Genomic DNA, 56,358 nt, shown 5'->3' on the forward strand with positions numbered 1-56,358 from the left:
TCCAGCACCTCGCGGGCATGAAGGACTCGAAGGTCATCGTCGCGATCAACAAGGACGAAGAAGCGCCGATCTTCAGCGTGGCCGACTACGGCCTCGTCGGCGATCTGTTCACCATCGTGCCGGAACTCGAGCAGGCGCTCGGCTAACCGCCCCCAGCAAGCGGAATGATCATGAACGAGCTTAACGGATACGATTTCGAAGACCTGCAACCGGGTATGAGTGCCCGGTTCGCCAAGACCATCACGGAGGCGGACATTCTGTTCTTCGCGAGCGCGTCGGGAGACATGAACGCGGTTCACATCAACGAGCAGTTTGCGCAAACCACACCCTTCAAGGGGCGCATCGCTCACGGCATGCTGACTGCCAGCATCATCTCCGCGGCGCTCGCGGGGCAACTGCCCGGCCCGGGCACGATCTACCTCGGTCAGAACCTGCGCTTCAAGGCGCCGGTCCGGCCCGGCGACACCGTGCAGGCCGAAGTGACCGTCAAGGAACTGATTCACGACAAGCGCCGCGTGGTGCTGTCCACCGTTTGCACGGTCGGCGGCAAGGTGGTGGTCGAAGGCGACGCCACGGTGATGCCGACAAGCTGCCGCGACCGTGCCGTCGAGGACGCGGCTTGCGCCGTCAGCGACGCATGATAGCGAGCCCCGCCATGAGAATGCCATTCAGCATGCCACAAGAATTTTCTACGGGCTGGGTCAAGGCCGGCTTCGATTTCTGGCGGTTTTCGCCGCTCAAGGATGAATTCGATGCGTCGGTGCCTGACACCGACGGCTCGGACTTCGATTTCGACGGGCCGTTCGCGCGAGGCTCAGTGACCCACACGAGCGCCCACTACCTGCAACAGCAGGCGCAACTGTGGAGCGATGCCGTCGCCGGATTGATCGGCGGGCGCACGGAGTTGAAGGCGGTCGCCGAGCCCGAGCAGGGAGACCGGCGCTTTCACGCCGACGACTGGTCCAGCAACGGCTGGTACAGCCTTCTGAAACAGAGCTATCTGATCAACGCCAGGACGCTCGCGGACTTCGTCGAGGCAAGCGCGCTCGACGAAAAGGGCAAGCACAAGCTGCGCTTTTTCATGCGCCAGTTAATCGACTTCGCCAGCCCCGCGAATTTCCTCGCGACGAATCCCGAGGTCCTCCGGGAGGCAGTGGAATCGGGCGGCTCGAGCCTGCTGTCGGGCGTCACGCATCTGCTCGACGATCTGGGCAGCGGCGCTATTTCGATCACCGACCGAAGCGCGTTCGAAGTGGGCCGTAGCGTCGCCACGTCCAGTGGCGCGGTGGTTTATGAAAACGATCTGTTTCAGCTGATCCAGTACGATCCGCTGACTTCGAAGGTCGCCGCGCGGCCGCTCGTGATCGTTCCGCCGTGCATCAACAAGTTCTACATTCTGGATCTGCAGCCCGAGAATTCGTTTGTGCGCTTCGCCTGCGAGCAGGGCCTGACGGTGTTCGTCGTGTCGTGGCGCAACCCGCAGCAGGACATGGCGCAGACCACGTGGGACGCCTACCTCGAGGACGGCGTGATGCAGGCGCTCAAGGTGGCGCGTGAGATTAGCCGGGCCGGCCGGGTCAATGCATTGGGCTGGTGTGTGGGCGGCACGATGCTGTCGTCGGCGCTGGCGGTCATGCGTGCGAACGGCGACGACTCGGTGGCGAGCCTGACACTGTTGACGGCACTGCTCGACTTCACCGATCCGGGCGATCTCGGCGTGTTCATCGATGAGCAGGGCGTGGCGATGCGCGAGCATACGATCGGCCGCGGCGGCCTTTATCCGGGCCGCGAACTCGGCTTCGTATTTCAGGCGCTGCGTGCCAACGATCTGATCTGGCCGTACGTCGTGAACAACTACCTGAAAGGCAAAACCCCAACCGCGTTCGATCTGCTGTACTGGAACGCGGACACGACCAATCTGCCCGGTCCGATGTACAGCTTCTATCTGCGCAACATGTACCTCGAAAACAGTCTGCGCGTGCCGAACAAACTGACGTTCTGCAACACGCCGGTGGATCTCGGCAACGTCGATATCCCAAGCTATCTGATGGCGGCCGAGGAAGATCACATCGTGCCGTGGCGATCCGCCTATCAGTCGACGCAGCTACTGGGTGGTCGAACCGAGTTCGTGCTCGGGGCAAGCGGCCATATCGCGGGTGTGATCAATCCGGCGTCGAAGAACAGGCGCAGCTACCGGACCAACGATACCTGCAACGAGAACGCCGACGAGTGGCTCGCGACGTCGGTTCAGCAGCGCGGCAGCTGGTGGAATCACTGGATCGAATGGGTCAAGCAGCATTCCGGAGAGCAGGTCGAAGCGCGCACCAGGCTCGGCAATAGGAAGTACAAAGCTATCGAGAGCGCACCGGGCCGCTACGTGAAGCTTCGCGCCGCATGAGCGGATCGCGATAGCGTGTGCGGCAACGACGGAGTGTGATGTTCAGTGCATCGCACTCCGTTTTTTTTCGTCGTCACTTCGCATGGCTCGCGCGCCAGTCGCGCGGCGTCATGTGGAAGCGCGACACGAACCAGTTCGTGAACGATCCCTGTTGCGCGTAGCCGAGCAGCGCCGAGACCCGTCCGATCGGGTAGGTGGGATTGCTCATGTAGCGCACCGCGAGTTCGCCGCGGACTTCCTCGACCTGATCCGAAAAGCTGGTGCCGGCCGAACTCAACTGCCGTTGCATGGTGCGCACGCTCAGATGCAAATAACGTGCAACCAGCTCGGCGTTCGCCTGCTCGAGCGGCAGCAGCAGGTAGATCGCCTTGCGCACTTCCAGCGCGGCCGATTCCGCGGCGCTCGCGTTCTTGGGCGAGGCGAGGCTTTCCGCATAGCGCACGAGTTCAGGATCGGCCAGCGGATTCGGGTAGTCGAGATCGGCGCTCGCGCAGACGAAGCCGTTGAAGTCGCTGCCGAACATCACTGGACAGCCGAAGAAGCGTCGATGAAACGTCAGGTCCGCTGGTGCGGGGTGTGTGAAGTGGAGCTCTCGCGGTTTCCAGAACTTGCCGAGCAGAGCGCTGGAGTGCCGCGCGAGGACGCCGAGTGCCAGTTCGATCGCCTGCTTCGTTGGGGTACCCGGTTCGACGACGAGTTCCTCCCGAATGGTGACCGTTTTATCCGCGTCCTCGACGTACACCGCCAGCGCTTCGTTGAGCAGATGACGGTATTCGGCCGCGGCCAGCAACACTTCGCGCAGCGTGCGCTTGTGCGCGAGCAGGACATTGATCACGCCGCTGCCGAAGGTCTGCCGCGTTTCCGCCATTTGCAGCGCGAGGGTCGGGCACGACGCCTTCTCGGCCGTCATTTCGAGCAGCCGGCAACAGGCGGTGGCCGATACGCGATCGTCCGGATTCGCGAGCGCGCCGGCATCGATGCCGGCCTGTTTCGCGAGTTCGACCGGGTTCAGTCCAAGCCGTCGCGCCACCTCGAAATAACCGCTCATGGCTACCGACGTCACCATCGTTTCCATCGTAGTTTCTCCGGACGATTCAAACGCTGAGTCTTTTTCTGGTCATTAAACGCTTGCTTCGCGCAATTATTGGTGTTAACGCGCAGTGGCACGAATCGCTAAAAGGATGGCGTCCAATCATAAAAGTGTAGCGCTTGATTCCCGTATCGTGTGCACATGTCGTTCGATGTGTTCCAGCGAATTTTCATGCGACCTCGCGATAGCGGAACACCGTCACTCACAACTGGATGGAGGCAATCAAATGCAATTTCTCGACGATTCGCTGCACCCCGAGAATCAGGACAAGGTAGTCATCACCACTGCGCCGTACGGCCCGGAATGGATGCCCGCGGACTTCCCGGAAGACATCCCCGTGACGATGGACCAGCAGATCCAGAAGGCCGTCGATTGCTACAACGCCGGCGCCACGGTACTGCACCTGCACGTGCGCGAACTGGACGGCAAGGGCTCGAAGCGGCTGTCGAAGTTCAATGAACTGATCGCGGGTGTGCGTACCGCTGTGCCCGACATGATCATTCAGGTCGGCGGCTCGATCTCGTTCGCACCGGAAGACGACGGACAGGCCGCGAAGTGGCTGTCCGACGATACGCGCCATATGCTGGCCGAGCTCGATCCGAAGCCCGATCAGGTGACGGTCGCGATCAATACCACGCAGATGAACATCATGGAGTTGCTCTATCCCGAGTATCTGGCGGGCACCTCGCTTTCCAACCCCGCGTTCATGGCCGCCTACAGCGAAATGACGGTTCCGGCCGGTCCCGCATGGGTCGAGGAGCATCTGCGCCGCCTGCAGGCTTCGGGCATCCAGCCGCACTTTCAGCTCACCGGCATTCACGCGCTCGAAACGCTCGAGCGCCTCGTGCGCAAGGGCGTCTACAAGGGCCCGCTGAACCTGACGTGGATCGGCATCGGTGGCGGCTTCGACGGCCCCAACCCGTTCAACTTCTTCAACTTCGTGCATCGCGCGCCGGATGGCTCCACGGTCACCGCCGAGTCGCTGCTGAAGAACGTGCTGCCGTTCAACATGATGGCGATGTCGATGGGCCTGCATCCGCGCTGCGGCATCGAGGACACGATCATCGATCAGCACGGTAAGCGCTTCACGTCGGTGCAGCAGATCGAGCAGTGCGTGCGCGTCGCGCGCGAACTGGGCCGCGAAATCGCCACTGGTAAAGAAGCGCGCGAGATCTATCGTATTGGTGTGCAGTACGAGACGGTCGAAGAAACGCTCAGCGCCAACGGGATGGCGCCGAACCGCCAGGCCGGCGTCAGGAACCTGCCGCTTCGCGCGGCGTGAATGCCGGAAGTCCGGGCCGACGCGTTGGCCGAGGCCGGGCTTCATGGGTAACGCTCCCGCTGAATAGCGGGAGCAGATAGCTGAATCCATAACAGGTCGTCGGCCCAGGCGGGCAAGGCGGCCGCCACGGAGTCAGCGTGGAAGGAGACTAACCATGCTCGTTCAGCATGCAGCGCCCACGGCGGGCGAAGTTTCGGCAGCAAAGACGGATGTGCGCGCTTATGCGTGGGTGGTGTTTGCGTTGACGGTCGGATTGCTGCTTTCCGACTATATGTCGCGGCAGGTGTTGAATGCCGTGTTTCCGCCGCTCAAGGCGGCATGGAATTTGTCCGATGCGCAGCTGGGTTCGCTCAGCAGCGTGGTCGCGCTGATGGTCGGTGTGCTCACGTTCCCGCTCTCGGTGCTGGCCGACCGCTGGGGCCGCGTGAAGAGCATCGTGCTGATGGCGGCGATGTGGAGTCTCGCGACGGTGGGCTGCGCGATCTCGGCCAACTATGGGCAGTTGCTGCTGGCGCGTGCCTTCGTCGGGATCGGCGAAGCGGCTTATGGCAGTGTCGGTATCGCAGTTGTCCTGAGCATCTTCCCGGTGCGGCTGCGCTCCACGCTGACCGGCACCTTCATGGCGGGCGGCGCGTTCGGCTCGGTGCTGGGCATGGCGCTCGGTGGCGCGGTGGCGGCTCACCTCGGCTGGCGTTCGGCATTCGGCGCGATGGCCGCGATGGGGATCGTGCTGGTCGTGATCTACCGCCTCGTCGTCACCGAAAAGCGTCTTGCGCCGCTGCAGCCGGCGAGCGTGACGAAGCAGACGCAAACGCGCGGCATGCGCATGAGCCTGCGCGAGCTGATGAAGGGCTTGTTTTCGACGAAGTCCGTGGTGTGCGCCTATGTGGGCAGCGGTCTGCATCTGATGGTTCCCGCCGCTGTGTGGGCGTGGATGCCGAGCTTCCTGAATCGCTATTACGGCATGGCCACCGGCAAGGCTGCGATGTGCGCGGCGGTATTCGTGCTGGTGACCGGGGTGGGCATGGTGGTGTGCGGAAATCTCGCCGACCGGCTCAGCAAGAACGTGCGCGAACGTAAGTGGAGCGCCGCGATCGCCTTCTGCCTTGCCTGTTTCGTCCTGCTCGCGATCGGCTTCCACATGCCGGCGGGGCGGTGGCAGCTGGTCGTGATCGGCGCCGGCATGTTCTTCTGCGCCGGTGCGAGCGGCCCGTCGGGTGCGATGGTGGCGAACCTGACGCCGCCGACCATTCACGCCTCGGCGTTTGCGACGCTGACGCTCGCGAACAACCTGCTGGGCCTCGCGCCGGCGGCTGTTCTGACGGGAATCATCGCCGACCGGATCGGTCTGCTGGGCGCGTTGCAACTGGTGCCGTTCGCACCGCTCGTCGCAGCCGCCGCATTCATGATCGGCAAACGGAACTACTCCGGCGATCTCGATCGGCTCAACACGCTGCGCGAGCAAGCCGCACGCTGACATCGGATGGTGCCGCGCGGACGGCGCGGACAACAGAACCTGTGATGCGCCTCGGGCGCAACGAACTCTGCGAAGTGCAGATCAAGTAAAGAATTGGAGAGTCAACATGGCAAAGGCAGTGCGCTTTCATGAAACCGGTGGTCCCGAGGTCCTGCGCTACGAGGACGTCGAAGTGGGCAACCCGGGTCCCGGTCAGGTTCGCCTGCGCCATCAGGCCGTGGGACTCAATTTCGCCGATACGTACTTTCGCAGCGGCCTGTATCCGGTGCCGCTGCCCGCGGGAATGGGCGTGGAGGCCGCGGGCGTGGTCGAGGCCGTGGGCCCCGACGTCACGAACGTCGCGGTGGGTGATCGTGTGACCTACACGGGCTTCATCAACACGCTCGGCGCGTACAGCACCGAACGCCTGATTCCGGCCGCGCCGCTGATCCGGCTGCCCGATGCGATCGACTGCGAAACGGCTGCCGGCATGACCATGCGCGGCCTGACCGCCGCGTACCTGATGCGCCGCATTCACGCCTTCAAGGTGGGCGACACGATCCTTCTGCATGCCGCCGCCGGCGGTGTCGGCCTGATCGTTTCGCAGTGGGCGAAGCTGCTGGGTCTCACCGTGATCGGCACGGTGTCGAGCGAGGCCAAGGGCGAGGTGGCCCGTGCGCACGGCTGCGATCACATCATCAACTACAGCCGCGAAGATGTCGCGAAGCGCGTACGCGAACTGACCGATGGCGTCGGCGTGAATGTCGTGTTCGACAGCGTCGGCAAGGACACCTTCGAGGCTTCGCTCGACTCGCTGAAACGTCGCGGTCTGCTGGTTTGCGTCGGCACGGCCTCCGGCCCGATCCCGCCGTTCAATCCGCAGTTGCTGGCAATGAAAGGCTCGCTGTATCTGACCCGCCCGGCTCTGGCTGACTACATCGCCGATCCGGCCGAGAAGGACGAGCTGGCCCGGGACATCTTCGGGCTCATCGCCTCGGGCCGCATCAAGATCGAGTTGAATCAGCGCTATGCGCTCGAGGACGCGGCGCAAGCGCATCGTGATCTGGAATCGCGCAAGACGACGGGTTCGTCGGTCTTCGTTATCTAAGGAGCGAGCCATGCGAGTCGAACAACTGACGTACTCGATCGGCGCCGAGCTGACAGGGGTGAATCTTGCCCACGCCATCTACGACGATGGCCTGTTTGCCCAGATCCGCTCCGCGCTGCTGAAGCACCGGGTGCTGTTCCTGCGCGACCAGGACATCACGCGCGCCGAACACGTGGCGTTCGCGCGCCGCTTCGGCGAACTGGAAGACCATCCGGTCGCGGGCAGCGATCCGCAAAATCCGGGCCTCGTGCGTATCTACAAGACCCCGGACCAGCCCAACGACCGTTACGAAAACGCTTGGCATGCCGATGCCACGTGGCGCGAAAAGCCGCAGTTCGGTGCGGTGCTGCGCTGTGTCGAGTGTCCGCCCGTCGGCGGCGACACGATGTGGGCGAACATGGTCCTCGCCTACGAAAATCTGCCGGCGTACGTGAAGGCGCAGATCGCGGACCTGCGCGCGCGCCACAGCATCGAGGCGAGCTTCGGTGCCGCGATGCCGATCGAAAAGCGTCTGGCGCTGAAGGCGCAGTTTCCGGACGCGGAGCATCCGGTCGTGCGCACGCATCCGGAAACGGAAGAGAAGGTGCTGTTCGTGAGCGCTTTCACGAGCCATTTCACGAACTTTCATACGCCGGAGCGGGTGCGCTTCGGTCAGGACGCGAATCCGGGAGCGGGCGATCTGCTGCGCTATCTGATCAGCCAGGCGTACATCCCCGAGTACCAGGTGCGCTGGCGCTGGCAGAAGAACAGCATCGCGATCTGGGACAACCGCAGCACGCAGCACTATGCGGTGATGGACTACCCGCCGTGTCATCGCAAGATGGAACGCGCCGGCATCATCGGCGACAAGCCGTACTGAACCAGCAAGTAGCTTCCCATGAATTACGAATTGAAACCGACCATTCTGATGGTCCCGGGTCTGCGCGACCACGTCGCCGAGCATTGGCAAACCCTGTTGCAGCAACGGCTGCCGAAAGCGCTGTCGGTGCCGCCGCTCGAACACGACAAGCTCAGTTGCGCGGCACGGGTTGCGGCGCTCGATGCCGCGCTCGCGAGAATCGACGGCCCGGTCATTCTGGTCGCGCATAGCGCGGGCGTGATGATCACCGTGCATTGGGCGGCGCAGCACAAGCGCGAGATTCACGGCGCGCTGCTCGCGGCGCCCGCGGACTTCGAGACGCCGCTGCCGGCGGGCTATCCGGAGCTGGATACGCTCGAGCAGAACGGCTGGCTGCCGATTCCGCGCAAGCGTCTGCCGTTTCCGAGCATCGTCGGCGCGAGCCGCAACGATCCGCTCGCACGGTTCGAGCGGGTGCAGGACATGGCGCAGGACTGGGGCAGCCGCCTCGTCGATCTCGGCGAAGTCGGGCACCTCAATCCCGCTTCGGGCTTTGGCGAATGGCCGATGGCGGAGACATTGATTCGCCGGCTGGTGCTGATGTGACGCGGCTAGCGTCGGATCACAAGGAGCCTGAAATGTCGCGTCGGATCGTGGTGGGGGTCGCCGGCGAACTCGCGCCGGGCCAGCGCAAGCTGGCCTTCATCGATGGCCGCAGCATCGTGCTGTTCAACATCGCAGGCACGCTTCACGCCATCGACAACACCTGTCCGCACAACGGGGCCGCGCTTTCGAGCGGCCAGCTGGAAGGTTGCATGTTGCGCTGTCCGGCGCACGGTCTGCGCTTCGACGTGCGCACGGGCTGCATGGCGGGAACAGGCGGATTGACTGTGACGACCTTCCCGGTCGAAATAATGAATTCAAAGGTGGTGGTGAGTCTCGACGAGCCGAATGCGACGTCCTCGCATGAGCGAGACGCCACAACCAGTCAGGAGACGGAAAGATGCAAGGCTTGATGATGCAGCAGTCGCTGCTGGTGTCCGCGCTGCTCACGCACGCGGAGCGCCATCACGGCGAACAGGAAATCGTGTCGCGACGCGTGGAAGGAGACGTCCATCGTTATTCGTATCGGCACCTCGCGCAGCGCGCGCGCCGCATGGCCAACGCACTGGCAACGCTCGGCGTCGGCCAGGGCGAGCGCGTCGCGACGCTCGCGTGGAACGGCTATCGCCACATGGAGCTGTATTTCGCGGTATCGGGCTCCGGGTCCGTGCTGCATACGCTGAACCCGCGACTGCACGTCGACCAGCTCGAATACATCATCGAGCATGCGCAAGATCGTGTGGTGTTCTTCGACCTGACGTTTCTGCCGCTGATCGAGAGCGTCGCGCCCCGGGTGAAGAGCCCGAAGGTATTCGTGGCGTTGACCGATCGCGCGCACATGCCGAAAGCGAACGAGCTGGACGGCATGCTGATGTGCTACGAAGATCTGCTGGAGCTGCACGACGACGTCTTCGAATGGCCGCTGCTCGACGAAAACAGCGCGTCGTCGCTGTGCTACACGTCGGGCACCACCGGCAATCCGAAGGGCGTGCTGTACAGCCATCGCTCTACCGTGCTGCACACCTACGCGGCAGCGCTGCCCGATGCGCTGAACTGTTCCGCGCGCGACGTGATTCTGCCGGTCGTACCGATGTTCCATGTGAACGCGTGGGGACTGCCCTACATCGCCTGCATGGTCGGCGCGAAGCTGGTGTTTCCGGGGCCCGCGCTCGACGGCAAGTCGCTCTATGAACTGATCGAGACGGAACACGTGACGCTGTCGGCCGGCGTGCCGACCGTGTGGCAGGGACTCCTCGCGCATGTCGATGCGATGGGCGGCACCTTCTCGTCGATGCGGCGCACGGTGATCGGCGGCGCGCCGTGTCCAACCGCGATGACCGAGGCGTTCCAGAAGCGCCATCGGGTCGAGGTGCTGCACGCGTGGGGCATGACCGAATTGAGCCCGATCGGCACGGTCTGCAGCTTCAAGGCGCATCAGCAGTCGCTGCCGATGGACGAGCAATACAGGGTGCAGGCGAAGCAGGGACGTGCGCTGTTCGGCATCGACATGCGGATCGTCGGCTCGCACGGCAATGAATTGCCGTGGGACGGCGAGAGCGCTGGCGATCTGCAGGTGCGCGGCCACTGGGTCACGCAACAGTACTTCGGCGCCGACGTCGAGTCGCCGCTGTGCGACGGCTGGTTTCCGACCGGCGACATCGCGACGATCGATCGGCTCGGCTTCATGCAGATCACCGATCGCAGCAAGGATGTGATCAAGTCGGGCGGCGAATGGATCAGTTCGGCGGCCATCGAAAACGTCGCGTATCTGCATCCGGAAGTCTCGACTGCAGTGTGTATCGCCGCGCGGCATCCGAAGTGGGACGAACGGCCGCTGCTGCTGGTCGTGAAAAAGCCGGGCAGCGAGCTGGCCGGCGACGAACTGCTGTCCTTCTTCAACGGCCGGGTCGCGCGCTGGTGGACCCCCGATGCCGTGGTGTTCGTCGACATGGTGCCTATCGGCGCAACCGGCAAGGTGCTGAAGAACCAGTTACGCGATCAATACGGGAATTATTACTTGCCCTGACGCACGGCTTGCGCGGCGACGCGGTTCGATTCACGCAACAATGCGGCCGGTCACGCCCGGGCGCACACAAAATCACCAATCATTTGAAGCGACCGCAGCATGGGCTTTTGCGCCACCGCCGGTACGCGAAGGAGACGCAATGAAGTTGAAGTCAAGCAGCGCTATCGCGTTGGCCATTTTCGCCACCGCAGCTCACGCGCAGTCGTCAGTGACGCTCTATGGCGTGATCGATACGGGTTTCCTGTATCAGAGCACTTCGGCGGTCACCTTCCTGCCGCACGCGCCGAACACGGGCAAGATTTATCAGCTGAAGGACGGCGGCATCTATGCGAGCTTCTGGGGGTTGAAAGGCAGCGAAGACATCGGCGGCGGCTACAAGATCAATTTCAAGCTGCAGGGCGTATTCAACTCCACGAACGGCAAGTTCGGCCTGTCCGATACTCCGGGCACCACCGCGATCTTCAACCAGTTCGCGACGATCGGCGTGTCCGGACCCTTCGGCACCTTCGACGCCGGCCGGCAGATCATCCCGATGATCTACGCGATGGCGGAAACCGACGTGCGCGGCGCGCAGTATTTCGGCAGTATTCTGACCGCGTGGCTGGGCATCAATCAGGCGGCCGGCTGGCCGGGTACGAGCACGAACGCGCCGATCGGCGCGCTGTACGACAGCAACGCGCTCGTCTATAACTCGCCGAAATTCCACGGCGCGTCACTTGCGCTCGAGTACGCACCGGGCGGCGTCGCCGGTCATTTCCAGGGCGGCACGCGCGAGTCGGCCGTGGCCAGGTATTCGAACTACGGTTTGAATCTGTCCGCGGTGTATTACAACGGCCACGATACCAACCCGTTCCCGATCACGTACCCGGCGGCACCCGCCATCCCTGCGACCGGGCTGGCGAACAACCGTTTCTACTATTTCGGTGCGATGTACACGATCGCCGGAATTTCGGTGTCGGCCTCGTATGGCGCCGGCAAGAACCCGGCGCATAGCAACACCGCGGACTTCGAAATGATTTCGGGGGGTCTTGGCTACCAGTTCAATCCGCGTTTCAAGGTCACGTCCGGGTACTACTACCTGAAAGACAAGAACAACTCGGCGAACCATTCGAGCGAATTCGCGGTGGGCGCGGAATACAACCTGTCCCAGCGCACCAAGGCTTACGCGCAGGTGGGTTATGTGGCCAACAAGGGGACCATGAACCAGACCATCATCTATGGCGCCCCGGTTGCGCCCGGCGTGTCCACCACGGCGGCTATGGTCGGCATCCGCCATAACTTCTGATTACGTCACCTATAACAACTGGAGTATTCGATGAAAAGCATTCAGGCACGCGCGCTGGCGATTGCCGCATTGATTCTGGCCGCGTCGAGCAGCGCATGGTCGCAGTCGGGTCAGACGTCCAGCGCAGCTTCGGGCGCGCCCGCGATGTCAGGTAGCGCGGCCGCTCCCGCCAGCCCGAGGCAAGCGAATCGCGCGCTGCGTCGGCAGGTGTATGCCGCGATCGGCAAGCACAAGGAGATCAGCGCCGGCAATATCAGCGTCATCGCAAAAGGCGGCGCGGTGACGCTGAGCGGCACGGTCACCGACGCTTCGCAGATCAATCAGGTCGCGGAGATCGCGAAGGGCGTTCCGGGGGTGACTTCGGTGACCAACAAGCTTACCGTGCAAAAGCCGTTCGGCGGGCAGTAAAAAGAGCTCACGCATCGGGGGAATCAAAGCGCGAGGAGCTCACTACAATAACCCACTAGCGGTCGAACAGCGCCGTGTAACGGCGCTGCATCTCTTCAGGCGTGAGCGCTTCGATCTGCGCGCCGAGCTGCCATTCGTGTCCGAACGGATCGCGCACGGTCGCCGAGCGCTCGCCATAAAAATGATCGGTTAGAGGGAGGACCACGGTTGCGCCCGCTTTGACCGCTTGTGCGAATAACTGGTCGACGTCGTCGCAGTGGATATGTAGCAGCACACCCTGCCGGCTCTCGCCGCTCGGGCCGAGCATGTCGTGCTCGGGATATTCGTCGGACAGCATCACGATCGCGGGACCGATCTTCACTTCGGCATGACCGATGCGGCCGCCTGGCTCGGTCAGGCGAAACTGTTCGATGCCGCCGAATGCCTGTGCGTAGAACTCAATCGCCTGCGCGGCATTGCGCACACGCAGATAGGGGTAGACCTCATGGATCGCGCTCATCGTCACCTCCAGGTGGTGGGCGAATGATTCCTGGGACGTCATGGTCGTTGCGGCAGATTACATTAGAAATCGACAGCCGGGTTTGGCCGACCATGAATCCGGAATCGCGTCACATTTGTCACTCCCATCACTCGATGACCGGCGGCGTAAACTGAACCTTCATCAACAGCGAGCGATGCAAGGCGAGCGAATCGCCTTCCGACCCGAACGCACAGGAGATCGCTCTAACCCGGAGGTTGCGATGACGACGAACAAGTCACCTGAGAAGAGTGGGAAAGATGGACAGCCTGCGATGAAGACACCGCCGGTCGTGTCGCGGCAAGAGTGGGAGGCCGCGCGCGAGCAGTTGCTCGTCAAGGAGAAAGCCTTGACACGTGCCCGCGACGCGCTGGCCGCCGAGCGGCGTCGGATGCCATGGCTTGCAGTGGAAAAAGCGTATGCGTTCGACGGGCCGCAAGGCAGAGTGAGCCTGCTCGATCTCTTCGAAGGCCGCCGTCAGATGGTCATCTATCGCGCCTTTTTCGAGCCCGGCGTGCACGGATGGCCAGAGCATGCGTGCATTGGCTGTTCCCTGGGGGCCGATCAGGTCTCCCACCTTGCGCATTTGCACGCTCGCGACACGACCCTCGTATACGCTTCCCGCGCACCGCAAGCCGATATTGCGCGGCTGAAGGCCCGGATGGGCTGGGAGATGATTCCCTGGTACACGATCACCGACAGCTTCGACGCCGACTTCGGCGTGGACGAATGGCACGGCCACAACGCGTTCATCCGGGACGGCGAGCGAGTGTTCCGAACGTACTTCATTAACGGGCGTGGCGACGAGGCGATGGGCACGGTCTGGAGCTACCTCGACATGACGGCGCTCGGGCGGCAGGAGACGTGGGAGGATTCGCCGGAGGGCTACCCACAGAGCCGGCCGTACAAATGGTGGAACTGGAACGACACTTACGTCCCCGGCGCGGCTCCCGATCCGAAGTGGGTCGAGGTGTCGGATGCCGGCGAGGCCGCATTTCGGAAGCACGACGAGTAGCGCCTGACGAATCGTCACTCGGAGAAACGACGTTCGCCAACGTACGGGACGGCCGTTCTCGCGGTCCAGCGGTATTTGAATGCTAGAGTCACGCTCGCACGCAAAGACAGCAATCACTGCAAGCCTGACTTCGAATCTATCTATGTTCGCAGTACCGTGGATCGCGATTTTCCTCGCCGCGCCGGCGACGTGGGCCAGCACGTTTCGCTGGCTGGGCGTCGGCCTGCTCGTGATCGGATACGGCACGGCGTTGGCGAGCGGGCAGCTCGGCCCTTTCGCGAGCGTCGCCATTGCGCTGCTCGGCGTGGCCGCGTACGCGGTGTCGCCGGCTCGCCAGCGTTACGTTCGATACGCTGGTCATCTGCTGTTCGTCGCGCTCGCGATCGGGCTCAGCCTGCATTGGCTACCGGGCTTTCATAACCCACGCGTGATCGGCCCCGTGCATTTCACGCCGGATGCCGTGCCGTTCACGATGTACCTCAATTTCGACAAGCCGCTGATCGGCTTCTGGCTGCTGCTCGCCTTGCCGTGGATTCGGCCGCCGCACGCGCTGCGCACGTGGATAGTCGCCGGCGTGGCCGGTTGGCTGATCACGGTCGCGGCCTGCATGGCCGTTGCGTTGTCGCTGGGGATCGTCGGATGGGCGCCGAAGCGGCCCACCGACAGCGTGCTGTGGTTGGTGAACAATCTCTTTCTCGTCACGCTTACCGAAGAGGCGTTGTTTCGCGGCTATCTGCAAGGCGGTCTGACGCGACTGTTCGCGCGCTTGAAAAGGGCGGACCTGCTCGCGCTATGCGTGGCGGCCGCGCTGTTCGGCCTCGCACATGGCGCGGGCGGATGGCAGTGGATCGTGCTCGGAAGTGTGGCGGGCATCGGCTATGGGCTGGCGTATCGCTTCGGCGGATTATCTGCGGCGGTGCTCGCACATTTCGGGCTGAACGTGGTCCACTTTTTCTTCTTCACGTATCCGATGCTGCAGCCCGCGAGCAAACTGTGAAACGACGTGGATCGGCCGTGCGCTGGCCGCGAATCCAGGCGAAGATTACCAATGACTGGATCGTTGCGGCATCCCGACGGTTCAACCACTACGTTTCTCCGCTTACGAGGGCCACACGCCGATGAACGCATCCGAACGTATCGACGAACTGATCGCAGGACTCACCGACTGGCGCGGCGCGACTTTCGCTCGCATCCGTCAATGCGTGCTGGCGGCGGACCCGGCGATCGTCGAGGAATTCAAGTGGATGGGTAGTCCGGTCTGGTCGCGCGACGGCATGATCGCAGTCGCCAACGCGCACAAGGGTAAGGTCAAGCTGACCTTCGCGCATGGGGCGGGCCTGGCCGACCCGCACGGCTTGTTCAACGCGGGCCTCGAAGGCAACGCGCGGCGCGCGATCGACTTCTTCGAGAGCGACAAAGTCGACGAGCGCGCACTGAAAGCGCTGATCCGCGCCGCGATCGACTATAACCAGAGTCATCTGAAGAAGAACATGCGCGGCGCACTACCGAAAGCCCGCCGTAAGCCGGCGCCCGGCGACGCCTGAAGCCGGCACGGTCTGCTCGCCGGCCGCGCCGCCAGGGCCGGCGGATTGATACCAGAACTGATATCGATATCGCCCAAAATATAATTGGAAAGATATCAACCCGCTCCGTACACTTCACCATCCCTGGACATTGAGCGGCAAGCCTTGCGCCGTGGCGCCGGGTGGGCCGCTTCAGTCAAATATGCCGGTGAGGGTCCCGGCGCATGCATCAAGGACCTAGCATGTCGGAAAAAAAGCGGAAATTGCGCTCGGCCGAATGGTTCGGCACGGCTGACAAGAACGGCTTCATGTATCGAAGCTGGATGAAGAATCAGGGCATCCCGGATCATGAGTTCGACGGGCGCCCTGTGATCGGTATTTGCAACACGTGGTCCGAGCTGACACCGTGCAACGCGCACTTTCGCAAGCTCGCCGAGCATGTGAAGCGCGGCATCTACGAAGCGGGCGGCTTCCCGGTCGAGTTCCCGGTGTTTTCGAACGGCGAATCGAATCTGCGTCCGACCGCGATGCTCACGCGCAATCTCGCGGCGATGGACGTCGAGGAAGCGATCCGCGGCAATCCGATCGACGCGGTGGTGCTGCTGACCGGCTGCGACAAGACGACCCCCGCTCTCTTGATGGGCGCGGCGAGCTGCGACGTGCCGGCGATCGTCGTGACCGGCGGCCCGATGCTGAACGGCAAGCTCGACGGCAAGAACATCGGCTCGGGCACCGCGGTGTGGCAGCTGCACGAATCGCTGAAAGCCGGCGAGATCGATCTGCATCAGTTTCTGTCGGCCGAGGCGGGCATGTCGCGCTCGGCGGGCACCTGCAACACGATGGGCACCGCGTCGACGATGGCCTGCATGGCCGAGGCGCTCGGCACGTCGCTGCCGCACAATGCGGCGATTCCCGCGGTCGATTCGCGCCGCTACGTGCTCGCGCATATGTCGGGCATCCGCATCGTCAAGATGGCGCTCGAAGACCTGAAGCTGTCGAAGATCCTCACGCGCGAGGCGTTCACCAACGCGATTCGCGTCAATGCGGCAATCGGCGGCTCGACCAATGCGGTGATTCATCTGAAGGCGATCGCGGGGCGCATCGGTGTCGATCTCGAACTCGACGACTGGGTGCGCATCGGCCGCGACACGCCGACGATCGTCGACCTGATGCCGTCGGGCCGTTTCCTGATGGAAGAGTTTTATTACGCGGGCGGTCTGCCGGCCGTGCTGCGCCGGCTCGGTGAAGCGAACCTGCTGCCGCATCCGGAGGCGTTGACGGTCAACGGCAAGACGCTGTGGGACAACGTGAAGGATGCGCCCAACACCAACGACGAAGTGATCCGTCCGCTCGACAAGCCGCTCGTCGCTGATGGCGGCATTCGCGTGCTGCGCGGCAATCTCGCGCCGCGCGGCGCGGTGCTGAAGCCGTCGGCGGCGACGCCCGAGTTGCTCAAGCATCGCGGACGCGCGGTCGTGTTCGAGAACTTCGAGCACTACAAGTCGCGCATCGTCGACGAAACGCTCGAGGTCGATGCGAACTCGGTGCTGGTGATGAAGAACTGCGGGCCGAAGGGTTATCCGGGCATGGCCGAAGTCGGCAACATGGGCCTGCCGCCGAAGCTGCTGAAGCAGGGCGTGAAGGACATGGTGCGGATTTCCGATGCGCGCATGAGCGGCACCGCGTACGGTACCGTGGTGCTGCACGTGACGCCGGAAGCGGCGGCCGGCGGCCCGCTCGCCGCGGTGCAGGACGGCGACTGGATCGAGCTCGACTGTGACGCGGGCACGCTGCACCTCGATATCAGCGACGCGGAGCTCGAGCGCCGTCTCGCGAAGCATGTGCCGCCCGAGCCGCCGGAAGGTGGCGGCTACCGGCGCCTGTATATCGATCACGTGTTGCAGGCCGATGAGGGCTGCGACCTCGACTTCCTCGTTGGGTGTCGAGGCTCCGCGGTGCCGCGGCATTCGCACTGACGCGCTGATCTGCCGTTGCAGCGGCAACGGCTCGACCCATGACCATGCGGGCGATGCATTCGTGCATCGCCCGCATTTTTTTTGATTGGTGGCTATCAGCCGAGGTTATCGACCGCGTCGAGCACAAGCCCGAAGAACTCGTTGGCCGCGGCCGGATTCAGCCAGCGCACGACCACCGTCATGCGCCGCTCCGGTTCGACCCACGTGAACGAACTTCCCGCGCCGATGCCGAAGTAGCTCGACTCCGGCACGTTCGAGAACACCTTGCGACCGGTGTTGAGCCACACGAGGTAGCCATAGAACGGCGCGATCGCGCACGGCGTACGCATGCGCGCGATCCATTCGGACGACAGCACGCGCTGGCCGTTCGCGACGCCGTCATCGAGCAGCATCTGCGCGACCTTCAACTGATCGTTCGCGCTCACCGACATGCCGCCGCCCCAGTGCGTGCCGCCCGGCACCGGCTGCATGCGTCGCCCGTCGATTTCGACCCACGCGTCGTCGTAGCCGACCCATTGCCAGGTTTCGCTCGCGCCAGTTGGCCGCATGATCGCTTCGCGAAACACCTCGGGCAGCGGCTGACGGAACAGATGCAGCAGTGCGAGCGAGAACTGGTTGATGCGGACGTCGTTGTATTCCCAGTAGCTGCCCGGCCGTTGCAGCGGACGCGGGTCGCCTTTCTTGCCATCGGGCGGCGCGGCGAAATTGACCGCGCGGTAGTGATCCGCCTGATCCGACAAACCGAAGTAGGTGCCGCGCCATTCGCTGGTTTGCTGCAGCAGATGCGCCCAGCTGATCGGCGCGTTGTGTTCGTCGTCGAAGCCGATGTTGGGCACGCGCACGCGCACCGGCTCATCGACGTCGGGCAACAGGCCGCGATCGTACGCGACGCCGGCGAGCAGCGCGAGGTACATCTTTGCGACGCTGAAGGTCAGATCCGCGCGATCCGGTTCGCCCCAGCTCGTCAGCACGCGGCCGTCGACGGCGATCGCACCCGATACCGGCCCGCGATCATGCACGGGACCGAGCAGCTTGTTCCATGGCGGCGGGTCGTTCACGTGCACACCCCACGCGCCACCCACGTGGCGGTCCCAAAGCGATTCATGATCCACCGCGAACTGCACGGCTTGTTGCAAACGGTCTTGCATGGAAAAGGTCCTGTCGGTTCGACGAAGCTCGCCAGGCAGCGACTCAGCGTGCGTGCAGTCGCACGCGTGCCCATATCACGGTAAAAAGGCTGAGCACGGCCGCGAGCATCAGATAGAGGCCGGGTGCGAGGTTATTGCCGGTTGCCGCGATCAGCGCGGCGACCGCGAGCGGCGTGAAGCCGCCGAACACGGTGGTGCCGATGTTGTAGCCGAACGCCATGCCGGTCGTTCGCGTGCGGGTCGGGAACAGCTCGGACATCATGGCCGGAATCGGCGCGAAGTAGGTCGCCTTCAGCATCGCGACCCACGTGACCGCGGCCAGCAACGAGCCGAGCGACGGATGCGCGTTCATCAGCATGAAGGCCGGATAGACGGTCGCGAAGAACAGCGCACCGGCGCAGAGCATGATGCGCACGCGGCCCACCTTGTCGGACAGATGACCGACGATCGGCGTGAGCACCATCATGATCAGACCGGCCGCGAGCGTCGCGATGAAGCCCGACGACGGCGCGAGCCCGAGTTGCCGCGCCGCATAGGTCGGCATGTAGAGCAGCATGTAGTTGGCCGTGGTGGTCAGCACGAGCGCGCCGATCGACACGAGCACCTGTTCCTTTTGCGTCGCGAGCAGTTCGCGCACCGGCGCGGCGGATTTCTCCGCGCGCTCGAATTCCGGCGTTTCGTCGATGCGGCGGCGAATGTACAGCCCGACCGGACCGATCAGGAGACCGAACAGGAATGGAATGCGCCAGCCCCAGCCTTCGAGTTGCGCGGTGCTCAGCGTGCTTGTCAACACCGCGCCGAACAGCGACGCGAGCAGCGTGCTCGCGCCCTGGCTCGAGAACTGCCAGCTCGCCATGAAGCCCTTGCGCTCGGGCGCATGTTCGATCAGAAACGCGGTCGAGCTGCCGAACTCGCCGCCCGCCGAGAAGCCCTGCAACAGCCGCGACGCGAATACGCCGATCGGCGCGAGCACGCCGATCGCCGCATACGACGGCATCAGCGCGATCATGCCGGTGCCGAGCGTCATCATTGCAATCGATAGCGTCAGCGATGCCTTGCGGCCTTTGCGGTCGCTGAACGAGCCGAGTGCGAGCGCGCCGATCGGTCGCGCGAGATACGACAGCGCGAAGGTGCCGAGCGTAAGCAGCAGTGACACAGTGCGGTCGTGCACCGGAAAAAACGTACGCGACAGCACGGCCGCGAAGTAGCCGTACACGACCAGATCGTAGAACTCCAGCGCGTTGCCGATCGAGGTCGCGAGAATCAGCCGCGATACGCTCGAGCGCGAGGTGTGCCGCGCGAGCGCGTCGGCGGTGGTGGCGGAGTCCATGCTCATGTCGAAGTCCTCGGGCGGCATTGGGAGGTGCGCCGGCAGTGTCGCGTGAGCGGCGCGGGCGCGGGATCGAAGCGTGTGACCCGATGTTGGGGGGGCCGATATTTATAGACAATTACAATATTTGGCAGATATCGTTGTCGAAACGGCAAAGCGCAGCCCGCGTCGAATTCCTGACGGGCGCATCGGGAATCCGGCGTTGCTTGAGCGATTTCGCGCCGCAGAAAAGAAAAAGCGCCCCGTAGGGCGCTTTCCAATCGATTCAGCCTGGCAGGGAACAGGTGTTCCCCACCGCGAACCGTCTGCTTAGAACTTGTGACGCATACCGACGCGGAACGCGAGCTGGTTGTCGGCGCCGACGCCCGACGTGTTGAAGTAGCTCGTGCTCGAACCGATCTGTGCCTGCAGGTCGCCACTTGCGGCGTTGTGGCCCGATGCGATCTGATAGATGCCCAGCACGTAGACGTCCGTGCGCTTCGACAGCGCGTAGTCGCCGCTCAGGTTAACCTGGTTCCAGTGACCGACGTTCGCGCCGCTCAGGTGCATGTACGTGTAGCCCGCGCCTGCCGTGATAGCCGGCGTGACCGCGTACTTCGCGCCCGCTTCGTAGGCTGCGAACGTGGTCGAGCCACCCGAGATCGGGGCGAGGCGCGTGTTGGTGTACAGGGCCCACAGCGTCGCCGGACCGAATGCGTAGCGGCCGCCAACGCCGAACGAGCGCAGATCCTGGATCTGGCCGGTGCCGAGCGTCGGGAAGCTCACGTTAGCCAGTGAAGTCGAGAAGGCCGGCGATGCCTGGCCCGGGTAACGGATATCCGTGTACGCTGCGCCGATACCGAACGGGCCGTTCGCATAGTTCGCGCCGAAGCTGTAAGCGCGCGACGAACCCGCAACCGGTGCAGCCGACGTGCCCGTACCCGGCGTGCCGGCAAAGCCGCCTGCCGTGTTCGAAAAGCCGTACATCGCGCCGAAGGTCAGGCCCGAGAAATTCGCGCTGCTGAACTTGACCGAGTTGTTGATACGGCTCGAGGTGAGCTGGTCGACGTCGTTGATGTGGTAAGCGTAGTTGCCCGCGACGGTCAGGCCGCCGGTCGAGTAGTTCGAGCCGAGGTAGTCGGTCGAGAACGAGTACTGGCGGCCGAACGTCAGCGAGCCGATGTTGTTCTGCGACACACCGACATAGGCCTGGCGACCGAACATCGCGCCGCCCTGGCCGGCGGTGCCGTTACCGCTGTTGAAGCCGTTTTCCAACACGAACAGTGCCTTCAGGCCGTTGCCGAGGTCTTCCGTGCCACGCAGACCCCAACGGCTGCCTTGCGCGACGCCGTCGTCGTACTTGGTCAGGCTGCTATGGCCGGTGGACGTTTTCGAGTTGTTCACGTAGCTGATACCGGCATCGATCAGGCCGTACAGCGTGACGCTGCTTTGTGCGTGAGCGGCGGAGGCGAAGACGGCAAACGTAGCGGCGGTCAGGATTTTCTTGTTCAACATACTTCTCCGAGTTAGCGAATTTTGGCGATCGCGACGCGCTGCTCTGCGGCAACGTCGCGCGATGGCCGGCAATTTAAGGGAACGCTGAGTAAGGTATGTGACAGGAAAAAATTTTTTCCACGGTGTCGTGTCGGCGCGACACTTTGCGTGGGCACCGGGGGCGGGTGTGTCGGTGGCGGGGCGGGTCGATTGACCCTGGAGCGAAGCGGGGCGTGCGGCAGCGGATCGCCCGCCAGGCGGCGGGCGATCGGTCACTTCGGCTGCTGCATGAAAATTTAGTTACATGGCCGGCTGCGACGGCATCGGCGGTCGCAGCGGCTGTGGCGTCAGTTGCTCAGCAACGAGCCGCTGCGGAACGGCGTCACGCCGGCGATGCGCGCGAATTCGAGGCCGGCCGTCGCAAAACGCGCCAGATGCCGCGCGTACAGCACGCCGGCCACGGTGTTCTTGATCGTGACGACGCGGTCCGTCAACGGATCGATGATGTCGGCGATTTCCTGGCCCACGTCGACCCACGTGCCGACCTCGCAGCGATACACGAGCACGCCGCTGATCGGCGCGACGAGCGGCTCGGCGCCCGCGAGCGGCGTCGCCGCGAACTCGAGCGGCGGCAGCGGCGCCGGTTCGCCGTCCACCACGCCGCGCAGGGTCAGATATTCGATGATCGCCTGCGCGTCTTTTTCCGCGTACTCGTACGACACGTCGCGCTGGCCGCGCAGTTCGATCGTGACCGAGATGCCGCCGTTCGGGATCGGGAAGCGCTCGCCGAAACGGCCGCGCAGATCCGACCAGCAGAAGCTGTGGATCTCGTCGAACGGATTGCCGACCGAGTTCAGCGCGAGCAGCGACGCCTTCGCATCGATGTAGCGCGCGAGCGGTTCGACTTCGGGCCACAAGTCCGGATTGGTATACAGGTGCATCGCGGCTTCCCAGTCGCAATGCAGATCGAGCACGACGTCGGCGTCGTACGAGAGCTTTTGCAGCGCGAGGCGTTGCGAGCCGAGTTCGGTGGTCGGCTTCTGCGCGTCGAGCGCTTCGCGCATCGCCGCGCGAATGGCGGCGCGGTTCTCATCTATGTCGCCGGTCAGACGCGACTCGATGGTCGGCAGCACGAGTTCCGCGAGGTCGTAGAAGTTGCGGTTGAAGTTCTGCGCGCTGCCGGTTTCGAAGCGCCCGAGCATCTGGCCGAGCAGATGCTGGTTCAGGCCGATCGGGTTCGGCACCGGCACCACCACGACTTCGCCGCGCAGCTTGCCCGCGGCCTCGAGCGCGGCCAGCTTGCGGCGCAGCGACCACGACACCAGCATGCCGGGCAGCTCGTCCGCGTGCAGCGACGACTGGATATAGATTTTCTGTCCGCCGCCGGGACCGTAGTGGAAACTCGTCAGTTCACGGGCGGTGCCAAGCGACGGGGCAATCAGCGGATGGGTCTGGGTTTGCATGGTTTTGACTTCGCGGCCCGTTCGTAGCGGCCGCGCTAGGTTGTTGATTGCAAGGGGAAAGGTGCGCGCCGGCTGCGCGCGAGGTCCGCGTGCGCGAACTGCGGCCACCCGTCTCCCGGCGACCGCGCGTTGCACGATCTTAGCCGATATGCCCCACGATGTGGCTTCATGTGGCTGGATGTGGAGCCGCAAAACAAAACGGGCTCCGCATCGCGGAGCCCGTTTCGGACAAGCTGCCGGCGCGCCGTGCGGCGCGCGTCGGCGATTTAGCTGCCGTACACGTCGAAGTCGAAGTACTTCTTCTCGATCTTCTTGTAGGTGCCGTCCTTGATCATGTCGGCGATCGCCTTGTCGACCTTCGCCTTCAGATCGGTGTCTTCCTTGCGCATGCCGATGCCGGCGCCGCTGCCGAGGATCTTCGGATCGTTGAGGTCCTGACCGACGAACACGAAGCCCTTGCCGCGCGGCGTCTTCAGGAAGCCCTGGTCAGCCTGCACCGCGTCCTGCAGCGCTGCGTCCAGACGGCCCGAGATCAGGTCGGCGTAGACCTGGTCCTGGTTCTGATACGGCACGACTTTCGCGCCCGCCGGTTCCCAGTACGTCTTCGCGTAGGTTTCCTGGATCGTGCCCTGTTCGACGCCCACCGTCTTGCCCTTCAGCGATTCAGCGGTCGGCAGGATGCCCGAGCCCTGCTTCGCGACGAGGCGCGTCGGCGTGTTGAACAGCTTCGACGAGAAGGCGATCTGTTCGGCGCGTTGCGGCGTCATCGACATCGACGACAGCACGCCGTCGAACTTCTTCGCCTTCAGTGCCGGGATCATGCCGTCGAAGTCGTTTTCCACCCACACGCACTTCGCACCGACGCGCTTGCAGATTTCGTTGCCGAGGTCGATATCGAAGCCAACGAGCTTGCCGTCTGCGCCTTTCGACTCGAACGGGGGATAGCTGGCATCAACGCCAAAACGGATCGTCGACCAATCTTTAGCGTGTGCGCCAATGGAGACGGTGGCAATCAAGGCAACCGTCAAAGCCGCTAGCAGTTTTTTCACTGTTTTTACTCCTGGGTGTAGTTCAATTTCGCCCTCGACGGTTGTGCCGCCTTGGGACGCCCGGCGCGACTCGCAAACGGGCTTCTGGTCAGGATGCAAGCCGGGGTGGCCTGCAACGCGCGCCAAGCTTATCAGTTCAAAAATATTGGGAAGCTAGTAAAACACCGGATGGCGCAGGAGGAGGCCCTCTGGAGCGACGCGTGCGCCCAAGCCGATGTGACCGGATCGTACACTGTTGGTGGTGTTTGCGTAACACGGGTGTAATGCACGAGGGGTAATACGGTGAGCCGGCGAGCGTGATCGACCGGAATATGCGGAGGCATTCTTTGCGAATTCGCCGAAAAGCGGTTCGAAACGCAGGTTTGAAACGTGGATATCGTTAAAGCTCGTGGCCGAATTTGCCGTTAATTAACAGCGGCCTCGAGACCATTGGCTTACACGGTATTACCAGCGCCGATATTTTTGCGCGGCCGTTTCGAACCTGTGCGAAAACCACGGCTTTTGGCGCTATCATCGATGCTCCATGCGTAGGACGCCGACCGCCCGCGCGGGCGCGGATCGCACCGAAGCAAATCGTCGAACAGCCGTCAAGATTCAAATGCCGTGCATTTGCGCTAGATCAAAAGGCCTTTCTGCTCAACGGTGTTTATTCATGCGCACGATGTCGTTCACGGCGGATCAAACAGGCTGTTGTAAACCGACTTTTAAGCGACAAATCGCGAGCGTCGGCGCGTGGGTTCGCGCGGCATTATTGCAGCGCCGTTTTTTTATCGGCTTTTTGTCGAGAATTACATCGGGATTTACATCGATTGGCGTATCGGGATTTCGGTGCGACGTTTTGCCCCGCGCGTTGCGCGTTCTGACAGGCGTACTGCTGTGCGCGAGTTTCGCCGTGGCCACGCCAGCCGCGGCTGCCGACAAGGTGCTGCACGTACTCGCATGGCCCGGCTACGCGGACCCGGATGTCGTCAAGGCGTTCGAAGCGCGCTACGGCGCGAAGGTCGAGGTTACGCTGGTCGATTCCGACGAGGCGCTGTGGGCGCAGATGCATAGCAAGGGCGAGCCGCCTTTCGACGTACTCGCCGCCAACACAGCCGAAATTCGCCGTTATGCGCAGGCTAATCTGCTTGCGCCGCTCGATCTCGCGAGTCTGCCCAATACGAAGAAGCAGTTGCCGCGTTTCCAGGCGCTCGGCTCGATCGGCGGCCTGACGTCGGCGGGCAAGGTCTACGCGATTCCGTTCACCTATTCGTCGATGGGCCTCATCTACGATCGCAAGCAGATTCCGGTGGCGCCGCATTCGATGCTCGAACTGTGGAACCCGCGCTATCGTGGCAAGGTGCTCGACTTCAATAGCGCGCAGCACAACTTCTCGTTCACCGCGCTCGCGCTCGGCTATCCGCATCCGTTTCAACTGGACCCCGCGCAGATGCGCACGATCGCGCACAAGCTCGTCGAGCTGCGCCGCAATCTGCTGACCTACTACACGCTGCCCGAGGAGGCGACCGCGTTCTTCATCCAGCACAAGGTCGCACTGATGTTCGGCAATTACGGCACGCAGCAGGTGCAGTTGCTGCGGCGCGCGGGCGCCGACGTCGGCTATGTGATTCCGGACGAAGGCGCGCTCGCGTGGCTCGACTGCTGGTCGATGACGCGCGCGGCGAGCGACCAGCCGCTCGCGCTCGCGTGGATCAACTACATGCTCGAGCCGAGCGTGAGCGCGCTGCTGACACAGCGCCAGGGGCTCGCGAATACGCTGACCGAGCCGGCCGAAGGCAACCCCAACGCGCACATCGTCTGGATCAGTCCGGTCGAGGATATCGACCGCCGCGAGCAATTGTGGACGCGCATCGTGTCGGGCGACCGTTCGGAGCGCTTCTGATGCTGCATCGCGGCCTGACCTTCAAGCTGTCCGTGCTGCTCGCGTGCATCGGCGTGCTGGCGTCGGGCGCGACCGGCTATTACGCGTATCGCGCGAATTGCACGATGCTGGTCAACGAAGCGGAGCGCAGCCTGCAGACTTCGACGGAGCTGCTCGGCCAGCGCATCGCCGTATCGATCGACGACGTCGCGGCGGACGCGCTGGTGCTGGCGACGATGCCGTCATCGGTGAGCGTCACGCAGACCGACGACGGCATCGGCCCGAACCTCGGCCGCGAGCGGCTCGCGCAGGTGTATTCGAGCTTCATGCTGCACCACCCGGAGTATCTGCAGGTGCGGCTGATCACGCGGCAGCATCACGGGCTCGAGCTGATCCGTTTCGATCGCGACAGCGACGGCCTCGTGCGTGTACAGGGTGGCGATCTGCAGGAAAAAGCTCAGTTTCCCTACGTATTCGAAACGCTCGCGTTTTCGCCGGGACGCATCTACACCTCGCCGATTTCGATCAATCACGAATACGGCACGCATGCGGCGCAAGGCAGGCCGACGCTGCGTCTCGGCACGCCGATCGCGGATGCGCGCGGCACGGTGGTCGGCGTCGTCGTGCTCGACGTCGATCTGGCCGGCATGCTGCGGCGTTTGCAGAGCGATCTGCCGAGCGACTACCAGGTCTATCTGGCGAACGAGTGGGGCGACTTCCTGGTTCATCCCGACGCGTCGAAGACCTTCGGTTTCGACCGCGGCCGGCGCGTCCTGATGCAGGACAGCTTCCCGGTCACGAAGCAGCTGTTCGAGCAGCGGCGCAGCGAAGTGCTCGTCAACGGTCTTGCGCGGCCCGATGACGCGCACGGGCGGGTGCTCGCGTTCGTGCGGCGGCCGTTCGGCGATTCGGAAGGCAATCGCTTCATCGTGCTCGGTCTCGCGAAGCCGCTCGAGGACGTGTTGAGCGGCGCGAATCAGCTCGGCACGCGGATCATTCGCATGGTGCTGGTGTTCAGCGCTTTGTCGGTACTGCTGGCCATTCTGTTCGCGCGAGCGCTGACCAAGCCGCTTCATCAGCTCGCGCATGCGGCGACGCATCTGTTCGCCGAGCACGCGATGCACACCTTGCCGCTCAAACGCACCGACGAAATCGGCGTGCTCGCGCGCTGCTTCGAGCGTTTGCGCCGTGAAATCCGCGCGCAGATGGATGCGCTGCACAGCAAGCAGAGCGAGCTCGTGCATCTGGCCTCGCACGACGTGCTGACCGGCTTGCCGAACCGTATGCTGTTCATGCAGAAGCTCGAGAACGCGATCGAGGAGGCAAGCTTCCGCCGCGAAGGCCTCGCGGTGCTGTTCGTCGACCTCGACCGCTTCAAGCAGATCAACGATCAGTTCGGTCACTCCGTTGGCGACAAGGTGCTGGTCGCGGTCGCGCGCCGTCTGAAGGAGGTACTGTGCGCCGGGGACGTCGTCGCGCGGCTCGGCGGCGACGAATTCATCGTGCTGATCGAAGGGCAGCGCGCGGCGGAGGTCACGCCCGAAATCGCCGAGCGCATCATGGATGCGCTGAACGAAACGCTGAGCGTCGACGGCAATAGCATGACGGTCGGCGCGAGCATTGGCATCAGCGAGTTTCCGCACGACAGCGGCAATGCCGAGGAACTGCTGCTGAACGCCGATGCGGCGATGTATGCGGCGAAATCGGGTGGCCGTTGCGCGTATCTGCGCTATCAGGATCTGCTCGCCATGCGGCTCCACGAACAGGCCGAGCAGGCGCGGCTTGCCCACGCGCAACTCGCCCAGGCGCACGCCGCGCGCGATGCGACCGAGGGGCGCGAGGAGGAGCCCACCGCGTGACGCGGCTTGATCCGCGCCGCCGAGCGTTTTCTATTGCCACGCCGCGATTGCGCCGCGTGCGCCTTTTTGCTGCAACAAACGCAATGCGTCGTCGAGCGTCGTTCTGAATGCCGCATGATTCGCGAGCTTCGCATCGAACACTTCGCGTACGCCGAGTAGCGCGTTCATCAACGCCTGCGGGTCGCCTTGCGCGGACGCCGCCAGCGTCGTCAGCCTTTCCGCGAGCGGGTCGTTGATTGCGTAGCGCGTGCCGTCATCCGCGTGGCCGCGCAGGAACGTCATCCACGCAGCGACGGCGAGTGCGAGCCGACGATACGGTTGGCCCGCGTCGATGCGCGCCGCGATGGTTGCGAGCAATCGCGGCGGCAGCTTCTGGCTGCCGTCCATCGCGATCTGTGCGCAACGGTGCTTGAGCGCCGGGTTCGCGTAACGCGCGAGCAAGGCGTCGCGATAGCCGGCAAGGTCGAACGATGCGGGCACCCTCAGCGTCGGCGCGATTTCGTCGGTCATCATCGCGTGAATCAGATGGCGCAGCGCGGGCTCGGCGATCGCCGCGTCGATCGTGTCGAAGCCGGCGAGCATCGACAGGTACGCGAGCGTCGAATGCGTACCGTTCAGCATGCGCAGCTTCGCGAGCTCGAACGGCATCACATCGTCGACGAGTTGTGCGCCGACCGCATCCCACGCGGGACGTCCCTGCGCAAAGCGATCTTCGATCACCCATTGCCTGAACGGTTCGCATGGCACCGGCCCGGCGTCGCGGTAGCCGAGCTGTTTGGCTGCGGTGATGCGTTCGGCGTCGGTGGTGGCGGGGACGATGCGATCGACCATCGTCGATGGAAACGCAACTTCGGCCGCGATCCAGTCGGCGAGCGCGGCGTCGAGTTGCCGGGCGAACGAGCACACCACCTGACGCAGCGCTGCGCCGTTGTGCGAGAGGTTGTCGCACGACAGCACCGTGAAGGGCTGTCCGTTCGTGGCGTCGCGCCGCGCGCGCAATGCCGCGGCGAGGATGCCCGGCACCGTGCGCGGCGCGAGCGGGTCAGCGAGATCGCGCTGGATCGCGGGGTCGTCGAGATCGACTTCGCCGGTCTTCGGATCGCGGCAATAGCCTTTTTCGGTGACGGTCAGCGAGACGATCCGCACCACGGGGTCCGCGAGACGCGCGAATAACGCGCTGGCGTCGGCGGGCATCGCCAGCACTTCGCGCAGCGCGCGGATGACCGTCACCTTCGCACCGTCGGGCCCGCGTTCGACGAGACTGTACAACCCCTGTTGTTCCATCAACGCGTCGCGTTTGCCGACGTCGCCTTGCAGTGTCACGCCGCAAATGCCCCAGTCGCCGCCGGCGGCCAGCATCGCTTCTTCGGTATAGAGCGCCTGATGCGCGCGATGAAAATTGCCGATCCCCAGATGCACGATGCCGATGCGCGGCTCGCGCCATTGCGGCGACAGCAGATGGGCTTGCAGTGTGGGCAGTGCATCACGGGACAGGCGGTTTGGCGGCAAGGCGGTGGTCGCGGCGGTCATCGGAAATGGTCCTGGTGGGGCGGGGAAACCCTGATTTGACGATTAGCTATACTTGTATGGTAGCATCGATCCAACAGCTTGAGACAGGCTGACCAGTGTTTTTATGCCGCCATGTCGGCTTCGTCCGTCGTCGCGGTTCCCCGTTTTCTGCCAGGACCCATTCATGAAAATCGTTCGCGCCGACGTCATCGTCACGTGCCCGGGCCGCAATTTCGTCACGCTGAAAATCGTCACCGACGAGGGCGTACACGGCATCGGCGATGCCACGCTGAACGGCCGCGAACTGGCGGTCGCGTCGTATCTGAAGGACCACGTGTGCCCGCTGCTGATCGGCCGCGATCCCGCGCGTATCGAAGACACCTGGCAATTCCTCTACAAAGGCGCGTACTGGCGGCGCGGTCCCGTCACGATGACGGCGATCGCCGCGGTCGACATGGCGTTGTGGGACATCCTCGGCAAGGTAACCGGCATGCCGCTTTACAAGCTGCTCGGCGGCGCATCGCGCGAAGGCGTGATGGTGTACGGCCATGCGACGGGCCGCGATATTCCCGAGGCGCTCGACCGTTACGCCGAACATATCGAGGCCGGCTACCAGGCCATCCGCATTCAATGCGGCGTGCCCAATATGCGCTCGGTGTATGGCGTCGCCAAAGGCAACGGCATGTACGAGCCCGCCACCAAGGGCGCGGTGGAGGAGCAGAGCTGGTCGTCGGAAAAGTATCTGGACTTCGTGCCGAAACTGTTCGAGGCCGTGCGCGAGCGCTTCGGTTTCGACACGCATCTGCTGCACGACGTGCACCACCGTTTGACGCCGATCGAAGCGGCGCGGCTCGGCAAAGCCGTCGAACCGTATCGGCTGTTCTGGATGGAAGACCCGACGCCCGCGGAAAACCAGGCCGGTTTCAGGCTGATTCGCGAGCACACCGTCACGCCGATTGCGGTCGGTGAGGTGTTCAACAGCATCTGGGACTGCAAGCAGCTGATTGAAGAACAGTTGATCGACTATATCCGCGCCACGCTTACGCACGCGGGCGGCATTACGCATCTGCGACGTATCGCGGATTTTGCTTCGCTCTACCAGGTGAGAACGGGCTGTCATGGTCCGTCGGATCTGTCGCCGGTCTGCATGGGTGCCGCGCTGCATTTCGATCTGTGGGTGCCGAATTTCGGGGTTCAGGAATACATGGGCTTTCCGGCCGAAGCGCTCGACGTGTTCCCGCATGCGTGGAGCTTCGACAAAGGCATGATGCATCCCGGTGAAGCGCCGGGCCATGGCGTCGACATCGACGAAGCGGCGGCCGCGCGTTATCCGTACGATCCCGCTTACCTGCCGGTCGCGCGTCTCGAAGACGGCACGTTGTGGAACTGGTGAGCGTCCAGACGCCCAACGTTCCCGCTCACTAATACAGCATCACGGAGACAGCCTTGAACACAACGCGCCCTCAGGGCAACCAGGGCAACGCGCCAGCCAGCACCGCGATGCTGCGCCGCGTGGCCTTCGCGTCGACCATCGGCACTGCCGCGGAATACTATGACTTCTTCGTCTACGGCACGGCGGCCGTGCTGGTGTTCGGCCAGAAGTTCTTCCCGGCTTCCGATCCGCTGATCGGCACGCTCGCCGCTTTCGCAACCTATGCGGTCGGCTTTCTTGCGCGGCCGCTCGGCGGCATCGTGTTCGGTCATTTCGGCGATCGCGTCGGCCGCAAGAAAGCGCTGATCGTGACGATCCTGATCGTCGGCCTCGGCACCTTCGTGATCGGCTTGCTGCCCGACTACGAAACCATCGGCGTGTGGGCGCCGGTCGCGCTGATCGTGATCCGCGTGTTGCAAGGCTTCGGCGTGGGCGGCGAGCAGGCCGGCGCGGTGCTGCTTACCGCCGAATATGCGCCGCCCGTGCAGCGCGGTTTCTTTGCGAGTCTCGTGCAACTCGGCGCACCCGCCGGCTTTCTGATTCCGTCCGGCCTGTTCGCGTTGTTGTCGGCGACGTTGACGCCCGCGCAACTGCTCGACTGGGGCTGGCGTATTCCGTTTCTGGCGAGCGCGTTGCTGGTTGCGCTCGGCCTGTATATCCGCCTGCGTACCGAGGAATCGCCGATCTTCGCGACGATTCAGCGCACCAAGGCGGTCGCGTCGCGGCCCGTCGTCGAGGTGCTCAGGCAGTTCGGCCCGACTATCGTGAAGGGCGTCGGCGCGAAGCTGATCGAGGCCTGCACGTTCGCGATGTACACGATGATCGTGCTCGCATACGGCAAGGCACACGGCATCGCACAGGGCATGTTGCTGCAAACGGTGATCGTCGCGGTGGCGCTCGAACTCGTGACCATTCCACTCGCGGGCGCCTTGTCCGATCGCATCGGCCGGCGCGCGACGTTTATCGCCGGGGCGCTGTGGCATGTGGCGCTCGCGGTGCCGTTCTTTCTCGCGGTCGACAGCGGCCAGCGCGGCGCGATGCAGTTCGTGATGATCCTCGCGATCAGCGTCGGCCACAGCCTCTGCTATGCGCCGCAAGCCGCGCTGTTCCCCGAGCTGTTTCCGGCGCGCGTGCGTTGCAGCGGCATCGCGCTGATCTGGCAGATCGGCTCGCTGCTCGGCAGCGGCGTGCTCGGCCTCGTCGCGGTCAAGCTGATTCAGGCGACGCACGGCAACTCGCTCGCGCTGATCCTCTATGTGGTCGTGCTCGGCCTCGTATCGGCCGTGTCGCTGTTCGCGTTGCCGGAGACCGCCCCGCGGCGGCGCGGTGGCGATCTTCACGACTGGGGCGGCGCCACCGTCGCTGACACCGCACATGACACGGCGGCCGCCTTCGCAACGTCATCGCAGTCTTCTTCGCTTGCGCGCCGTTGAACGCGCACGCGACGCCAACCCCGGAGTCCATCATGCTTGCAGCCGTACTTCACGAACCGAAACTGATCCGCATCGACGAACTCGAGCCACCCGAACCCGGTCCGGGGCAGGTGCGGGTTCGGGTGCGCGCGGGCGGCATCTGCGGCTCGGATCTGTCGTACTACTTCAAAGGCAAGAGCGGTGACTTCGCGGTGCGCGAGCCGTTCGTGCTCGGTCACGAAGTGGCCGGCGAAATCGACCTGCCCGGCGAGGGCGTCGGCGCGGAGCAGGGGCTGGCGCGCGGGCAACGCGTCGCCGTCAATCCGGGTCTCGCGTGCGGTACCTGCCGCTTCTGCACCGCCGGGATGCCCAATCATTGCCTGAACATGCGCTTCATGGGCAGTGCGTCGACGTTTCCGCATTCCCAGGGCATGTTCCGCCAGTACATCGTCGTGGCGGCACGGCAATGCGTGCCGGTGTCGGACGGCGTCGATTTCGCGCAGGCGTCGATGGCCGAACCGCTCGCCGTCGCGTTGCATGCGGTGAAGCAGGCGGGCTCGCTGGTCGGCGCGCGCGTGCTGCTGGTCGGCTGCGGTCCGATCGGCTGCATTCTGCTCAGCGTGGCGCGGCGCGCGGGCGCGCATCGCGTGATCGCGGTCGATCTGTCGGAGCGCGCGCTACAGGTCGCGCGGCAACTCGGCGCGGATCAAACCGTGAATGCCGCCGATACCGCGACGATCGCCGCGTGGTCCGACAGGCGCGGCACGTTCGATGTCGTCATCGAAGCATCGGGCAGTCCCGCGGGGCTCGACACCGCGTTGCGTTCGGCGCGCGCGGGCGGCACGGTGATTCAGGTCGGCAATCTGCCCGCGGGGCAGTCGCCGGTCGCGGCGAATCTCGTGATGGCGAAAGAGCTGTGCTATCGCGGCTCGTTCCGCTTCACCGACGAATACGCGGTGGCCGCTGATGAAATCGCCGCCGGCAAGCTCGACCTGCGTCCGCTGATGACACACGCGTTCGCGATGCGCGACGCGAACCATGCGTTCGAAGTAGCGCTGGACCGCTCGCAGTCGATGAAGGTCCACCTGACGTTCGATTAAAGAGCGTCATCCGCCAACGCAAACCAAACCCAAACCCGGAAGCAACGCCGAGCGCCCATCAAGAGGCGCCCCGGAAGGAGACATCCGATGATCAAAAGTCAACGCTGGTTCGTCGTCGCGCTGCTGTTTCTGGCGGGCGTCATCAACTATCTGGATCGCGCGGCGCTGTCGATCGCCGCGCCGTTGATCCAGAAGGACCTCAATTTTTCGCACGCGCAGATGGGCGTCGTGTTCAGCAGCTTCTTCATCGGTTATGCGCTGTTCAATTTCGTCGGCGGTCTCGCGTCCGACAAGGTCGGCGCGAAACGCGTGTTCGGCACGGCGATGGGCGTGTGGTCGGTGTTCTGCGGCGCAACCGCGCTCGCGAGCGGCATCGGTTCGCTGATCGTGCTGCGGGTGCTGTTCGGCATGGGAGAAGGGCCGTTCAGTTCGTCGACGAGCAAGATGGTCAACAACTGGTTCCCGCGCCGCGAGGTGGCGAGCGCAATCGGCGTGATCAGTTCGGGCACGCCGCTAGGCGGCGCGCTGGCAGGCCCTGTGGTCGGTTTCATGGCCGTGCAGTTCGGCTGGCGCTGGGCATTCGTCGCGATCATGCTGTTCGGGCTCGCGTGGCTCGTGCTGTGGTCGCTGACGACGACCGAGCATCCGCACGAGCAGACTCGCATCACACCGGCCGAACTCGACCTGATCCGCGCCGGCCAGGCGGTCGAGCCAGCATTGGCACAAGCGGACGGCAGCGAGCAGGGCAAGCCGGGGATCGGCCATTTCCTGCGCAAGCCGATCATTCTCGCGACCGCGTTCGCGTTCTTCTCATACAACTACGTGCTGTTCTTTTTTCTGTCGTGGTTCCCGAGCTATCTGACCGAGGCGCATCACCTGAGCTTGCACGACATGAGCATCGCGACCGTGATTCCCTGGCTACTCGGCAGCATCGGTCTCGCGGCCGGCGGCTTCATCTCGGACCTGATTCTGCGCATCACCGGCAAGCCGCTGTTGTCACGCAAGCTCGTGCTCGGCACCTGTCTCGGCGCGGCGGCGGTCTGCGTGGCCTTGGCCGGGCGCGTCGCCAGCATGGAGGGTGCGGTCGCGCTGATGTCGGTGTCGATCTTTTTCCTGTATGCGACGGGCGCCGTATATTGGGCCGTGATTCAGGACACCGTGCCGCGTGAACACGTGGGCGGCGTCGGCGGCTTCGTGCATCTGCTGGCGAACCTGGCCGGCATAATCGGGCCGGCGGTGACGGGCTTTATCGTCGAGGCGACGCATGGGGCGTACGGAAGCGCGTTCGTGTTGGCGGGCGCGATTGCGGTGCTTGGCGCCGTTTGTTCGCTGTTGTGGGTGCGTGAGCCACGCACGGGCACTTTGGCGGTCGAGCGCGCATGGTAGTATGGTGCGACGCTTTTATCCGCTTCCGATCCGCCGCTATCCGTTGCTTCGCCAATGCCCACCAGCACTCATCTCGCCGACGTCCCGTCTTCTCCCGCCGCCGCGTCGAGTACGCCGCGCAAGCGCGGCCGCGCCGCCGCGCAAGGTGGCGCGCGCGCCGCGCTGCCCGACTTGACCGCCAACCTGTCGTTCGATTCTCACGAGCCGATCGGCAAACAGATTTTCCGCGCGCTGCGCGAGGCGATTTTCGTCGGGCAGATGGCGCCGGGCACGCCGCTGTCGGAGAAGGAAGTGTCGGACATGTTTCAGGTGTCGCGCCAGCCTGTACGGGAGGCGTTCATCAAACTGGTCGAGGCGGGCGTGTTGCAGGTGCTGCCGCAGCGCGGCACCTTCGTGAAGCGGATCTCTCCGCGCCAGGTGCGCGAAGGACGCTTCATTCGCGAGGCGATCGAAACCGCGGTGGTGCGCAAGGCGGCGGTTTCGATTACCGACGAACAGTTGCAGGCGCTCGCGGACAATCTGCGCGAGCAGAAACTCGCAGCGAAAGCGAACGACACGGCCGCGTTTCTCGCGCTCGACGAAGCGTTCCATTACGCGATCGCGCAGGCGATCGACTGCACGGCCGCGTGGGAAACGATCCAGGACATCAAGGCGCAGATGGACCGCGTGCGCTATTTGAGCCTGCCCGAGGTATCGCCGCTGGATCTGCTGATCCGGCAGCACGCGAAAATTCTGGCGGGACTGCGCGCGCACGACCCGAGCGCCGCCGAAGACGCGATGCGCCACCATCTGCGTGAAATTCTCGTGTCGCTCGGCCCGATCGCCGACCGCAACCCCGCCTGGTTCGAGGCCGACGAGCCGGAGCGTGTGCCGCTGTCGACCTAACGCTCGAGCCCGCTCAAACAGCCCACTCAAACAATTCGCACCCCGCCGCGATAAGTCGCGCGCGGCACTGGCAGCTTGTCGAGCATCGTCACGCGCACGAGATCCGCGCGCAAGCCCGGCTCGATCGCGCCGCGGTCCGTGAGACCGGCGGTGCGCGCCGGTTCGGCCGAGACCGTTGCCATCGCGCGCGGCAGCGACCAGCCCGCTTTTTCGACGAGATCGAACACCGCGGTCAGCAAGCTCGACGGCACGTAATCCGACGACAGAATATCGAGCAGATCCGCGCGCGCGAGTTCGAGCGCCGACACGTTGCCCGAATGCGAGCCGCCGCGCACGATGTTCGGCGCGCCCATGATCGTCGCGATGCCGTGCTCGCGCGCGGCTTGCGCGGCGATGCGCGTGGTCGGAAATTCGGCCAGCACGATGCCCTCGGCCTTCGCCTGTTCGACGTGCTCGATCAACGTGTCGTCGTGGCTCGCGACCGGAATGCCGAGCCGCCGGCACCGCGCGACGATCTCGCGGCGATGCTCATCCGCGTAACGCTCCTGTTCGACCGCGAGTTCTGCGAGCGTGCTCGCGACACGCTCGTCGCTCATCTTGCCGTTGCGCTCCTGGAAGCGGCGCCATTGCTCGCGATCGTGCCATTGGCGCTGTCCCGGTGTATGGTCCATCACCGACGCGAGCCGCAACAGCGGATGCGCGCACAGCGAATCGAACACCTCGAGCACGTCGGCGGTCGCGATCTCGCAGCGCAGATGCAGAAAGTGCTCGGCGCGCAGCAGCCGACGCGTGGACAGCCGCAGCAGCGACTCCGCGCATTGCGTTTGCACGTGACGGTTACGTATCCCAACGCTCGAGCGCGAGCCGATCGCGAGCGCGTCGAACACCGTCGTGATGCCGGCCGCGGCGACCTGCGCGTCGTGGATCACGAAAGCCGCGTCGGTATTCCATTCGACGCCGGGACGCGGCACGAGGTGCTTCTCGAGATTGTCCGTATGCAGTTCGATCAGACCGGGCAGCAGATAATCGCCGTCCCAGTCTTCGGCGTTGCGCGCCGAACTCGCGTCGCGTTCGACGTCGCGAATCACGCCGTCTTCCACGCGCACGGTGCCAATGAATTCTTCATCTCGCGTCACGATGCGAGCGTTGCTGATCAACATCGACTTGCTCCGTAGTCAGTCGGGACTGGTGTCAATTTAATGCCGCAGCGGCGGCCGCAGTTCCAGGCGGCGCGTCGCGACCTTGTTGCGAGTCTCTTCGTCGTGAAAGATACCAACGATCGCCGCGCCGCGCTCACGCGCCTCGACGATCAGATCGGCCACAACGTCGCGGTTTTCGGCATCGAGCGAAGCGGTCGGTTCGTCGAGCAGCAACAGCGGATGTTCGGCGATCAAACCTCGCGCGATGTTCACGCGCTGCTGCTCGCCACCCGAAAACGTCGCGGGCGCGAGCGACCACAGACGTTCCGGCACGTTGAGCCGCGCGAGCAATTCAGCGGCGCGCGCGTTTGCTTCGGGTTCTGCGACGCCGTGCAGCATGAGCGGCTCGGCGACGAGCGCGAGCGTCGGCACGCGCGGAATCACGCGCAAAAACTGGCTCACATAGCCGACCACGCTACGTCGCAGACGCAGCACGTCACGCGGTTCGGCACCGGTGATCGTGACGGGCCGGCCCTGATCGCTGGTGTCGCGAATCGCGATCGAGCCGGTGCTCGCCAGATAGTTGCCGTACAGACAGCGCAGCAATGTGCTTTTGCCCGCGCCCGACGGCCCGACCAGCACCACGCATTCACCGCGCTCGACTTCGAGCGATACGTTCGCGAGCGCGTCGATTCGCACACCGCCCTGGCCGTGCAGCGTGAAAGTCTTGCCGATGCCGGTGGCGCGCAGCATCAGCGCCGCGTTGTCGGCGAAAGCGCGCTCGCCGTGACGTGCCACGCTGCCCGCGTCAATTACTACCTCAGTGGATTGCATTGTGAGCCTCAAACCGGCAGAACCGAGGAAACCAGCGTTTGCGTATAAGGGTGCTGCGGATCGTCGAGCACCTGATCGGTTAGACCCGCTTCGACGACTTCGCCTGCCTGCATCACCATCAGCCTATGTGCGAGCAGACGCGCGACGCCGATATCGTGCGTGACGATCAGCACCGACAGATGCAGCGTCGAGGTCAGCGTGCGCAGCAGATCGAGCAGACGCGCCTGCACGGACACGTCGAGACCGGCGGTCGGTTCGTCCATGAACACCAGACGCGGACCGGTGACGAGATTGCGCGCAATCTGCAGACGTTGCTGCATACCGCCCGAAAAGGCGGCGGGGAATTCGTCGATGCGCGTTGGGTCGAGTTCGACCCGCTCCATCCATTGCGTGGCCGTGCGGCGAATCTCGCCGTAGTGTCGCGCGCCGACAGCCATCAATGGCTCGCCGATGTTGGCGCCGGCCGAGACGCCGCTGCGCAGGCCGTCGCGCGGATTCTGCTGCACGAAGCCCCATTCGGTGCGCATCAGCAGACGGCGGCGCGGCTCCGACAGCGCGCGCAGATCGAGCAGGTCGCCATGCGACGCGGCGTAGTGCAGCGAGCCGCTATCGGCCTCGGCCTTCAGCGCCAGCGTATTGAGCAGCGTGGTCTTGCCCGAACCCGATTCGCCGACGATGCACAGCACCTCGCCCGGATACAGATCGAAGCTCACGTTGCGGCAACCGTTGCGGCCGCCATACTGTTTGGTGAGCGCGCGGGCGCTCAGAAGCGGCGTCATGCGGATTCTCCTTCGCGCGCGGCGTGGGGCAGTGGTGCTTGCGGTTCGATCTCTCCGTCGCCGCGCCGCTCGTGACAGTAGTCGCTATCCGAGCACACGAACATGCGCGTGCCGGCGTCGTCGACGATCATCTCGTCGAGAAAGCTTTCCTTCGATCCGCACAACGCGCACGCGTGCTGCCACTTCTGCACCTCGAACGGATGATCGTCGAAGTCGAGGCTGCGCACCGGCGTATAAGGCGGGATCGCGTGAATGCGGCGCTCGCGGCCCGCGCCGAACAGTTGCAGCGCGGCGTTCATATGCATCTTCGGATTGTCGAACTTCGGGATCGGCGACGGCGATGTCAGATAGCGATGATTGACGATTACCGGGTAGTCGTACGTGGTTGCGATGCTGCCGTGATGCACGATGTCCTCGTACAGCTTCACGCTGATCAGCCCGTAATCGGCGAGCGCATGCAGCTTCTTGCATTCGGCGACGCGCGGTTCGAGTCGGAACAGCGGCTCGGGCATCGGCACCTGATAGACGAGGATCTGGCGTTCGGTTAGCGGCGTTTCCGGAATCCGGTGCCGCGTCTGGATGATCGTCGCCTCGCTGGTGTGCCGCGTGGTCGCCACACCCGTGGTGCGTGCGAAGAAGCGGCGAATGTTGACGGCGTTGGTGGTTTCGTCGGAGCCCTGATCGATGACCTTCAGCGTGTCCGTCTTGCCGATGATCGCGGCCGTCACCTGGATGCCGCCGGTGCCCCAGCCATACGGCAGAGGCATTTCTCGTGATGCGAACGGCACCTGGTAGCCCGGCACGGCGACTGCCTTCAGCAGCGCGCGGCGCAGCATGCGTTTGGTCTGCTCGTCGAGGTACGCGAAGTTGTAGCCGTGCGCGGCGCTGTCGTATGAGGTGTTTGCAACAGCGGTGTCGGGCGCGTTCATGCTGCTTGCTCCTTGTCGGTGGCGTGGCCTGATTCATCGTTGCCGTGATGCTGCGCGCGCAAGCGCCGCACCAGTTCCAGCTCCGCCTGGAAGTCGACGTAATGCGGCAGCTTCAGGTGCTGCACGAAGCCCGACGCCTCGACGTTATCGCTATGCGACAGCATGAATTCGATGTCCTGTGTGGGCGACGTGAGCGTCTCGCCGAGTTCTTCGGCGCGCAGCGCGCGATCGACCAGCGCCATCGCCATCGCCTTGCGCTCCGAGTGGCCGAACGCGAGCCCGTAGCCCTGCGTGAAGGTGGGCGGCACGGCGCTGCTGCCAGCGAACTGGTTGATCATCTGGCATTCGGTGATGTCGATATCGCCGATGTCGACCGCTTCGCCGAGTTCGTCGAGGTCCATTTCGACCGCGATCGTGCCGAAACGGATCTCGCCCGCGAACGGATGCGAGTGCGCGTAGCCGCGTTGTGTCGCATAGCCCATTGCGAGCAGAAAGCCTTCGTCGCCGCGCGCGAGGTTCTGCAGACGCGTCGCGCGGCTCGCTGGAAACGCGAGCGGTTCGCGCGACAGATCGCCGGGTTCCGCGCCATCCGGTGTCGGGCGCTCCTGTTCGATCAGGCCTTCCTTGTCGAGCAGCGATACGACGCGCGGCATCGCTTCCGGCGCGGGCGGTTCTTGCGAAACCGGCGCATTGCCTTGCGTCACGTGCTGCCGCGCGTCGTCGCCATCGGCGAGCAACGCGAAATCGAGCAGGCGCTGCGTGTAGTCGTAGGTCGCGCCGAGCAACTGGCCACCGGGCAAGTCCTTGAAGGTTGCCGAGATGCGCCGCTCGACCCGCATCGATTCGGTATCGATGGCGCGCGTATAGCCGAAGCGCGGCAACGTGGTGCGATATGCGCGCAGCAGGAAGATCGCTTCGACCAGATCGCCGGCCGCCTGCTTGATTGCGAGCGCGGCAAGCTCCTCGTCGTAGACCGAACCTTCGGTCATCACGCGCGCGACCGCGAGCCGCAACTGCTCGCGAATCTGCGCGACGCTCAGTTCGGCGATCTGCGTATCGCCGCGGCGCGCTTTGTCGAGCAGGCGCCACGACGCTTCGATCGCGCGTTCTCCACCTTTGACGGCAACGTACATCAGTTCACCTTCGCTTCAGTTGTGCGCGGCAGGCCGATCACGCGCGGGCCGCAAACCAGATAACAGTCGATGCCGCACGGAAACAGCGGTGCGAGCATCGCGCGCTCTTGCCAGAACCGTGGGGGAAGACCAACCGGCGAAATCGTTTGGGTCTCCAGAATGCCGGGGCCGCTCAGCGTGACCGGTGCGCCGCCCGTCAGCGCGGCGACGCGGATCAGCAGCGTGGCCGATTGTTCGGGCGACTCGGCGCTGCCGGGTGCGAAGCTTTCGAGCGACGGCAACGCGCCGGCGTCGTGCAGATAGACGAATGCGGCGTCGCCGGGCGCATCGACGAGCGGCGCGCCGGTGTGAAAACGCAACGCCGACGCGAGCGCGGTATCAGGCTGCGCGAGCCAAACCGGTGTCGCGTAGTCGCAGAGCGTCAGCAGCGCAGCGAATGCGGCGGGTTCGACCGGCGTGTTGCGCAACTCGGGCAGCACGTCACGAATCACGCCGATCGTGCCGGGGCGCGACAACGCGTCGAGCAGTGTGCGAAACACGGCCTGGGTAGCGTGGACCGGGTCCGCGAAACCCGGCGTCAGCGTGGACAACGCAATCGGTGAATGTTCCATCAGTCGCCTCGCACCATCGTGAAGAATTCGACGCGCGTCGCCGCGGCGTCCTGCTGCTGTTGTGCGCGCCGTGCCTTCTGTTGCGCGGCGAACGGCGCGATCAATTGACGATGCAGGCTGTCGTGATGCTCAGGCATCTGCAGCAAGGCATCGGCGAGCGCGGCAAGTTCGGCGCGACGGCGGTCACGTCCCAGATGACAGGCGACGCCGACGGTGGCCTCGGCGTCGCCGCTGGCATGCAGACGCAGCGTGGCGCGCGTGACCGTCGCTTCGCCGAGATTGAACGGATCGCCGCTGCCGCCGATGCGCCCGCGCACCATCGCGAGGCCGATTTCAGGGGGGCGCAGCCAGTCATAGGCGGGGATAGGTTGATCTTGGAACGCGCGCTGCAGCGCGGCTTCGAGGTCGGCGCGCGGCGTGCGGGCCAGCACGGCCATCCAGGCGCGCCGCGCCGCCGAGGACACGGCGGGCAACGGCGCAGAGGGCGGAACGGAACTCGGGCTCATCGGATTTCCTGTCGATCCAGCGAGTGGACATTGGAGCATCTATTCATCTAAACGTCTAGACGTTTACAGGCGTAGTTGTCTGGACTGTGGTGCGCGGCGGACGTTTCATATTTCCATCACGGCTTGCGCACTACAATGAACGTCATGGCGATCATTTGAACCGAAGGGAATGACAGCACCATGACATCGAACGACAGCGCGGCGCCGGCCACGATGCTCGAACGCGGCGCGGGCGTGGCCGTCTGGAGACAGATCGAACAGATTCTCGCCGCCGAGATCGCGGCAAGCGGGTTTGGGGAAGAAGGGCGGTTGCCGAGCGAGGGTGAGCTGGCGAAGCGCTTCGACGTCAACCGTCACACGGTGCGTCGCGCGATGCTCGGCCTCGCAGCGCTCGGCCTCGTCAGTGTGGAGCAGGGGCGCGGCACGTTCGTGCAGCCCGGCGCGATCGACTATTCGATCGGCCGCCGTACGCGTTTCACCGAGAACCTGCGTCAACAACATCACTCGCCCGGCGGCACGATGCTCTCGGGCGCGCGCGTGAAAGCCGAGCCCAGCGTCGCGAAGGCGTTGGGTCTGCGCGCGGGCGCGGCGGTCTATCGGATCGAATCGCTGAACGAGTCCGACGGCGTGCCGCTTACGTTCGCGCGCAGCTGGTATCCGGCCGCGCGTTTTCCGGAGCTGCCGGAGGTCGTGCAACGCCTCGGCGGCACGACGAAGGCGCTGGCCGAATTCGGCGTGGACGATTATCTGCGCAAGTGGAGCCGCATCGGCAGCGTGCTGCCCGAGCCGGAGGTCGCCCGGCGGCTCAACATCAACCGTCAGCAGCCGGTGCTGTGGGTCGAGAACGTCGACGTGGATTTGCGCGGCACGCCGGTCAAATACGGCTTCACGCATTTTGCGGCCGACCGCGTGCAACTGCTCGTGGAGCATGACCTGTGAGCGGCCCCGCATGGAGTGCCGAAGCGCGCTTTGCGCTGTACTACGCGCCGTCGTGTGAATCGGCGTGGTGGCAGGCGGGCTCGACATGGCTCGGCCGCGATGCGCAAAGCGGCGAGCGCCGCGCGCAGCCGCAGCCGCCTGGCCTCGCGCGCCCGCTCGCCGCGTTGACCGACTCGCCGCGCCGCTATGGCTGGCATGGCACGCTGGTCGCCCCGTTCCGGCTCGGCGCCGGTGTCACGCAGCACGACGTGCTTGCGGCTGCGCGGGCGTGGGCGCTAGGGCGGCAGCCGTTCGCGTTGCCGGTGGAAGCGGCCACGTTGGGCGACTTCGTCGCATTGCGACCGGCCGATGCAGATGGCGAGACGCGCATTCGCGAGCTTGCGTCGAACGCGCTGGAGTCGCTAGACGGGCTGCGCGCGCGGCCGTCTGCGGCCGATCTCGAGCGCCGGCTCGCCGCACCGCTCACCGAACGCCAACGTGCGTTGCTGCTGCAATGGGGCTATCCGTACGTGTTCGACGAGTTCCGTTTTCATATGACGCTGTCCAGTTCGCTCGCCGATCCCGACGAGCGCGCGACGCTGCTCGCATGGTGGCGTGAGCGCACGCCCGCGCTCGGGCCGCTCGCGGTCGATCAGGCCGCGTTGTTCGTCGAGCCGGCGCCGGGCGAGCCGTTCGTGCTGTGGCAGCCACTGCCCTTCAGCGACGGCGCGAGACACGGCGATCGCAAGGACGAGCAGCAAGACGAGGTGAGCAGCCAATGAACGGGCGTTTGATCTATGTGATGGGGCCGTCTGGCGCGGGCAAGGATTCGCTGCTGCAATTCGCGCGCACGCGGCTCGCCGGCGAGCCGGTCGTGTTCGCGCATCGTTACATCACGCGGCCGAGCGGCAATGGGGAAGTGCATGTCGCACTGAGCGTCGAGGAGTTCGCCGCGCGCTCGGTGCTGGGCCTGTTCGCGCTCGAATGGTCGAGCCATTCGCTGCGCTATGGCATCGGCATCGAACTCGATGCGTGGCTCGCGCGTGGCTGCACGGTGGTCGTCAATGGCTCGCGGCAGTACCTGCAGCATGCGCTCGCGCGCTATCCACGCGCGGAAGTGGTGCACGTGAGCGCCGCGCCGCATATTCTCGAAGCGCGGCTCGGCGCGCGGGCGCGCGAATCGTCGGAGCAGGTCGCGGCGCGGCTCGCGCGGCGCGCGCCGTTTGCGATGCCGGCCGGCGTGCGCTGCCCGACGATCGACAACTCCAGCACGCTCGAAGAAGCGGGGCACGCGTTGATCACGGTGCTCAAGGAGCAGGTGAGCGCGTAACGCAGTCACGCGGCCTTATTGCACGGCCCCCATCCGCTCCCGCGTGACCTGCCGCAAACACGCGACGAACTGCTGTACGGCCGGCGTCGGCAGCAGGTCGCGTCGCGAGATGATGCTCAGATCGTAGTTCGGCAGCGCGTCTTCGATCTGCGCGACGCGAATGCCGAGCGGCGCGACCCGCTGCGCGAGCGGCCGCGTGAAGCAGCTGATCACGTCGGTCTGCGATACGAGCCCGAGCGTCACCGCAAACGACGACGGCGCGCGCAGCAGCCGCTTCGGCAGCGGCAGAGCATGCGCGCTGAACATCGCCATCATCACGCTGTGCGGGAAGTGATCGGCGCCGACCGTGACGATCCACTCGGCGTCGAGCAGCTCGGACAGACGCGTGACGTTCGCAAGCGGATGCCCGGAGCGCATCGTGACGACGAACTGCGTCGAGTACAGCGGCACCTGCACCAGATCGTTATCCAATGCCTGAACGTGATGGATCGCCGCGAGATCGAGTGTGCCGTTGCGCAAACGCGCGAGCGCATCGGGCACCGTCACTTCCTCCAGATGCAGACTCACGAGCGGCATCTTCGCGCGAAAGCTCGACACCGCATGCGGCAGCACCGTCAGCGCGAGCGATGGCATCGTGCCGACGCTGACCTTGCCGGCCAGTTCTCCTTTCACCTGCTCGACGGCCTCGACGGTGCGGCGCATGTCGCCCAGCAACTGCTCGGCGCGCGGTAACAGCGCGAGCCCGCACGCGGTCAGCTCGATGCCGCGCACGCTGCGCACCATCAGCTCCGCATTGAGCGCGCTTTCCAGCTCGCGAATCGTATGCGTGACGGCCGGCTGCGTAACGCCGAGCTCACGCGCGGCGGCGCGCAGGCTGCGGTGATGCGCGGCGGCGACGAAGGCCTGCAACTGCTGCAGTTTCATCAGGGTAACCCCGTATATAAGAGCTGTTAATCAGGGTGAAAAAAATAGCATCTTATTCGAACGAAACGGCATGGATATAGTGCGAGGCTACTCACTGGAGCGATGCAAACGATGAACGAGACCCCGCGTTTGACCGAAGTGTCCGATCTGGAACCCGCCGCCGCGAGCCTGCGCGAGATTCGCCATCACATTCATCACCATCCTGAACTCGCGTACGAGGAAGTGCGGACCGCGGCGCTCGTCGCGGAAAAACTCGAACAGTGGGGCTGGCAGGTCACACGCGGGGTCGGCAAGACCGGCGTGGTCGGCACAATGAAGGTAGGCGACGGCAAGCGCAGCATCGGCATTCGCGCGGACATGGACGCGCTGCCGATCATCGAACAGACCGGCCTGCCGTACGCGAGCGGCACCCACGGCAAGATGCACGCGTGTGGCCACGACGGTCACACGACGATCCTGCTCGGCGCCGCGCAACGTCTCGCAGCCACGCGTAATTTCTCGGGCACCGTGCATCTGTACTTCCAGCCGGCCGAGGAAAGCGGCATCGACAGCGGCGCGCTGAAGATGATCAACGACGGCCTGTTCGAGCGCTTCCCGTGCGACGCCGTCTTCGGCCTGCACAATCATCCTGGCGCGGAGCCGGGCACGCTGCTGTTCCGCAAGGGGCCGTTCATGTCGGCGGGGGACAAGGCGACCATCACGATCGAAGGCGTCGGCGGCCATGCGGCGCGTCCGCATCTGACCGTCGATCCGGTCGTGGTCGCCGCGAGCATCGTGATGGCGCTGCAGACGATCGTCGCGCGCAACGTCGATCCGTCGCAGCCGGCCGTGGTGACGGTGGGCTCGATGCACGCGGGCACCGCGAACAACGTGATTTCGAGCAGCGCGCGGCTCGAACTGAGCGTGCGCTCATTCAGCCCCGAGGTGCGTGAGTTGCTGAAGAAGCGCATCACCGAGCTGGCCGAGTCGCAGGCGGCGAGCTATGGCGGCAAGGCGCACGTCGAGTACATCGAAGGTTATCCGGTCGTCATCAATACGGACGCCGAAACGGAGTTCGCGGCGCAGGTCGCGCGCGAGCTGGTCGGCGACGACAAGGTAGTCGAGCAGACCGACATCCTGATGGGCAGCGAGGACTTCGCGTTCATGCTGCAGAAGCGGCCGGGCACGTTTCTGCGCATCGGCAACGGCGTCGGCGAGGATGGTTGCATGGTGCACAACCCGCATTACGACTTCAACGACCGCAGTCTGCCGATCGGCGCGGCGTTTTGGGCGCGGCTGGTGGAGCGCTATCTCGCGCAGTGAGCGACAAGAGCAAATGCCGGGGCGCGCAGCAAACGCGCGTTCCCCGATAGCCGCGTGCGTCAGCCGCGCCGCGCGACCATCTCCGAGACCGTCTGCGCGGCTTGCTGCAGCGGTTCCAGAAACGCCTTCACCATCTGTTTGGCCGAATTGCGCTGCGCGTTGCCGCTGATGTTCATCGCGGCGATCACGCGGCCCTGGCGATTGCGAATCGGCGCGGATAGCGAAATCAAACCGCCTTCGAGTTCCTGATCGACGATCGCCCACCCCTGGCGACGCACCTGCTCGATCACCTTCTTCAGTTCTTCCTTGTCGGTGACGGTGCGCGGCGTGTGCGCGTAGAGCGGCGACGAGTTCAGCGTCGCGTCGAGCGTTTCCTCGTCGAGCGAGGCGAGCAGCACGCGGCCCATCGACGTGCAGTACGCAGGCAGGCGGCTGCCGATCGACAGATTGATCGTCATGATCTTGTGAGTCGGCACGCGCAGCACGTAGACGATCTCGGTGCGATCGAGCACCGCCGCCGAGCAGCTTTCGTGCACCTGCGCCGACAGGCTTTCCATCACCGGTTCGGCGAGGTTCCAGAACGGCATCGAGGTCAGGTACGCGAAGCCGAGGTCGAGAATCTTCGGCGTCAGACGAAACAGGCGTCCCTCGGCTTCCACGTAGCCCAGCGTTTGCAGCGTCAGCAGAATCCGGCGCGCGCCGGCGCGCGTGAGGCCGGTCGCCGCGGCGACGTCGGTGAGCGTCTGTTCGGGGCGCGTCGCGTCGAATGCGCGGATGACCGCGAGGCCGCGCGCAAACGACTGCACGTACGAGTCGCCCGGTTTCTCCGGGGCCGGTTCGACGTTGGCGGGCGCGATGGAAGACGGCGGCAGGGCTTTGCTCATGGACCTTGATCGTGGTTGCAAAAGTGTGCGCGCGGAGGACACGCGACGCGCGTTCGTTTCGATGCGGCGCCGCGTTTCGCGTTGCGGCGCAAAGGCGAGACGATAGCTTAAGCCTTCTATTTCGCCAAATAACGCCGATTCGTGCAAAAAACCCAGGGTTTGCGTGAATGCGATCGCGTCTCAAAATTTGTATGATGACCCGATGACATGACCAGTTCGCGGCACCCGATCCAACCCAACCGATCCGCCATGTTCGACAAGATTCCCTCGCGCGCTTTGAGCGACACCGTCGCGCAGCAACTGCTGAAGCAGATCGACAAAGGCAGCTTCGCGCGCGGCGCCAAGCTGCCGACCGAAGCCGTGCTCGCGGAACAGTTCGGCGTGAGCCGCACGGTGATTCGCGAGGCGTTGTCGCGGCTAAAGAACGAGGGGGTGGTCGAACCGCGCCAGGGCAGTGGCGTGTTCGTCGCCGGGCACGGCACGATCCGCCCGCTGCGGATCGACTACGCGGAAGCCGTCGAGCCGGGCTCGGTCGTGCAGATCCTCGCGCTGCGCCGCGCGATCGAGGCGGAGGTCGCGTCCGAAGCCGCGATGCGTCGCAGCGATGCCGACATGGCCGCGATCGACGCCGCGCTGGCTCAGATCGAGCGCGCGGTCGCCAATGGCGAAGACGGCGTCGCCGAAGACGTCGCGTTTCATCGCGCGATCGCGGCTGCGACGGGCAATCCGTATTTCCTGAAGACGCTGACGTTCCTCAATCAGTATCTCGAAGCGGGCACGGTCGTCACGCGCCGCAACGAGGCGCTGCGCGAGGACTTCTCGCGGCAGGTGCGCGAGGAGCACGCGGCGATCGCCGCGGCGATTCGCGCCGGCGATCCGATGGCGGCCCGCAATGCCGCGCAGACCCATCTGTACAACGCGGCGCGGCGGCTTGCCGAGGCGGGCATCGCCTGACGGGCGGAAGGCGCGCGGCAATCCCGCTGCGCGCGAACGCACCAATGCAGCACCCATCCATAGAGGTCACGCATGTCGAGAAATGTCGGTGTCATCGGTCTGGGAGCGATGGGGCTTGGCGTCGCGCGTTCGCTGTTGCGCGCGGGCTTCAAGGTCCACGCGTGCGACTTGCGGCGCGACGTGTTGCAGGCGTTCGTCGCTGAAGGCGGCGTCGGCTGTGCGACGCCCGCGGAGCTCGGCGCGCAGTGCGAGGTCGTGATTACGCTGGTCGTCAATGCCGCGCAAACCGAGGCCGTGCTGTTCGGTGAGCACGGCGCGCTCACGGCGATGAAGCCGGGCGGCGTCGTGATCGCGAGTGCCACGGTCGCGCCGGAATTCGCCAGCGATCTCGGCAAGCGCGTCGAGGCGGCTGGTCTGCACATGCTCGATGCGCCGGTGTCGGGCGGCGCGGCGCGCGCCGCGTCGGGCCAGATCACGATGATGACGTCCGGTCCCGCAGCCGCTTACGCCGCATGCGAGGACGTGCTCGCCGCGATCGCCGGCAACGTGTATCGGCTCGGCGCCGCGCATGGCGCGGGCTCGAAGGTGAAGATCATCAACCAGCTGCTGGCCGGCGTGCATATCGCGGTGGCCGCCGAGGCAATGGCGCTCGGCCTGCGCGAAGGCGTCGATCCGGACGCGCTGTACGACGTGATCACGCACAGCGCGGGCAATTCGTGGATGTTCGAAAACCGCGTGCCGCATATTCTCGCGGGCGACTACACGCCGCTGTCGGCGGTCGATATCTTCGTGAAGGACCTGGGCCTCGTGCTCGATACCGCGCGTCGCACGAAGTTTCCGTTGCCGCTGTCGGCGGCCGCGCATCAGATGTTCATGATGGCGTCGACGGCGGGCCACGGCGGAGAGGACGACTCGGCGGTCGTGAAGATTTTTCCCGGCATCGAATTGCCGGCAAAGCGATAAGCGAGGACAGTGCTCATGACGGCTCGAACGAAACCCGCGCTGCTCGGCTGCATCGCCGACGACTTCACCGGCGCCACCGATCTCGCCAACATGCTCGTGCGCGGCGGCATGCGCACGGTGCAGACGATCGGCGTGCCCACCTCCAACGAAGCGCCGGGCGCCGATGCGCCGGGCGCCGCTGCGCTCGACGCCGACGCACTCGTCGTCGCGCTGAAGTCGCGCACGATCCCCGCCGCCGACGCGGTCGCGCAATCGCTCGCCGCGCTCGCCTGGCTGCGCGCGCAGGGGTGCCGGCAATTCTTCTTCAAGTACTGCTCGACCTTCGATTCGACCGATGCAGGCAACATCGGCCCGGTGACCGATGCGTTGCTGAACGCGCTGTCCGCCGAGTTCGCCGAGCGCGCATCGTTCACGATCGCGTGTCCCGCGTTTCCCGAGAACGGCCGCACGATTTTCCGCGGCCATCTGTTCGTCGGCGATGCGCTGCTCGACGAGTCGGGCATGGAGAACCATCCGCTGACGCCGATGCGCGACGCGAATCTCGTGCGCGTGCTGCAGCGGCAAACTCAGTCGAAGGTCGGGCTCGTGCGTTACGACCGGGTCGCGCAAGGCGACACGGCCGTGCGCGCCGCATTCGAAGCGCTGCGCGCCGACGGCGTGCGCATCGCGATTGCCGATGCGGTGTCCGACGCCGATCTGCACACGCTCGGCGCGGCCTGCGCGGACCTCGCGCTGATCACCGGCGGCTCCGGCGTCGCGCTCGGCTTGCCGGCCAACTTCCGGCGCGCGGGCCTGCTCGGCGAGCAAACCCATGCCGCGCAATTGCCGCGCGTAGAAGGTTTGTCGGCGGTGCTCGCGGGCAGTGCGTCGAAAGCGACCAACGCGCAGGTCGCCGCCTGGTGCGCGACGCGGCCCGCGTTCCGCATCGATCCGCTCGCGGCGGCGCGCGGCGAGGACGTCGTCGGCGAAGCGCTCGAGTTCGCGCAACAGCGCTTCGTGCACGCCGAGCCGGTGCTGATCTATGCGACTGCATCGCCCGACGAAGTGCAGGCGGTGCAGCGCGAACTCGGCGTCAACGAGGCCGGGCATCTGGTCGAGAAGACGTTGGCATCGATCGCGCGCGGCCTGCGCGAGCGCGGCGTGCGCAAGTTCGTCGTCGCGGGCGGGGAGACCTCGGGCGCGGTCGTGCAAGCGCTCGACGTGCGCATGCTGCGCATCGGCGCGCAGATCGATCCGGGCGTGCCGGCCACCGCGACGACCGAAGCGGAACCGCTCGCACTCGCGCTGAAGTCCGGCAATTTCGGCGCTACGGACTTCTTCGACAAGGCGCTGCGTCATCTCGACGGAGCCGCGCAATGAGCGGCGCACCGGCACTTCAGGTCTCCGCCGAAGCGCGCGTGCGCGAGGAAATCTGCGCGGTCGGCGCGAGTCTGTATCAGCGCGGCTATACGGTCGGCAGCGCCGGCAACATCAGCGCGCGGCTCGACGATGGCTGGCTGATCACACCGACCGACGCCTGTCTCGGCCGCCTCGATCCCGCCGATATCGCGAAGGTCGACGCAAACGGCCACGCGATGTCGGGCGGCAAGCCGTCGAAAACGCTCGCGCTGCATCGCGGTATCTATGCGCGCAACGGCGAGGCGCGCGGCATCATCCATACCCATTCGACGCATCTGGTCGCATTGACGCTTGCGGGCGTATGGAGCGAAGCGGACGTGTTGCCGCCGATCACGCCGTACTACGTGATGAAAGTGGGCCACGTACCGTTGATTCGCTATCAACGCCCGGGCGATCCGCAAGTGGCCGCGCGGATCGCCGCTCTGGCCGATCGCGTGCGCGCGGTGCTGCTCGAACGTCTGGGGCCGGTGGTGTGGGAGCGCTCGGTCGCGCACGCGTCGTATGCGCTCGAAGAACTCGAGGAAACCGCGCGCTTGTGGCTGATGACGAATCCGCGGCCCGCGCCGCTCGACGCCGCCGCGATCGAAGAACTCCGTGCCGCGTTCGGCGCGCGCTGGTAGCAGCGCGCATTGCCGATGTACGCCACGCACCGTATCGCACTGTCTTGAAGGAGCTGTCGCCATGCCTCGCTTCGCCGCCAATCTGTCGATGATGTACAACGAGCACGCGTTCCTCGATCGCTTCGCCGCCGCCGCGCGCGACGGTTTCAACGCGGTCGAATACCTGTTTCCCTACGAGTTCCGCGCGGGCGAGCTGAAGTCGCGGCTCGACGCGCACGGTCTCACGCAGGCGCTGTTCAATGCGCCTCCGGGCGACTGGAGCGGCGGCGAGCGCGGTCTTGCGTCGCTGCCGGGGCGCGAGGACGAGTTCCGCCGCAGCATCGATACGGCACTCGAGTACGCGCGCGTGCTCGGCAATCGCAAGCTGCATGTGATGGCGGGGCTGATCGCCGGCGATCAGGCGGGCGAAACGCAGCGCAAAACACAACGCGACGTGTATCTGAACAACCTCGCCTATGCGGCGCGGGCCGCGCAAGGGGAACAGATCACGGTCGTCATCGAACCGATCAATACGCGCGACATGCCCGGCTATTTCCTCAATCGACAGGACGACGCGCAAGCGATCTGCGCCGAAGTCGGCGCGCCGAATCTGAAGGTGCAGTTCGATTGCTATCACTGCCAGATCGTCGAGGGCGATCTCGCGATGAAGCTCAAGCGCGATATGGCCGGCATCGGTCACATCCAGGTTGCGGGTGTGCCCGAGCGGCACGAGCCCGACATCGGCGAGCTGAACTACCCGTACCTGTTCGATCTGATCGATGCGCTCGGCTACGACGGCTACATCGGCTGCGAATACCGGCCGCGCGCGGGGACCTCGGCAGGGCTTGGCTGGCTGAAGCCTTATCTCGACGCCCGGCGCTGACTCTCTCCGACAACCACTGACGGACCCGTAACCATGAAAGTACTGATCACCGGCGGCGCCGGTTTTCTCGGCCAGCGTCTCGCGCGCGAACTGCTCGCACGCGGCGAGTTGAAAGATGCGCACGGCACACCGCGAGCGATTACCGGGCTGGTGCTGCTCGACGTCGTGCGCGCTCATGATTTCGGCGATGCGCGCGTGCGTGCCGATGTCGGCGATATCGCGGAGCGCAGCGTGCTCGAAGGCGTGATCGACGATCAGACCTCGGCGATCTTTCATCTCGCTGCGATCGTCAGCGGGCAGGCCGAGGCGGACTTCGATCTCGGCATGCGCATCAATCTCGATGCGTCGCGGCTGCTGCTCGAAGTCTGCCGCCAGCGCGGGCACCAGCCGCGCGTCGTATTCACCAGTTCGGTCGCGGTCTACGGTGGCGATCTGCCCACGGTCGTACAGGACGACACCGCGCTGAATCCGCAGTCGTCGTATGGCGCGCAGAAGGCAATCGCCGAGCTGCTGCTCAACGATTATTCGCGGCGCGGCTTCGTCGACGGCCGCGTGCTGCGGCTGCCGACCATCAGCGTGCGGCCGGGGCGACCGAATGCGGCGGCGTCGTCGTTCGCGAGCGGCATCATTCGCGAGCCTTTGAATGGCGAGGAGGCCGTGTGCCCGGTCGCCGGTTCGACGCGGCTGTGGCTGCTGTCGCCGCGCAAGGCGATCGACAGCCTGATTGCCGGCCTCGAACTCGATGGCGCCGCGCTTGGCAAGCAGCGCGTGCTGAATCTGCCGGGCCTGTCGGTCAGCGTCGACGAAATGATCGCGGCACTGCGCGAGGTCGCGGGCGAGGCGGTCGCGAGCCGCATCGTGCGGCAGCCGGACGAGCGCATCGAGAAGATCGTCGGCAGCTGGCCCGGCGCGTGGGATACATCGCGCGCCGAACGGCTCGGGCTTGTCGCCGAGCACAACTTCGCGGATGTGATTCGCGGCTACATCGCCGATGAAGGAATCGAAGTTCGCTGAAGATCACTCCTCCGCGTATTCCCTGGTGTCGTTTGGCACGGCTGCGGCCGTGCTTGACACGCTTTCGCGCCGGCGCCTATTATCGAGCCTGTTTTGTTCGATATATGACCTTGTGTTCGTATATAGAACACGAGGGCGGGCATGGAAGACGCAAAAACCGTATCGGTCGTCACTCCCAAGCCCATCGTTCACGATCCTGCGCTAAGCTGCTTTGACGTATCGGCCGCCACGCCGCTGCAGTTTTGCAGCTTCCCGCGCGCGGCCGTTGGCCCCCGGGCCGATGCCTCGGCGCAACGAACCGGCGTCATCGGTGCAAGGCCGGCCGCGGCGCAGCGCACGCAGCATCTCAACTGGAGACATCCCATGACCGAAGCATTCCTGTGCGACGCGATTCGCACCCCCATTGGCCGCTATGCGGGTTCGCTGTCATCGGTGCGCGCCGACGACCTGGGCGCGGTGCCGCTCAAGGCGCTGATGGAGCGCAACAAGAACGTCGACTGGACCGCGATCGACGACGTGATCTACGGCTGCGCGAACCAGGCCGGTGACGACAACCGCAACGTCGCGCGCATGTCGCTGCTGCTCGCGGGTCTGCCGAAGGACGTGCCGGGCTCGACGGTCAACCGTCTGTGCGGCTCGGGCATGGATGCGATCGGCATCGCCGCGCGCGCGATCAAGTCGGGCGAAGCCGCGCTGATGATCGCCGGCGGCGTCGAAAGCATGAGCCGCGCGCCGTTCGTGATGCCCAAGGCAACTAGCGCGTTCTCGCGTCAGAACGAGGTCTACGACACGACGATCGGCTGGCGTTTCGTGAACCCGCTGATGAAGAAGCTGTACGGCGTCGACTCGATGCCGGAAACCGGCGAAAACGTCGCGACCGACTACAACATCAGCCGCGCCGACCAGGACGCATTCGCGCTGCGCAGCCAGCAGAAGGCCGCGCGCGCGCAACGCGATGGCACGCTCGCGCAGGAAATCGTCGGCGTGACGATCGCGCAGAAGAAGGGCGATCCGATCACGGTCACGCAGGACGAGCATCCGCGCGAAACGAGCCTCGAAACGCTCGCGAAGCTGAAGGGCGTCGTGCGTCCTGATGGCACGGTCACGGCCGGTAACGCATCGGGCGTGAACGACGGCGCGGCCGCGTTGCTGCTCGCCAACGAAGAAACCGCGAAGCGCTTCGGCCTGACGCCGCGGGCCCGCGTGCTCGGCGTGGCGACGGCGGGCGTGGAGCCGCGCGTAATGGGCATCGGCCCTGCGCCGGCCACGCAGAAGCTGCTCGCGCGTCTGGGCATGAAGATCGACCAGTTCGACGTGATCGAACTGAACGAAGCGTTCGCCTCGCAAGGCATCGCCGTGCTGCGCGCGCTGGGCGTCGCCGACGACGATCCCCGCGTGAACCCGAACGGCGGCGCGATCGCGCTCGGCCACCCGCTCGGCATGAGCGGCGCGCGTCTGGTCACGACCGCGACGTATCAGCTGCAACGCACGCAGGGCCGCTTCGCGCTGTGCACGATGTGTATCGGCGTCGGCCAGGGTATTGCGATCGCGATCGAGCGCGTGTGATGCACGTGTAGCGCGACGAACATCGCAAGCGGTTTGCGACCGTTCATGTAACAGCCCCATCGTTCCTGCGATGGGGCTGTTTGCTTTTGCGCGCGGCCTCGCGCGTACAATCGTTCGCGTCGTATCGTTTGCAGTAGTTGTCCTGAGGATGTGGAGTTCATGGCGGCGGGCACGAACACTGCGTAGCGCGAAGTCATACGCGGCGCTCATCATGACCGTCACGCCGGATCGAAACCCCTGTCGAGGAGAACGCGAATGAAGACAACGACGATAGGCGCAGCGTTGATGCTGGCGGCCGCGGCCACACCCCAGCCGGCGCGCGCGCAGAACGACATGGCGAGCGCGGCCCAGGCGGTGCTCAGCGCGGCGCAGCCGGTGCATATGACGGCGGAGATCGTCGGCATCGATGCGGGCAACCGCTCGCTGACGCTGAAGGGCTCGGGCGGCAACGTCGCGATCTTGCTCGTCAGTCAGCAGGTCGCTGGCTTCGATCAACTGAAGATCGGCGATCGCGTCGACGTGCTCTACAAGAATGCGCTGCTCACGAAGGCGGAAAAGGTCAGCGGCGCGGGCAAGGGGATTCGCGAGCGGGCCGACAAGCAGAGCTATGCGCCGGCCTCAGGCGGTTACGAATCGGCGCGACAAACCGAGGTGCTCGCGACCGTATTGAAGATCGATCATAAACAGCGCCTCGTGACGCTGCGCGGCGCCTATCAGACACAGACGTTCGAGGCCGCGCCCAACGTCGACCTGAGCGACGTGAAGGTCGGCGATACCTTGCATGCGGTGTTCGTGTCGGCCGCCGCCGTGCAGGTGACGCCAGTGGGCCAGTGAGCGGCCGGGATCGCGGCCAATTCCAGCCGCCGGGAATGTTTCGCAAAATATGTCGAAAAATGTCGCGCCGCCCGACGAACGCCCGCAAAGCCTTGCCTGGCGGGCCTGAGTCGCGGTGAAACAGCGCGACATATCTTCCGTGATGATTTCCACGGTGTGTCCTTCTATAGTCCGTTCGTCGCCACGCGGCAATGACGCAAGTGGCCCGAATCCAGCAAGGACATACCGTGAAAAATCGTTTATTCGCAGGTTCCGACAAGGTCTGCGCCAGCATGGCGCGAGGCGTGCTGCGCAAGGCGGTGTTCGGCGCCGCCGCCGCCGTGTTCGCGCTTGGCAGCGCATCGGCGTTCGCGTGGTCGGGTCATGGCACCGCGTACACGTCGCGCGGCGTCTATAACGGCGCGCACTACGGCTCGTGCGGCGGCGGTAGCTGCTCGCATGCGGGTAGCGTGGCTGGCCCCTATGGCGGCTTCGCGAGCAACACCGGCACGGTCACGCGCACGGCGCCCGGCCAGTTCTCGAACTCGGGTACCGCAACGGGCCGCTACGGCAACACGGTGCAGCACTCGGGCGACACCAACTGCGCAGGCGGTACCTGCTCGCATACCGGCACGATGACTGGCCCCGACGGCAAAACGGCGACGACGTCCGGCGACGTGACGCGCACCGCGCCGGGCCAGTATTCGTCGTCGGGCTCGATCACCGGGTCGAACGGCAATACGGTCAATCATTCGGCGTCGGCCAATTGCGCGGGTTCGACCTGCGCGCGCTCGGGCACGGTGACGGGGCCGGACAACAACAGCGTCTATCACTCGGGCACCGCGACGCGGGTCGCGCCCGGCGTCGTGACGACATCGACGAGCGTGACCGGCACGCAGGGTCACACGGTGACGTCGAGCGGTACGGTGGTCACAGGCGGCGTGGTGGTCGCAGGTGGGACCACGACGACGACCGGCACGACCGTGGTCGTCGCGCCGAAGCCGGTGGTGGTCACGCCGCCGCCTCCGCCGGTCGTCGTGCCGCCGCCGGTCGTGTACGTACCGCCGAAGCCCGTCGTGGTGACGCCGCCGCCGGCCTATGTTCCGCCGGCCCCGGTGGTGTACGTGCCGCCGCCGGCCGTCTACGTCGCGCCGCGTCCCGTGTACGTCGCGCCGCGGCCTGCGGTGTGGGTGCCGGGCCATTGGGTCGGGCGCGTATGGGTGCCGGCGCATTGGGCTTGACGATGGGCGCGCTCCGCATAACGGCTGCCCTTGCGACGACCGTCGTTGCGACGTTGTTGGCAATCCACGCAGTCATCGACACCAGCGACGCCAACGACGACCGTCGCGCGAATCCCGCCGCCAGCGTGACGAGAGACTGTTCCGCGCGCTACGCCGCGTTGCTCGATCTGGCCGAACTCGCGCGGCGTGACGGCAAATCGTCCGAG

General features: G+C 64.9%; 53 protein-coding genes and 1 pseudogene (1 of these 54 only partly in view). 37 read left to right on the plus strand and 17 right to left on the minus strand.

Translation table 11 applies throughout. The features are described from left to right. The 3 genes and pseudogenes from AB3X94_RS27655 to phaC form a co-directional block, all read left to right on the plus strand. Positions 1-146: pseudogene (locus AB3X94_RS27655) on the plus strand (electron transfer flavoprotein subunit alpha/FixB family protein); the annotation flags it as partial. A 24-nt stretch (positions 147-170) separates the two neighbouring features. Continuing rightward, positions 171-641, plus strand: coding sequence for a MaoC family dehydratase (locus AB3X94_RS27660; RefSeq protein ID WP_176107711.1), 471 nt, complete (start codon positions 171-173; stop codon positions 639-641). A 14-nt stretch (positions 642-655) separates the two neighbouring features. Next, positions 656-2,398 carry a class I poly(R)-hydroxyalkanoic acid synthase gene (gene phaC, locus AB3X94_RS27665; protein WP_368613250.1) on the plus strand — a complete coding sequence of 581 codons (1,743 nt, stop codon included), beginning with the start codon at positions 656-658 and terminating at the stop codon, positions 2,396-2,398. Positions 2,399-2,471: 73 nt separating this feature from the next. Here phaC and AB3X94_RS27670 read toward each other — a convergent pair whose 3' ends face one another. Further along, positions 2,472-3,473 (minus strand): AraC family transcriptional regulator, encoded by a 1,002-nt coding sequence (locus tag AB3X94_RS27670; RefSeq protein WP_368613251.1) that lies wholly within the window; start codon positions 3,471-3,473, stop codon positions 2,472-2,474. A gap of 241 nt (positions 3,474-3,714) precedes the next feature. On the opposite strand from AB3X94_RS27670, the gene AB3X94_RS27675 reads away from it, so the two are divergent. The 9 genes from AB3X94_RS27675 (at position 3,715) to AB3X94_RS27715 (ending at position 12,494) form a co-directional block, all read left to right on the plus strand. Further along, positions 3,715-4,770: a 3-keto-5-aminohexanoate cleavage protein gene (locus tag AB3X94_RS27675; protein WP_176107714.1), complete on the plus strand. Its 1,056-nt coding sequence runs from the start codon at positions 3,715-3,717 to the stop codon at positions 4,768-4,770. Positions 4,771-4,924: 154 nt separating this feature from the next. After that, entirely contained in the window at positions 4,925-6,247 is a 1,323-nt protein-coding gene (locus AB3X94_RS27680; RefSeq protein ID WP_368613252.1) for an MFS transporter, read from the plus strand. Positions 6,248-6,353: 106 nt separating this feature from the next. After that, positions 6,354-7,334 carry a quinone oxidoreductase gene (locus AB3X94_RS27685; protein WP_368613253.1) on the plus strand — a complete coding sequence of 327 codons (981 nt, stop codon included), beginning with the start codon at positions 6,354-6,356 and terminating at the stop codon, positions 7,332-7,334. A 10-nt stretch (positions 7,335-7,344) separates the two neighbouring features. After that, positions 7,345-8,193 (plus strand): TauD/TfdA family dioxygenase, encoded by an 849-nt coding sequence (locus tag AB3X94_RS27690; protein WP_176107717.1) that lies wholly within the window; start codon positions 7,345-7,347, stop codon positions 8,191-8,193. A gap of 18 nt (positions 8,194-8,211) precedes the next feature. Beyond that, positions 8,212-8,778, plus strand: a complete 567-nt coding sequence (locus tag AB3X94_RS27695; RefSeq protein ID WP_368613254.1) for an RBBP9/YdeN family alpha/beta hydrolase — start codon at positions 8,212-8,214, stop codon at positions 8,776-8,778. 32 nt (positions 8,779-8,810) lie between these two features. Next, on the plus strand, positions 8,811-9,188 hold the full coding sequence (locus AB3X94_RS27700; RefSeq protein ID WP_368613335.1) for a Rieske (2Fe-2S) protein: 378 nt from the start codon (positions 8,811-8,813) through the stop codon (positions 9,186-9,188). Then, entirely contained in the window at positions 9,176-10,801 is a 1,626-nt protein-coding gene (locus tag AB3X94_RS27705) for a 3-(methylthio)propionyl-CoA ligase (RefSeq protein WP_176107719.1), read from the plus strand. The genes AB3X94_RS27700 and AB3X94_RS27705 overlap by 13 nt, the downstream gene beginning before the upstream one ends. Before the next feature lie 139 nt (positions 10,802-10,940). Next, on the plus strand, positions 10,941-12,086 hold the full coding sequence (locus AB3X94_RS27710) for a porin (protein ID WP_368613255.1): 1,146 nt from the start codon (positions 10,941-10,943) through the stop codon (positions 12,084-12,086). A gap of 30 nt (positions 12,087-12,116) precedes the next feature. Beyond that, positions 12,117-12,494, plus strand: coding sequence for a BON domain-containing protein (locus tag AB3X94_RS27715; protein ID WP_368613256.1), 378 nt, complete (start codon positions 12,117-12,119; stop codon positions 12,492-12,494). 55 nt (positions 12,495-12,549) lie between these two features. Here AB3X94_RS27715 and AB3X94_RS27720 read toward each other — a convergent pair whose 3' ends face one another. Then, positions 12,550-12,993: a VOC family protein gene (locus AB3X94_RS27720; RefSeq protein WP_368613257.1), complete on the minus strand. Its 444-nt coding sequence runs from the start codon at positions 12,991-12,993 to the stop codon at positions 12,550-12,552. A gap of 241 nt (positions 12,994-13,234) precedes the next feature. Here AB3X94_RS27720 and AB3X94_RS27725 point away from each other — a divergent pair, with 241 nt between their 5' ends. The 4 genes from AB3X94_RS27725 (at position 13,235) to AB3X94_RS27740 (ending at position 17,525) form a co-directional block, all read left to right on the plus strand. After that, positions 13,235-14,026, plus strand: a complete 792-nt coding sequence (locus AB3X94_RS27725) for a DUF899 domain-containing protein (RefSeq protein WP_368613258.1) — start codon at positions 13,235-13,237, stop codon at positions 14,024-14,026. A 142-nt stretch (positions 14,027-14,168) separates the two neighbouring features. Then, complete coding sequence (locus AB3X94_RS27730) at positions 14,169-15,023, plus strand: lysostaphin resistance A-like protein (RefSeq protein ID WP_368613259.1); 855 nt, start codon at positions 14,169-14,171, stop codon at positions 15,021-15,023. Positions 15,024-15,144: 121 nt separating this feature from the next. Then, positions 15,145-15,570 (plus strand): DUF1801 domain-containing protein, encoded by a 426-nt coding sequence (locus tag AB3X94_RS27735; protein WP_176107725.1) that lies wholly within the window; start codon positions 15,145-15,147, stop codon positions 15,568-15,570. 221 nt (positions 15,571-15,791) lie between these two features. Next, positions 15,792-17,525 carry an IlvD/Edd family dehydratase gene (locus tag AB3X94_RS27740; protein ID WP_368613260.1) on the plus strand — a complete coding sequence of 578 codons (1,734 nt, stop codon included), beginning with the start codon at positions 15,792-15,794 and terminating at the stop codon, positions 17,523-17,525. A gap of 95 nt (positions 17,526-17,620) precedes the next feature. Here AB3X94_RS27740 and AB3X94_RS27745 read toward each other — a convergent pair whose 3' ends face one another. The 5 genes from AB3X94_RS27745 to AB3X94_RS27765 all read right to left on the minus strand — a co-directional run bounded on the left by AB3X94_RS27745 (position 17,621) and on the right by AB3X94_RS27765 (position 23,988). Further along, positions 17,621-18,673, minus strand: a complete 1,053-nt coding sequence (locus AB3X94_RS27745) for a serine hydrolase domain-containing protein (protein ID WP_368613261.1) — start codon at positions 18,671-18,673, stop codon at positions 17,621-17,623. Positions 18,674-18,716: 43 nt separating this feature from the next. Continuing rightward, positions 18,717-20,009: an MFS transporter gene (locus tag AB3X94_RS27750; RefSeq protein WP_368613262.1), complete on the minus strand. Its 1,293-nt coding sequence runs from the start codon at positions 20,007-20,009 to the stop codon at positions 18,717-18,719. Between the two features lie 303 nt (positions 20,010-20,312). Beyond that, positions 20,313-21,494, minus strand: coding sequence for a porin (locus AB3X94_RS27755; RefSeq protein ID WP_176110543.1), 1,182 nt, complete (start codon positions 21,492-21,494; stop codon positions 20,313-20,315). A gap of 329 nt (positions 21,495-21,823) precedes the next feature. After that, complete coding sequence (locus AB3X94_RS27760) at positions 21,824-22,939, minus strand: succinylglutamate desuccinylase/aspartoacylase family protein (protein WP_368613263.1); 1,116 nt, start codon at positions 22,937-22,939, stop codon at positions 21,824-21,826. Positions 22,940-23,205: 266 nt separating this feature from the next. Then, positions 23,206-23,988 carry an ABC transporter substrate-binding protein gene (locus AB3X94_RS27765; RefSeq protein WP_176107730.1) on the minus strand — a complete coding sequence of 261 codons (783 nt, stop codon included), beginning with the start codon at positions 23,986-23,988 and terminating at the stop codon, positions 23,206-23,208. Positions 23,989-24,826: 838 nt separating this feature from the next. On the opposite strand from AB3X94_RS27765, the gene AB3X94_RS27770 reads away from it, so the two are divergent. Further along, entirely contained in the window at positions 24,827-25,870 is a 1,044-nt protein-coding gene (locus AB3X94_RS27770) for an extracellular solute-binding protein (protein ID WP_368613264.1), read from the plus strand. Then, complete coding sequence (locus AB3X94_RS27775) at positions 25,870-27,708, plus strand: diguanylate cyclase (RefSeq protein ID WP_176107731.1); 1,839 nt, start codon at positions 25,870-25,872, stop codon at positions 27,706-27,708. Before AB3X94_RS27770 ends, AB3X94_RS27775 begins: the two co-directional genes overlap by 1 nt. Before the next feature lie 30 nt (positions 27,709-27,738). Here AB3X94_RS27775 and AB3X94_RS27780 read toward each other — a convergent pair whose 3' ends face one another. After that, positions 27,739-29,238: a mannitol dehydrogenase family protein gene (locus tag AB3X94_RS27780; RefSeq protein WP_368613265.1), complete on the minus strand. Its 1,500-nt coding sequence runs from the start codon at positions 29,236-29,238 to the stop codon at positions 27,739-27,741. A 163-nt stretch (positions 29,239-29,401) separates the two neighbouring features. On the opposite strand from AB3X94_RS27780, the gene manD reads away from it, so the two are divergent. The 5 genes from manD (at position 29,402) to AB3X94_RS27805 (ending at position 35,432) form a co-directional block, all read left to right on the plus strand. Next, entirely contained in the window at positions 29,402-30,610 is a 1,209-nt protein-coding gene (gene manD, locus AB3X94_RS27785) for a D-mannonate dehydratase ManD (RefSeq protein ID WP_176107733.1), read from the plus strand. A gap of 53 nt (positions 30,611-30,663) precedes the next feature. Then, on the plus strand, positions 30,664-32,082 hold the full coding sequence (locus tag AB3X94_RS27790) for an MFS transporter (protein WP_368613266.1): 1,419 nt from the start codon (positions 30,664-30,666) through the stop codon (positions 32,080-32,082). 32 nt (positions 32,083-32,114) lie between these two features. Continuing rightward, positions 32,115-33,161: an L-idonate 5-dehydrogenase gene (locus AB3X94_RS27795; protein WP_368613267.1), complete on the plus strand. Its 1,047-nt coding sequence runs from the start codon at positions 32,115-32,117 to the stop codon at positions 33,159-33,161. An 87-nt stretch (positions 33,162-33,248) separates the two neighbouring features. Beyond that, the gene (locus tag AB3X94_RS27800; RefSeq protein WP_368613268.1) at positions 33,249-34,547 is read left to right on the plus strand and encodes an MFS transporter; all 1,299 of its coding nucleotides are present in this window, start codon (positions 33,249-33,251) and stop codon (positions 34,545-34,547) included. 54 nt (positions 34,548-34,601) lie between these two features. Further along, positions 34,602-35,432, plus strand: a complete 831-nt coding sequence (locus AB3X94_RS27805; protein WP_368613269.1) for a GntR family transcriptional regulator — start codon at positions 34,602-34,604, stop codon at positions 35,430-35,432. A gap of 26 nt (positions 35,433-35,458) precedes the next feature. On the opposite strand, the gene AB3X94_RS27810 is transcribed toward AB3X94_RS27805, so the two are convergent. Genes AB3X94_RS27810 through phnG form a run of 7 tightly spaced genes read right to left on the minus strand, consistent with a single transcriptional unit; the run spans position 35,459 to position 41,363 of the window. Continuing rightward, positions 35,459-36,592 carry an alpha-D-ribose 1-methylphosphonate 5-triphosphate diphosphatase gene (locus AB3X94_RS27810; protein ID WP_368613270.1) on the minus strand — a complete coding sequence of 378 codons (1,134 nt, stop codon included), beginning with the start codon at positions 36,590-36,592 and terminating at the stop codon, positions 35,459-35,461. 36 nt (positions 36,593-36,628) lie between these two features. Then, positions 36,629-37,405, minus strand: coding sequence for a phosphonate C-P lyase system protein PhnL (phnL, locus tag AB3X94_RS27815; protein ID WP_176107737.1), 777 nt, complete (start codon positions 37,403-37,405; stop codon positions 36,629-36,631). Positions 37,406-37,413: 8 nt separating this feature from the next. Beyond that, entirely contained in the window at positions 37,414-38,184 is a 771-nt protein-coding gene (phnK, locus tag AB3X94_RS27820; RefSeq protein ID WP_176107738.1) for a phosphonate C-P lyase system protein PhnK, read from the minus strand. Then, positions 38,181-39,113: an alpha-D-ribose 1-methylphosphonate 5-phosphate C-P-lyase PhnJ gene (locus tag AB3X94_RS27825; protein WP_176107739.1), complete on the minus strand. Its 933-nt coding sequence runs from the start codon at positions 39,111-39,113 to the stop codon at positions 38,181-38,183. Before AB3X94_RS27825 ends, phnK begins: the two co-directional genes overlap by 4 nt. Beyond that, the gene (locus tag AB3X94_RS27830) at positions 39,110-40,246 is read right to left on the minus strand and encodes a carbon-phosphorus lyase complex subunit PhnI (protein WP_368613271.1); all 1,137 of its coding nucleotides are present in this window, start codon (positions 40,244-40,246) and stop codon (positions 39,110-39,112) included. Before AB3X94_RS27830 ends, AB3X94_RS27825 begins: the two co-directional genes overlap by 4 nt. After that, positions 40,246-40,857: a phosphonate C-P lyase system protein PhnH gene (gene phnH / locus AB3X94_RS27835; RefSeq protein WP_368613272.1), complete on the minus strand. Its 612-nt coding sequence runs from the start codon at positions 40,855-40,857 to the stop codon at positions 40,246-40,248. Before phnH ends, AB3X94_RS27830 begins: the two co-directional genes overlap by 1 nt. Continuing rightward, on the minus strand, positions 40,857-41,363 hold the full coding sequence (phnG, locus tag AB3X94_RS27840) for a phosphonate C-P lyase system protein PhnG (RefSeq protein ID WP_368613273.1): 507 nt from the start codon (positions 41,361-41,363) through the stop codon (positions 40,857-40,859). The genes phnH and phnG overlap by 1 nt, the downstream gene beginning before the upstream one ends. A gap of 180 nt (positions 41,364-41,543) precedes the next feature. On the opposite strand from phnG, the gene phnF reads away from it, so the two are divergent. The 3 genes from phnF to phnN are packed head-to-tail and all read left to right on the plus strand — an operon-like array spanning position 41,544 to position 43,611. Further along, a complete protein-coding gene (phnF, locus tag AB3X94_RS27845) occupies positions 41,544-42,302 on the plus strand; it encodes a phosphonate metabolism transcriptional regulator PhnF (RefSeq protein ID WP_368613274.1) in 759 nt (252 codons plus the stop codon). Then, positions 42,299-43,063 carry a DUF1045 domain-containing protein gene (locus tag AB3X94_RS27850; protein WP_176107744.1) on the plus strand — a complete coding sequence of 255 codons (765 nt, stop codon included), beginning with the start codon at positions 42,299-42,301 and terminating at the stop codon, positions 43,061-43,063. The genes phnF and AB3X94_RS27850 overlap by 4 nt, the downstream gene beginning before the upstream one ends. Next, positions 43,060-43,611: a phosphonate metabolism protein/1,5-bisphosphokinase (PRPP-forming) PhnN gene (gene phnN, locus AB3X94_RS27855; RefSeq protein WP_368613275.1), complete on the plus strand. Its 552-nt coding sequence runs from the start codon at positions 43,060-43,062 to the stop codon at positions 43,609-43,611. The genes AB3X94_RS27850 and phnN overlap by 4 nt, the downstream gene beginning before the upstream one ends. A gap of 15 nt (positions 43,612-43,626) precedes the next feature. Here the strand turns inward: phnN and AB3X94_RS27860 are convergent, their stop codons facing one another. Beyond that, positions 43,627-44,535 (minus strand): LysR family transcriptional regulator, encoded by a 909-nt coding sequence (locus AB3X94_RS27860; RefSeq protein WP_368613276.1) that lies wholly within the window; start codon positions 44,533-44,535, stop codon positions 43,627-43,629. Between the two features lie 111 nt (positions 44,536-44,646). On the opposite strand from AB3X94_RS27860, the gene AB3X94_RS27865 reads away from it, so the two are divergent. Then, positions 44,647-45,837, plus strand: a complete 1,191-nt coding sequence (locus AB3X94_RS27865; protein ID WP_368613277.1) for a M20 aminoacylase family protein — start codon at positions 44,647-44,649, stop codon at positions 45,835-45,837. Between the two features lie 59 nt (positions 45,838-45,896). On the opposite strand, the gene AB3X94_RS27870 is transcribed toward AB3X94_RS27865, so the two are convergent. Next, entirely contained in the window at positions 45,897-46,721 is an 825-nt protein-coding gene (locus AB3X94_RS27870; protein ID WP_368613278.1) for an IclR family transcriptional regulator, read from the minus strand. Positions 46,722-46,970: 249 nt separating this feature from the next. On the opposite strand from AB3X94_RS27870, the gene AB3X94_RS27875 reads away from it, so the two are divergent. The 10 genes from AB3X94_RS27875 to AB3X94_RS27920 all read left to right on the plus strand — a co-directional run. Beyond that, the gene (locus AB3X94_RS27875) at positions 46,971-47,675 is read left to right on the plus strand and encodes a FadR/GntR family transcriptional regulator (protein WP_176107749.1); all 705 of its coding nucleotides are present in this window, start codon (positions 46,971-46,973) and stop codon (positions 47,673-47,675) included. A 72-nt stretch (positions 47,676-47,747) separates the two neighbouring features. Further along, complete coding sequence (ltnD, locus tag AB3X94_RS27880; RefSeq protein ID WP_368613279.1) at positions 47,748-48,638, plus strand: L-threonate dehydrogenase; 891 nt, start codon at positions 47,748-47,750, stop codon at positions 48,636-48,638. 15 nt (positions 48,639-48,653) lie between these two features. Further along, a complete protein-coding gene (otnK, locus tag AB3X94_RS27885) occupies positions 48,654-49,997 on the plus strand; it encodes a 3-oxo-tetronate kinase (RefSeq protein WP_368613280.1) in 1,344 nt (447 codons plus the stop codon). Then, positions 49,994-50,656, plus strand: coding sequence for an aldolase (locus AB3X94_RS27890; protein ID WP_176124678.1), 663 nt, complete (start codon positions 49,994-49,996; stop codon positions 50,654-50,656). Before otnK ends, AB3X94_RS27890 begins: the two co-directional genes overlap by 4 nt. Before the next feature lie 61 nt (positions 50,657-50,717). Beyond that, entirely contained in the window at positions 50,718-51,518 is an 801-nt protein-coding gene (gene otnI / locus AB3X94_RS27895) for a 2-oxo-tetronate isomerase (protein WP_368589362.1), read from the plus strand. Positions 51,519-51,551: 33 nt separating this feature from the next. Further along, on the plus strand, positions 51,552-52,532 hold the full coding sequence (gene denD / locus AB3X94_RS27900; protein WP_368613281.1) for a D-erythronate dehydrogenase: 981 nt from the start codon (positions 51,552-51,554) through the stop codon (positions 52,530-52,532). Positions 52,533-52,895: 363 nt separating this feature from the next. Next, complete coding sequence (pcaF, locus tag AB3X94_RS27905; RefSeq protein WP_368589365.1) at positions 52,896-54,098, plus strand: 3-oxoadipyl-CoA thiolase; 1,203 nt, start codon at positions 52,896-52,898, stop codon at positions 54,096-54,098. 255 nt (positions 54,099-54,353) lie between these two features. Next, the gene (locus AB3X94_RS27910; RefSeq protein ID WP_368613282.1) at positions 54,354-54,932 is read left to right on the plus strand and encodes a hypothetical protein; all 579 of its coding nucleotides are present in this window, start codon (positions 54,354-54,356) and stop codon (positions 54,930-54,932) included. Between the two features lie 272 nt (positions 54,933-55,204). Then, positions 55,205-56,152, plus strand: coding sequence for a hypothetical protein (locus tag AB3X94_RS27915; RefSeq protein WP_368613336.1), 948 nt, complete (start codon positions 55,205-55,207; stop codon positions 56,150-56,152). 56 nt (positions 56,153-56,208) lie between these two features. Next, on the plus strand, positions 56,209-56,358 hold the 5' portion of the coding sequence (locus AB3X94_RS27920; RefSeq protein WP_368589367.1) for a hypothetical protein. It continues 90 nt past the right edge of the window; 150 of the gene's 240 nt are visible here — the first part of the coding sequence; its start codon is at positions 56,209-56,211; its stop codon lies off the right edge, out of view.

This window comes from Paraburkholderia sp. BR10923 (assembly GCF_040948765.1).
GTDB classification, from domain to species: Bacteria; Pseudomonadota; Gammaproteobacteria; order Burkholderiales; family Burkholderiaceae; genus Paraburkholderia; species Paraburkholderia youngii.

Excerpts from the sequence above, each read along its gene's own strand:
- AB3X94_RS27660 (WP_176107711.1), top strand. The coding sequence starts at position 171 with ATGAACGAGCTTAACGGATACGATTTCGAAGACCTGCAACCGGGTATG.
- phaC (WP_368613250.1), top strand. The coding sequence starts at position 656 with ATGAGAATGCCATTCAGCATGCCACAAGAATTTTCTACGGGCTGGGTC.
- AB3X94_RS27670 (WP_368613251.1), bottom strand. The coding sequence starts at position 3,473 with ATGGAAACGATGGTGACGTCGGTAGCCATGAGCGGTTATTTCGAGGTG.
- AB3X94_RS27675 (WP_176107714.1), top strand. The coding sequence starts at position 3,715 with ATGCAATTTCTCGACGATTCGCTGCACCCCGAGAATCAGGACAAGGTA.
- AB3X94_RS27680 (WP_368613252.1), top strand. The coding sequence starts at position 4,925 with ATGCTCGTTCAGCATGCAGCGCCCACGGCGGGCGAAGTTTCGGCAGCA.
- AB3X94_RS27685 (WP_368613253.1), top strand. The coding sequence starts at position 6,354 with ATGGCAAAGGCAGTGCGCTTTCATGAAACCGGTGGTCCCGAGGTCCTG.
- AB3X94_RS27690 (WP_176107717.1), top strand. The coding sequence starts at position 7,345 with ATGCGAGTCGAACAACTGACGTACTCGATCGGCGCCGAGCTGACAGGG.
- AB3X94_RS27695 (WP_368613254.1), top strand. The coding sequence starts at position 8,212 with ATGAATTACGAATTGAAACCGACCATTCTGATGGTCCCGGGTCTGCGC.
- AB3X94_RS27700 (WP_368613335.1), top strand. The coding sequence starts at position 8,811 with ATGTCGCGTCGGATCGTGGTGGGGGTCGCCGGCGAACTCGCGCCGGGC.
- AB3X94_RS27705 (WP_176107719.1), top strand. The coding sequence starts at position 9,176 with ATGCAAGGCTTGATGATGCAGCAGTCGCTGCTGGTGTCCGCGCTGCTC.
- AB3X94_RS27710 (WP_368613255.1), top strand. The coding sequence starts at position 10,941 with ATGAAGTTGAAGTCAAGCAGCGCTATCGCGTTGGCCATTTTCGCCACC.
- AB3X94_RS27715 (WP_368613256.1), top strand. The coding sequence starts at position 12,117 with ATGAAAAGCATTCAGGCACGCGCGCTGGCGATTGCCGCATTGATTCTG.
- AB3X94_RS27720 (WP_368613257.1), bottom strand. The coding sequence starts at position 12,993 with ATGAGCGCGATCCATGAGGTCTACCCCTATCTGCGTGTGCGCAATGCC.
- AB3X94_RS27725 (WP_368613258.1), top strand. The coding sequence starts at position 13,235 with ATGACGACGAACAAGTCACCTGAGAAGAGTGGGAAAGATGGACAGCCT.
- AB3X94_RS27730 (WP_368613259.1), top strand. The coding sequence starts at position 14,169 with ATGTTCGCAGTACCGTGGATCGCGATTTTCCTCGCCGCGCCGGCGACG.
- AB3X94_RS27735 (WP_176107725.1), top strand. The coding sequence starts at position 15,145 with ATGAACGCATCCGAACGTATCGACGAACTGATCGCAGGACTCACCGAC.
- AB3X94_RS27740 (WP_368613260.1), top strand. The coding sequence starts at position 15,792 with ATGTCGGAAAAAAAGCGGAAATTGCGCTCGGCCGAATGGTTCGGCACG.
- AB3X94_RS27745 (WP_368613261.1), bottom strand. The coding sequence starts at position 18,673 with ATGCAAGACCGTTTGCAACAAGCCGTGCAGTTCGCGGTGGATCATGAA.
- AB3X94_RS27750 (WP_368613262.1), bottom strand. The coding sequence starts at position 20,009 with ATGAGCATGGACTCCGCCACCACCGCCGACGCGCTCGCGCGGCACACC.
- AB3X94_RS27760 (WP_368613263.1), bottom strand. The coding sequence starts at position 22,939 with ATGCAAACCCAGACCCATCCGCTGATTGCCCCGTCGCTTGGCACCGCC.
- AB3X94_RS27775 (WP_176107731.1), top strand. The coding sequence starts at position 25,870 with ATGCTGCATCGCGGCCTGACCTTCAAGCTGTCCGTGCTGCTCGCGTGC.
- AB3X94_RS27780 (WP_368613265.1), bottom strand. The coding sequence starts at position 29,238 with ATGACCGCCGCGACCACCGCCTTGCCGCCAAACCGCCTGTCCCGTGAT.
- manD (WP_176107733.1), top strand. The coding sequence starts at position 29,402 with ATGAAAATCGTTCGCGCCGACGTCATCGTCACGTGCCCGGGCCGCAAT.
- AB3X94_RS27795 (WP_368613267.1), top strand. The coding sequence starts at position 32,115 with ATGCTTGCAGCCGTACTTCACGAACCGAAACTGATCCGCATCGACGAA.
- AB3X94_RS27800 (WP_368613268.1), top strand. The coding sequence starts at position 33,249 with ATGATCAAAAGTCAACGCTGGTTCGTCGTCGCGCTGCTGTTTCTGGCG.
- AB3X94_RS27805 (WP_368613269.1), top strand. The coding sequence starts at position 34,602 with ATGCCCACCAGCACTCATCTCGCCGACGTCCCGTCTTCTCCCGCCGCC.
- AB3X94_RS27810 (WP_368613270.1), bottom strand. The coding sequence starts at position 36,592 with ATGTTGATCAGCAACGCTCGCATCGTGACGCGAGATGAAGAATTCATT.
- phnL (WP_176107737.1), bottom strand. The coding sequence starts at position 37,405 with ATGCAATCCACTGAGGTAGTAATTGACGCGGGCAGCGTGGCACGTCAC.
- phnK (WP_176107738.1), bottom strand. The coding sequence starts at position 38,184 with ATGACGCCGCTTCTGAGCGCCCGCGCGCTCACCAAACAGTATGGCGGC.
- AB3X94_RS27825 (WP_176107739.1), bottom strand. The coding sequence starts at position 39,113 with ATGAACGCGCCCGACACCGCTGTTGCAAACACCTCATACGACAGCGCC.
- AB3X94_RS27830 (WP_368613271.1), bottom strand. The coding sequence starts at position 40,246 with ATGTACGTTGCCGTCAAAGGTGGAGAACGCGCGATCGAAGCGTCGTGG.
- phnH (WP_368613272.1), bottom strand. The coding sequence starts at position 40,857 with ATGGAACATTCACCGATTGCGTTGTCCACGCTGACGCCGGGTTTCGCG.
- phnG (WP_368613273.1), bottom strand. The coding sequence starts at position 41,363 with ATGAGCCCGAGTTCCGTTCCGCCCTCTGCGCCGTTGCCCGCCGTGTCC.
- phnF (WP_368613274.1), top strand. The coding sequence starts at position 41,544 with ATGACATCGAACGACAGCGCGGCGCCGGCCACGATGCTCGAACGCGGC.
- phnN (WP_368613275.1), top strand. The coding sequence starts at position 43,060 with ATGAACGGGCGTTTGATCTATGTGATGGGGCCGTCTGGCGCGGGCAAG.
- AB3X94_RS27860 (WP_368613276.1), bottom strand. The coding sequence starts at position 44,535 with ATGAAACTGCAGCAGTTGCAGGCCTTCGTCGCCGCCGCGCATCACCGC.
- AB3X94_RS27865 (WP_368613277.1), top strand. The coding sequence starts at position 44,647 with ATGAACGAGACCCCGCGTTTGACCGAAGTGTCCGATCTGGAACCCGCC.
- AB3X94_RS27870 (WP_368613278.1), bottom strand. The coding sequence starts at position 46,721 with ATGAGCAAAGCCCTGCCGCCGTCTTCCATCGCGCCCGCCAACGTCGAA.
- AB3X94_RS27875 (WP_176107749.1), top strand. The coding sequence starts at position 46,971 with ATGTTCGACAAGATTCCCTCGCGCGCTTTGAGCGACACCGTCGCGCAG.
- ltnD (WP_368613279.1), top strand. The coding sequence starts at position 47,748 with ATGTCGAGAAATGTCGGTGTCATCGGTCTGGGAGCGATGGGGCTTGGC.
- otnK (WP_368613280.1), top strand. The coding sequence starts at position 48,654 with ATGACGGCTCGAACGAAACCCGCGCTGCTCGGCTGCATCGCCGACGAC.
- AB3X94_RS27890 (WP_176124678.1), top strand. The coding sequence starts at position 49,994 with ATGAGCGGCGCACCGGCACTTCAGGTCTCCGCCGAAGCGCGCGTGCGC.
- otnI (WP_368589362.1), top strand. The coding sequence starts at position 50,718 with ATGCCTCGCTTCGCCGCCAATCTGTCGATGATGTACAACGAGCACGCG.
- denD (WP_368613281.1), top strand. The coding sequence starts at position 51,552 with ATGAAAGTACTGATCACCGGCGGCGCCGGTTTTCTCGGCCAGCGTCTC.
- pcaF (WP_368589365.1), top strand. The coding sequence starts at position 52,896 with ATGACCGAAGCATTCCTGTGCGACGCGATTCGCACCCCCATTGGCCGC.
- AB3X94_RS27910 (WP_368613282.1), top strand. The coding sequence starts at position 54,354 with ATGAAGACAACGACGATAGGCGCAGCGTTGATGCTGGCGGCCGCGGCC.
- AB3X94_RS27915 (WP_368613336.1), top strand. The coding sequence starts at position 55,205 with ATGGCGCGAGGCGTGCTGCGCAAGGCGGTGTTCGGCGCCGCCGCCGCC.